Below are 57,671 nucleotides of genomic sequence, written 5' to 3' on the forward strand. Positions count from 1 at the left end.
AAATAAATCTATAATGATTGTTTAGTTATGTTTTGTATGATTAAAATAACAGAAAGAATACAAAAATTAACTTAGGTAATCAAAGCTTGGATGTCCCATAATTCCCATCCCATAATTCTCTTGAGTGTCCCATAATTCCTTCCCTTCTCCCATAATTCCTTCCGTATAAGACACTTCAGCTAGGCTTTTAGCCCGTTAATTCTTGCTTGTGCAGTTGTTCATTTAATACCACAACTTCTGCGCGTTTAAAAAAGTTAAAGTCGGTAGCGGTCGCTAGAGTATAAGCCCCCATCATACGGCTAACAATTAAGTCGCCATTATTTAGTTTAGGTAACATAATCGATTCGCTTACTACATCAATACTGTCGCATGTTGGCCCTGCAAGTACAGATTCAAAACGCGTGAAATCTTGTTTTACACTGTCGATTGGGTATGCCGCTTCATCAAACATTAAACCGCTAAATGATCCGTAAATACCATCATCTAAGTAGTACCATGTTTTGCCTTCACGTACCGCTTGCCCCATTATAGATGCCACACTGGTTACACAACTTGCAACAATAAAGCGGCCTGGCTCAGCAAGTATTTGCATGGTTTCTGGCAATTGAGCAAGAGCGGCGTTAATTGGCGCGCAAAATACATCAATTGGTAATACATCAGCGCTGTAAGGTACAGGAAAACCACCGCCTATATCTAATGTGCTCAATGCAGGTAACCCCAATTCATTTACCTGTAGAACTATTTTCGCACAGGCGTTTATTGCATCGACGTATTTAGTTGGGTTTGGCGATTGCGATCCAACATGAAACGATAATCCTTTAATTCTAATACCTAACTGTTGTGCATAGGTAATGATTTCGATCGCCATTTCAGGGCTACAGCCAAACTTTTTAGATAAATCAGCAAATGCATCTTTATTTCGAAAACTTAAACGTACTAAAATTTCGGCTTGATCTTTGTAAGCAACAAATTTTTCTAGTTCGTTAATATTATCGACCACAAACACAGTACAACCATAAGCTAATGCATGGCGAATGTCGCTATCGCGTTTAATAGGGTGCGTGTGAATAGTGCGCTCACTTGGTACGCCCTCACCTGCAACTAAATCAATTTCGCCACTGGTGGCAAGATCAAAGCTTGCGCCTTCGGTTAATAACGTGCGCACCACCGCTGCTAATGGTAAAGGTTTTAATGCAAAGTGTAAGGTTACGCTCGGTAGTGCATTTTTAAGTGCATGGTATTGGCGACGAATAGCTTCGCAATCAAGCACCATTAAAGGCGCACCATATTGTGCTGCTAGTTGCTCAATTTCTTGATTGGTCGGTTGCGTATAAGTAAAGCATTCGCTTTCGTTAGCCGCAGCCGTAACTGCAGGTACTTTGATTTGAAAGCCTTCTAATTTTGTTGATAAAGCCATGGTATTCTCCGAGTAAAAGAACGCATTAATTACGTTCTAAAAAACCGCTCGAATAAGGTTTATCTACGAGTCGGTTAAGTGATATCAATAGTGCTTGTGCACAGTCAAGTTCACTCTTGGATAGTTGCTCATTGCCTTGCTACAAACTAAGTTTGTAATGTACTCGGATTGGCTATCATCAAGAAGCGGCGAGATAATAATGTGAGTTTTAAATTTGTGCAACATTTATTTTAAAAAAATAAATTAGCGTAAGAATCAATCAATAATATTCATCAATGGCTTACTCTTTATTTGTTTAACTCCTTGTATATCATAACTAAAAGCTTAGGCTTTTAGTTATGATATAGGATTAGCTATAAAGCATTTAAATCATTGACGTTTTATTTTTATACTAATCTGATAATCCAAATAAATTTGAGCAACGTTCACAAACACTATGTTTTTTTGCACATCTACTTTGACATAATTAACCTGGTTAGTTCCAACACTCGTAACTAACAGATACAGATAAAACTTATCATCTATAGTAAATTAATCGATGAATAAATAGGTTGGCCGAACCATAAGTTGTTAAAATAAAAAACTATTGGCTTTTTCGCCTTAGTCGTTTATGTTAACGAGCCGTTATACGATCCATAAAAATTAATTTAATGAGAATCTTTCTTCTTTTTATAGCTTGGTCATCATTTCTTAGTAGCTTTGTTGATGGAGCCCTTGGCCTTTATGCTTTATGGGTTATTAGTAACTCAGATATCTCTATCTTTTACCTTTCATTAGATGCTTTTTTAAAGCAATACGTAGAATTTATATATTGGGTAAAACAAGTAGCATTTCTCGTTATGCCAAAAGAGATTGCAATATGGTTGTTTGGTATTCCGGCTTTGATTTATTTCCCTGTCAGAATATTAATGAGTATAGCTATTGGTAGGTGGGCATTGAAAAAAGTCGAGTTAATAAACGTTAAACATCAAGGCATATATCACGTAGTTGAAAAAAACAAATAACTATTGGTTTTTGCTCCTTAATCACTTATTTTAAACAACTATAATTTACCTCTTAATGTGGTATTAGATCAATGGAGTAATATCAAACTATGTACCTTGGAAAGTGTTTATGCGGTGAAGTTGAAATAAGAATTAAAGGTGAAATTAGTGATATCATCCACTGCCATTGCTCTTTGTGTAGAAAAAATAGCGGTACTGCTTTTGCTACTAACGGCTTTATAAACGCTGCTGAATTTGAGATTGCTTCAGGTAAAAATAATTTAAGTACATTCTCTTTTAAACCTGGCCGAAATAGGCATTTTTGCACTAACTGTGGTTCTCCTGTTTACAGTTCTAATGAACAAGATCCTACCCGTTATCGAATAAGGCTAGGAATTCTTGATTCAGATATTACTGAAAGGCCTATATCTCATAATTTTGTCTCGTCAAAAGCAAACTGGGAAGAATTAGATGCTAAGCTACCAAGATATGATTCATTTGAGCCTAGTCGCAAATAAATTTTTAACTAGCCAATTTTAGAAGGAGTACCAATGGAAGTATCACTTCATCCTGTAACAAAAGAAAACTATGAACGGGTTTGCGATCTTGAAGTCAGTAAAGAGCAAGAAGAGTTTGTTTCAGAAAACACATGGTCTCTAGTCGAATCTTTTTATGAGGGGTATGTGACCCGTGCCATATGCTCTGATGGCGAAGTTGTTGGTTTTTTTATGTGGGTACAAGAAACATCAAACAAAATATCAATTTGGCGCTTTATGATTGATAAACAATTTCAGAATCAAGGGCTAGGCCGTAGAGCATTACACTTAGCACTTAATGAAATAAAAAAGGTTAAAGATCTTAAAGAAATTGAAATTAGCTACAGCCCACAAAACCCTGTAGCCAAAAATTTTTATTCTAGCTTTGGCTTTAAAGAAGTAGGCATGGATGAAGATAATGACGATATGCTTGCAATTATTAGCATTTAGAACCTAGTAAGAGTTTCAAGCCTGACTCGTCACAATTTGCCAAATGCTATTTCGTTTCACATTTTAGCAAACTATTACACTCCCCCTAAAACGCTTTTATAATATCGCATCATTCTTTTAACAAGACGTTATATGTACAGGAGACTCAAGTACATGAATAATTTTATTCCATTAGGCATCATTTTTTTACTTGTTATTATTCAAATCAAGTTATTCAAAGATATGTGTAAATATTTATCTTCAACTTATCCAGAAGAGTGGGAAAAACTATCCGAAAACGCTATGGGAGAAGCGAAAGGATCAGTGACAAACGCTAATTTATCAGCGTCACTTAAGAGCGGTTTTTTCGCTACTATTTCTGATGATAAAGTTGTCAGGTTTTTGAAAGTTAGAAAATTGGTTATGTATCTCATGGGCAGCATAGCTATTTTGCAATTAATAATGGCATATATACTGTAGTCTATAGTTCAAAAAATTAAGCAAGGACAAAAAACAGTTGGCTTTTGTTGCTGCGTCGCTTATTTTAACCACTATATAAGTTGCCACTTAACGAAGGGCTATTTGTTTAGGTTATCAAACAACTATTGTAATTTAATATAAGGAAGTAAAATGAGAACAATTGGCAATTTAATTTGGTTTATATTCGGTGGCGTAATTATGGGTTTGGCTTGGTGCTTTTTTGGGCTTATAGCCTTTCTTAGTATTGTAGGTATTCCTTGGGGACGCGCTTGTTTTGTTATGGCTGGCTTTTCTTTTTTTCCTTTTGGTAAAGAAGCCATCGCTCGTAATGAATTAACACAATCCGAAGACATTGGTACTGGTGGTTTGGGAATGTTAGGTAATATTATTTGGTTTATTTTTGCTGGCTTTTGGTTAGCTTTAGGCCATGTCTTTTCCGCTATAGCTTGTTTTATTACCATTATAGGTATCCCATTTTCTTTACAACATTTGAAACTTGCGGGTATCTCACTTTCACCAATAGGTAAAACTGTTGTAACGAAAGAGGTTGCAGCTGCGGCTCGTAATGCTAATGCAGAAGTTGAAGTTGCAAATTTAAGATCAAACAAATAGTCAAATTTACTACAGAAAATATTGTTGGTTATTGCACTTTATTTACCATGCTAACCAACAATTTTTGCCGTTAAACCTGCCGTTAATTGGCCCCTTATTTCCCCAGTATGAGATTAGTTAAAGAGTAATAAGTTATGGATAGTATTAAGTGGTATAAAAGCCCCGACATGATAGTTGCCTTATCGGCACTGCTAATTGGTTTAGTCACCGCTTTCACTTCGATATATTCAGCATATATCGATCGTGAATATGCGAAATCATCCGTATGGCCTAGATTAGAAATATTCAGAAGCGTTAACCCTAATTCATCCTTTAGTTACGGCGTAAGTAATAATGGTACTGGCCCTGCTTTAATTAAATATGCAAAAATTAAATATGGTACTAAATATATAAAGACTTGGAGCGAAATAGAGGCTTTTCAGAATATTATACAGTCGCATATTAGCAATCGGACCTTATCACCTCAAAAAGGTGTTACTCCAGTTTCATATAAAGGTGAGAAGGTAAAAGACCTTCTAAAAGCAGATACTCAAATAAAAATAGAACTTTGTTATTGTTCTATTTACGAAGAATGCTGGCTCATTGATAAAAGTAATAATCCCTCACCTGTAAAAGCTTGTTATATCGATGATGACGAAATATTTCTACAATAAACAATCTGCTCATTAAGTATTAGCACCCGAGGCAATGATGAGTAAATTTTTGAATTTAGTGGCCTTGTTACCAATTCTCAGCTTTATCGTAACAATGATTTTCATTCTTATCACTAAGGAAGAGATTTATACAAACTATCATTGGTTTGTGGTTGCCTTGTTATCACTTCAATCTTCTGCTGAACGCGTAAAAAATGCAAGTTCGGTAAGTATAACTATTTTTGTTTCTGGTATTTTGGCTAATATCTTGTTGATTATTGCAACGGCGTTTGATTTAAAAATACCCCCAATTACTTTGGTATTATTTATGGGATATTTAAGTACTGGCTTTCTAATTTTATTTGGAGATATAGCAGTTAAGTGGTATAAAAAATTGGACAGCCAACAAGGGAAAAGTGTTGTGAAATAGTTATTTGACACTGGTATTATTCAGTATAAGAGTGTTAATAGTATCGACTCTACGTATATAAGTTATCAAGTTAAGGAAAGAATGAATGAAAAGTAAACCATCCTCTAAATATTACTTAAGTGCTTCATTTATTATGTTGTTAGGTTTAATTTACAATGTTATTGAACAAGACTTTTGGGGTTCAGGGGTATTTCTAATTTCATCTATAATATTTTTAACTTTAGGTATAATTGAAAAACGTACATTAAAAAAATAAAACTCAATAGACTGAAATACAATTAACTCTATTTTTACACTGATTACAGTCTGGTTCATACAAGGGTATGTAACATGCACTTGACTAAAAGCACTTTATCTTCTGTGGTTGCAGGGTTGATCTTAGGCTACCTAGGCGCTTATCTTACGGGTTACACTTCAGCATTTTCGATGCCAGCTAACTTTATCAAGTTTATGTGGGTCTGGGATATCTTAGTTGTACAATTTTTAGGTTTTGGCGTATTGGCTATTCTTTTATCCTATTCTGTCGCGTATTTTTCAAAACTTAATTTCTTTTTTTCAGTTATTGCGAGCTTTGTGATTGCCCAACTCAATTTATTTCTTATGATGGATGGTAATATAAATCTGTATTTTCCACATATATTAACAATGCTCACTTGCTTAATTATTGGTTGGTTAATTGCTATCAAAAGACATGCAGAACAAGTAGTACAAACAGAAGATAATCATCTATTGAAGAAAATTAAGCACTAAAGCTTGTAGGTATTGTTATCTCCATTCGATTAAGAAAATGGAGCTAGGCTGACAAAACTCATCCAATAGTAAGTTTAAATCGGTACAAAATAGTTGGCTTTTACTCCTTAGTCGCTTACTCTAACTCATTGTATTATTAACTTTTAACAATACATTAGCTGATTCTACAAGCTTTATTTAAACTCAAAAGGAAATTAAAAACGAAATGGGGTATATTCACTTAACTTACTTACATTTATTAACGGTTGTCCCTGCATTCATAATAGGAACTTATTTACTTCTTAAACGCAAAGGAACACCTAAACATAAAGCTCTAGGTAAAATATATATGGTACTTATGTTAATTACGGCCATTATATCACTCTTTATGCCAGCTCAACTCGGTTCAACTTTTTTAAACCATTTCGGTTATATTCACTTACTTAGTCTATTGACATTGTATGCAGTTCCAGCTGCATATTTTTATATAAAAAAAGGAAATATTCGTGGTCATAAGCGAAGCATGATCATACTGTATTGTGGTGGCATATTAGTGGCAGGTACTTTTGCTTTAATGCCTGGTAGGCTATTAAATACTTGGCTTTTTATCTAATGAGTGTATTAACCATTAGATAAGCCATTTAAAAGAAAGGTTATTGGCTCTTAATGAGCTATTAGGCTTTAAAGGAAACATTGTGTGCACCGATAAGAATAAATTTTTAATCATTGGTTCGATATGCAGCGCTCTTGCCGCTCTAGTTCATTTAGGCTGCATTATATTTGGTGGTAATTGGTATCGCTTTTTTGGTGCTGGGGAGCAAATGGCAAGAATGGCTGAAAATGGTCATTGGTATCCAACTGTAGTCACGTTAGTCATTGTTCTTATACTGTCAGTTTGGTCTCTGTATGCCCTATCAGGTGCGCGAGTAATTTTTAAAATGCCATTTCTTCGTTTAGGCTTAGTTTTAATCTCTGCCATATACTTAATCCGTAGTCTGGCATTCGTCAGTATAATGCCCATGTTTCCAGAAAACAGTTTAACATTTTGGCTAGTTAGCTCAGGTATTACTTTCACTATTGGCCTATTGTATGCCATTGGTACTTTTCAAGTATGGTCACACTTTAGTAGCGAAAGTGCCCAGCTATAACTTTAAACGGAGCATTCATGAAACCAATCGTTTTAGTTACAGGCGGTAGCAGAGGTATCGGTGCTGCAACATCTAAACATTTAGCCATACAAGGTTATGCTGTTTGCGTAAATTATATTTCAAATGAAATTGAAGCAAATAAAGTTGTCGCTGAAATAAATGACAATGGCGGTGTTGCTATTGCCGTACAAGCAGATGTATCTCAAGAAAGGGATGTTATTCGTCTTTTTAATACAATTGATCAATCATTGGGTAAAATTACACACTTGGTTAATAACGCTGGGATTTTATTTCCACAAATGCCGATATCAGCAATGACAGCAGAAAGAATTAATAAAGTATTAACGACTAATGTCACAAGTTACTTTTTATGCTGCAGAGAAGCGATAAATAGAATGGTAGAAGGTGGTGCAATAGTTAATGTATCCTCTGCGGCTGCGAGGTTAGGCTCTCCTGCGGAATATGTTGATTATGCAGCGTCAAAAGGCGCGATTGATACTTTAACCACGGGATTATCTCTTGAAGTTGCAAATAAAAATATTCGTGTAAACTGTGTGAGGCCAGGGTTTATTTATACAGAAATGCACGCCGATGGTGGTGAAGTGAATAGAGTAGAACGCGTTAAATCATCGATACCATTACAGCGGGGTGGTAAGCCTGAAGAAGTAGCGGCTGCTATCGCTTTTTTATTATCAAATGAAGCTTCATTTATTACCGGCTCATTTATTGATATAGCTGGTGGCAAGTAGCTTTATAGCTGAGCATTACCCAGTTCAAAGAATAGTCTATTACTTAATTATTCAACATTGAGCAAGTAAAGGCTCATTCAGCCAAAGCAAAAAGTATTTTTATACTCCTACAGACATGATTTAGATACAGGTAATATATTAAGTACACCTATTTCACGGATAATTCATAATAAATGAGTTATTCTTCATCATCATTATGTTTTAAGGAAATTATATGATTTATTCAACCACTGAGTTTATCCCAGGAAAAGAAATAGCAGAAATTGTTGGAGTCGTTACCGGTAATGTCGTCCAAGCAAAGCATATTGGTCGTGACATTATGGCTGGCTTAAAAAATATCGTTGGTGGTGAAATACGCGGTTACACAGAGATGTTAACTGACGCACGAGATACAGCAATTCAACGTCTTATTGTAAGTGCTCAGGAAAAAGAAGCTGATGCCATTGTTGGCATTCGCTTTACCACAAGTGCAATAATGGATGGTTCATCTGAAATTATGGTTTTTGGAACAGCCGTTAAATTAAAAAAATAATATTATGACTTTTTCATGCCTTAGTATTGCTCTTTAATGTAGGTGAAAATCTCGCTTGGTATAAATATATTTATATTGATGATCTTGTTACAAGTGATGCTCATCGTTCAACTGGCGCTGGAACCTTCTTAATTAACTGGTTTAAAGAATATGCGCAAGAAATAGGTTGTCAGCATCTGCACTTAGATTCAGGTGTTCAACGATTTCCCGCACATAGGTTTTATCGACGTGAAAGATTTACTATTGCTAGCCATCATTTTTCAATCATGGATATTGGCCTCGAGTAAAGACAAAGAAATGCGACAAATTTTGTACTATCAGATTATGTAAACTTGACTGAAACCAGTAACCCAATTAACGGTGATTACGATAATATTTATGGAGATAATAAATGATGAACATTACTGAAATAACTACTTTTTTCGGGTGGTGCACTTTAATTAATATGAGTGTTTACACATTTTCAGCATTATTCATTATGGTGTTTAAAAGCTTTACTACGAATCTTCATAGTAAACTGATGGGCATGAATCCAGCAGAGCTACCTTCGCTATATTTTAAATATTTAGGTAATTATAAAATAGCAATTCTACTACTGAATTTTTCGCCATATATCGCATTAAAAATAATGGCTTAATACCAACTCCCACATAAAAATTATTAGTTGATTATGGCATTTGATCGCGGTTTAGAAGCAAGACTTTTGGAACACTTACAAGATCGTCAAGATCTAGTGGTAAAAAGAATGTTTGGCGGTTTATGTTTCTTACTTTCTAAACACATGTGCTGTGGAATAATTGGTGATAAGCTTATGGCTCGTATAGGGCCAGAAAATTACGAAAAGTGCTTATCTCAACCTTATGCAAAGGAAATGGATTTTACTGGCAAACCGATAAAAAGCATGGTTTTTGTTCTTCCAGATGGCTTTGAAGCTGATGATGATTTAGCATCTTGGGTGAATATCTGCATTACATACGTTGACTCTTTACCACCTAAGCAACCTAAAGCACCTAAAGCACCTAAAGCACCTAAAGAAAATACATATATCAATAAAGTACACGAATACAAATAACAAAATCCTAACGAGAAAGTCGACATAATGAGATATTTAATTTTAGTGTGTATGCTAATACTTAGCGGATGTAGTTCAACATCAACAGTCAATTCAAATACCGATGTAGCCAGTGTGATGAACTTAATAGCATTAACTGAAGAAAACGCCCCTAGAGGTGTGAAAGGTACTTTTCAATTCCTAATCAAAGCTGCGGGCAGTCAAAATAATGTTATCTTTTTAAATACAGAAACCAATTACCGGGATAGAAGGAATATTTCTGTCGCTATACACCCAAAATTAATTGATGCATTAACGATAAAGTATGGCGTTTACCCTGAGATATTCTTTATTAATAAAACGATTGAAGTCACTGGCGAGGCTAAGCGTGTAAAAATTCATTTAGCTGTGGATGGTAGAAAAACAACAAAGTATTATTTTCAAACTCATGTAAGAGTTACTTCTTTAAATCAGATTAAAGTATTAGCTTGATACTACTAGAAAAAGCTTAGTTTGAAATGAAACTAGGATCATTTACGAGTCCTAGTTTCACTAAATCATCTTCATATCACAAGCTAGAAATTAACAGTGTTAATTTGATATGAATATTGTACTACTGATCTTTGAGGTCAGTTTAGTTTCCTACTGTAAACTTAGTATCAGCGTCTCTTAATAAATAAAGAGCAGCACAAGCAGCAAGCATAGGCCATGCAGCAAAGAATAATAAGTGCTTGAATGCATCAAGGTATTGTTCGTAAGCAGAAAATGTTGAACCTGCATGCATAAGAAAAATAAGACCGTAAGTAATACGTTTTTTAATACCAAATAGAAAAGCGATAACTAAGATAAGCTGCAAACCACCTAAAATATAGGCTATTGTTTCACTTAAACCAGCAATATTATAAAAACCTTCGAAAATACGAATGCTATGACCTGGGTTAACAAATTTATCAATCGTCCAGATAAACATTACAATAAATACGCCTAAACGTAATAAAAATAAAGACCACTGTAACTTCTCTTCTAGATCAGTATTTGCTAACTGCGAAGATCCTCTTTTTTCAGTTGATTGCGTGGTATTCGACATATAAATTCCTTAAATAAATAAAAGTTTTGTTCGCTGACTAATAGACCGAATAACACTTAATAACTTTCAAAAAAGTTATATTTAATTTGTCTTTTTTTTATTTTTTAAAGGGCAAAAAAAGTAATGTCAGTAAACTGGTGTTTTTTTCATCTACTGGAAATTCTTTAAGCCCAATATCTAACTGCTGATCTGTTTTAATTGCACTGTCTTTATAGCTACCAAATAACCTATCCCACCAAATCACACTGAAACCATAATTACTGTTTGTTTCTGATACTACTTGGCTATGATGAATGCGATGTAAGATTTGTGTCATCAATAATAAACGTAAAGGTTTCTCGATAACTTGAGGCAAACGAATATTGGCATGGTTAAACAAAGCTAAACCATTTAAAGCGATCTCAAAAATTAATACCGCTATGGCTGGAATCCCTAACGCTGTTACCACAATTAATTTAATAAGAATGCTTAATACAATTTCAATAGGATGAAAGCGTAACCCTGTACTTGTATCTACATGCGCATCAGCATGGTGAACTCGATGTAAACGCCATAGCATAGGCACTACATGGAACATTCTATGTTGCCAATAAATCACTACGTCTAATATCAATAAACTTAATACGATTGTTAACCAATCTGATAAATTTAAATTGGTATAGAAAACTTGATTGAACAAGCCAATACCGTTATCCATGTTATAAAGCGCAACAACGGTTAAACCAACAGGAATCGTTAAACGCGCAAGTACTGACGAAGCAAACACTAATCCAAAGTTAGCCGCCCAGCGCTTAGTATTACTAAGAGGAGATTGTCGTGCCGGTTTTTGCCATTCAAGCAACATCATAATAATGAGTACACTAAAAAAACAACCAAGACGCCACCAAACTTCGTTAGTCATTTTTAGCCTCAGTACCTTCAGCAGTATTTATGTGTGAACTACTTTCTAATGATAGTTCGCTTTCTTGTAATGACGCTTCTTGCTCTTTAAGTGTGTTATAGCCGCCATGTATGCGGGTAAAAATAGTGATCATACAAGCAAAAGAAAATAACAGCGCTAACCATGAGAATGATTGCGGCCATAGACAAAAAGCAACAAATAATGCAATAGTTTCAGTACCTTCCGTTAAACCATTGAGGTAATAAAAGCTTTTATATTTGAATTGTGGTTTATCAATTTTAAATTTTTCAGCAGCAATAGCAAAAGCGAGAAAGCTTGATCCTGTCCCAATAAATGTCGCGAGTAAGACAGCCCCTGCGATACCATTTAATTCAGGATCGGCAAAAATAAAACCTAATGGAATGGCTGCATAAAATAAAAAGTCTAAGGTGATATCTAAAAAACCACCAGCACTCGAACTTTGATTAGCATAACGAGCAAGCGCGCCGTCTAAGCCATCTAAAATACGATTAACGACAATAGCTGCAAGTGCCCAATACCATAACTGAAAGGCTAACAAGGGTACGGCTAACATGCCGACTAAAAAACCATAAAAAGTCAGTTGATCGGCGGTGATATTACGTTTGTGCAATAAGCTAACAACAGGCGTTAACAAAGGCTTTATAACGGGCGTGATATATTTATCTAACATCAAACTTACTCTGTTTTATTTAAGCTAACTCTTTAGCTTAGCTTACTTAGGGTAATAATTTTTCCATCGGCTGCTTCTGCATCACTATGGTCATGGGTCACCATAATTGCAGGCAGTTGATGATATCGAATTTGCTCAAACACCAATTCACGAGTATCTTCGCGCAGTTGTGAATCTAGTTTGCTAAAAGGCTCATCAAGCAAAATTGCTTTAGGTTCACTTAGTAATACGCGAAGCAATGCAACTCGCGCTTGTTGGCCACCTGAGAGGTTATCAGGGTGTCGATCAGCTAAACCTTTCAAACCAACTTGCGCTAATGAAGCTTCTATTTTATCAAGACGTTGTTTTTTATTACCCGGCGGCATAGCAAAAGCGATATTACCTGCCACTGATAAATGAGAAAACAACAAAGCATCTTGATATAGCACACCAACATGTCGTTGATGTGCAGGTGTAAAAGTAATATTAGTATCGTTTAACCACACTTCTCCATTGGCATGAAAGCCAGATGGAAGAGCGCCCGTTAGCCAGTTAAGTAAACTTGATTTACCACTGCCCGACGGCCCCATAAGTGTGAGAATTTCACCACCATTAACTTGTTCGTTTAAACTCAGTAATAACTCGTTTTGACGAAACAATTGTAAATTCTTTATATGTAAAGATGATTGCATTTAATAACCTTAACGATGTGCAACTTTGTAAATAAACTTAGGTAAAACCCACGCCAATATAAAACCAATAAGCGGTAATAACATTTGCATAAGTGCGTACACAGCGCTGGTACGTCGACTTGCGCCATTAGCTAGGGTGATAGCTTCAGTGGTAATGGTAGTTATACGTCCCCCGCCAGCTAATAATGTTGGTAAGTACTGACCAAAACTTATTGCTAAACCTAATGCTGCCGCAATTAAGATCGGTGCAATTAATTGCGGCAGTTTTACTTTTAAGAACACTTTACAAGGTTTAGTGCCTAAACTGGCAGCAACAATAGCAAAACGTGAATCTAATTGTCTGTAACTACTCGCCAAAGACAAAAACACATAGGGTAAAACAAACAACAAATGCGCTATCACCACATTAATATAGCTAATAAAACTGACTTGCACTGCTATTAATTGTTGTATCCAAACAAGTCCGAATAAAAACGCAATACTAGGCACAAGCAAAGGAATATAAATAATTAAACTGGTAAAGCGTGACAGTAACTTTCCTTTTATTTGCTCTGATTCTAAGCAAAGTAGCGTTAATGAAATCGCAATTAATGTCGTTATTATACCGATAACCAGAGTATTAACTAAAGGCTCGCCCATTTGCATTACAGCACTTTGCCAGTGTAATAAAGTGAATGAATCAGGTAGTGCCGACGGGAAACGCCAAAAACCTGCAATTGACCAAAGCACTAAACCAAGTAAAGCTAGGCCAATAAAACTAATAACTAATATTGTTATCGCACCTGTCACTTTTTGCCAGTAAGAGCCAGCGTATTCACGTTTACCGTTGGTGAGTGATTCACAAAATAAGCATTTAACCAATTTCTCGCCTAAAAGCCATAATGCTAACAAACCACCTGTTAATGCTAGTTGTATTAAAGCGCCTGCTGAGGCCTTAATACGTAAATTTAAATCAACATCGTTAAACCAATGCATAATAGCAACAGCAAGTGTTGGTGGCGTATTAGGTCCTAATATAAGCGGCATTTCGACACTTGAACTAGCGTAAGCTAATACAGCTAAAAGTGGTAAACGTAATAAAGGATATAAACTAGGCAGTACAACTTTATAAAAAGCTGTCATTGGGCAATATCCCAAATTAAGCGCTACTTTATGTTGTTGGCGCAACTTCTTACCTAATTCAGGTTGAGCTAAAGCGCCTAAAGCCATTAATAATAAAAATGGTAGCTCTTTAAGGGTTAAGCCTAAAATGATACTAATACCGTATGGATCGTGCGGAAACAATCCATTAGGCGCTAATTCCCAACCACTTAGCCAAGGAGAAAATAAACGAGAAATCATACCTGATGGTGCAATTAAAAAACCAACCGCAATGGCAGCCGCGGCATGAGGAATAACAAGAATAGGACTTAAAACTTGTTGAATACGATCTAACCACACACTATTAAAAAACGCCCCTAATATCATCAAGGTAACAACAAAAGCGAGTAACGTACTCAATAAACCTGTTGCAATACTCAAACCGATCATCCGGCCAAAACCTGATGTTTGCCAAAGAGCATTGAAGCCCTGTAAGCCCAAATCATATTGACTCAATGCTGGTGCCCAACCAAAAGCGGGAAGTAAAACACCAATTAAGCCGCCAAATACAGGCACAATTAGTAATAGCAGTAGAAATTTAGGGCTAAATTTAACCATACGCGTAAACCAATCAGTTGAATGATTTAACTGACTGCCGCTTTGGCTATTTTTTTGCTTACTTTTTTGAATAGTACTTTTACTGCTGTTTATTTCAGTCACGGAGTAACTCCATAACGTTTTTTCCAGCCTTGCGTTATAGCTTCAACCCAACTTGGGTGAGGCTCACTTAAGGTACGTGTAATACTATTAAAAGCTAAAGCACTTGGATGTGGTGTTTGTGTTTTAAATAAGTTTTGTTGTGATGCTGTTAACGTAGAAGCAATAAGCACTGTTTTATCACCCCACACTTCTGCTTGTTGCTTATAAGCTTGTGCTTGTGGGCTCAATAAAAAGTTGGCGACAAGTTGTGCACCTGCGGCATGGCTAGCATTATAAGGAATGCCAACAAAATGTGTATTACTTAAACTGCCATCGGCCATAGCATAACTGCGAATACTTTGCGGTAAATCGTAACGTTTAACCGCTGCCGGAATTTCAGGGCCTGAAAAAGTAAATGCTAAACTTAATTCGGTATCATCCACTAAACGACGCATTTCAACACCTGTTTGCATAAAGTGTTTACCTTTGCGCCACAAATTAGGATGTAATTCATCTAAAAAAGCCCATAAAGGCTGTAAAACTTCGTCGATATTTTCTGATGTTGCAGCGGCATAAAGCGGATCTTGATAACTATCTCCACTTTGTTTATCTACGTTTTTATCTTTTAAAACAGTAAGACTATCTTGATGCAAAACCACCAAAGCATATTTTAAAAAGCTCAAACCTAAAAAAGCAGGCGGCTTTGGATAGCCAAATCGGCCAGGATGCTGTTTTGTCCACGTTAATAATTCACCTAAGTTTTGCGGCGGTGTGGAAGTAGCCAGTTGATCATAATAAAAGGTCAACGATGCTTGTCCCCATGGAGATTCCATCCCCAGAGTTGGCACACCAAAATCTAGGGTAACGGCAGGATTATTTTCAGGATCGGTTAGCTTAAAGTTAGGTAATTGATCTGCCCAGCCTTTTAATAATAAAGAATGTTCAGCCATAGTCGAAAAGTTAGCACCGTTGATCCAAACTAAATCGACATTGCCTTGCGTGTTATTATTTGCTGACTTTTCAGCAAGTACACGACTCACAGCTTCGCTGGTGTCACTAAGTTTTACGTGTTGTAAATCAATTTGGTACTGTGCTTTAACTTGCTGAGCAACCCATTGAATATAAGCATTTATTTGAGCGTCTCCACCCCATGCATGAAAATATACAGGCTGATTTTCACCTTTTTTCTCAATATTTTGCCAATGTAAAGTTGATGCTATGCTAACGACAGGTTCACTAGGTGTAACTTTATGAAGGATAGCTTCATCAGATACAGTTGCATTGACACTCGTTACACTCACTAAAACGCACAAAATACTTCCCCACAAAGCAACAATAAATAATTGCTTTGGGGTAGTAATAAAATAGCTAAATGGAGATGACAAGCTTTTAACGCGCGGCATTCAAGTCCCAGTTATAGTCTAAAAAGTCAATATCAACTTGATTAGTCTTTAGTAACTTTTGCTGTGTTTCTGTCAAGTTCAACACATCGCTATATAAAAGTATAAAGCTTGTTAATGAATTCGAACCTCTAAAGCCTTTTTCAAAATCACCACCATACCATTTAAAAATTGATGAAATTTGTAATTCTTTGGTCGTTAATTTGTTACGACTGTCATCACTTAAAAAACGTATCGTTTGTTGTTGTAACTGTTGTTCTAGAGCCTCAGCAGTATAAGCTTCTCCACGTAAAGCGGGACAACCAATGCTGGCACAATTAACGGCAAAATGAATACGTGGATCAGGATAATTACCGCTTCCACGAATTAATTCATGTTCAATTTCATCTAAACTACGTTTTTTACCCAATAAGGAAACAAATTCTTTACTCCACGGAGAGCTAAATATGCTTCCTAGATCTTTAATTGATTTTAAATCTGGGTATTCAGTTAAGATAAATGACACTGTCCATGCATTGTATGCGTTAATTAAAAAAGCTAGTTGTTTTGCATTTGACCACTGTTCGAAAGTAGCTTGATCAATCTTGCTTAGCGAAGTTAAATAACTATTTAACTTCGCTTCTTCTTTTTTAAATCCAGCATAGTCAACCGCTGTACTATGATCATTATTAATACTTTTAACATGTTGGCTTAATAATGCTTGCCAAGGTTGATGTAAACCTTGCGCAAAACTAACAGTGCTAAATAAGACACTGACTACAATTAAAACACCGCCTAATGGTTGTTTCAGCTGCTTAAGCATAGTTTGTCCAACTGTTTGTAATACAGATAACATTAGCCTCTTCTCCATGTGTGATATTTTTCAAGCCAGTTTAAAACAGTTTCAGGCGCATGGGCTCTTTTCCACTCACCAGCTGCATACTTATTACCTTCAGCCCAAGTTGGGTAACTATGGATAGTGCCTAAAATTTTGTTAAGACCTAAACCATGTTTCATTGCTAAAACAAACTCAGCAATTAAATCACCGGCATGTTCAGAAACCACCGTTACACCTAAAATTTTGTCTTTACCCTTAGGCGTAATTACTTTGATAAAACCTTTAGTTGCACTGTCTGTTATTGCACGATCTAGCTCTTCAAATTCAAAGCGAGTAATTTCGTAATCTATACCTTTATCAATTGCATCTTGTTCGTTTAAACCAACACGCGCTACTTCTGGGTCAATAAATGTTGTCCAGGGAATTACGCGGTAATCCACTTTAAACTTTTTAAGATGACCAAATAAACCGTTAACTGCTGCGTACCAACCTTGATGCGCTGCAACATGGGTAAACTGGTATGGCCCAACAATGTCGCCTGCTGCAAAGATATTGGGGTATAAAGTTTCTAAATATTCATTTGTTACAACAGTACGATTAGTTTCAATACCTAGTTCTTCAAGTCCGTAACCTTTAAGACGTGCGCTACGTCCTACAGCACATAATAACTCGTCGTATTCAATTTCTAATTCTTTATCCTTTCCTTCGATTAGGCGCTTAACAATAATGAATTTCTTACCATCGCGCGCTTCACAACGTAATGCCTGATGAGAAGTTAAAATGTTAACGCCACTTTCAGTTAATGCTTCGTGAGCGAATGTAGAAACCTCAAGATCTTCTTTGATCATGATGCGCTCTGCCATTTCGATTTGTGTAACATTTGAACCTAAACGAGCAAAACTTTGTGCTAACTCACTACCAATTGGACCGCCACCAAGCACAACAAGCTTTTTAGGTGCTTCGTCTAATTCAGCAAACTTGCTCCATAATGTATCACTAGTTACATAACCTGTTTCTTCGATACCTGGTAAAGGCGGAACAAATGGACGTGCACCTGTCGCAATAACAATAGTACGAGCTGTTAGTGTTTGTGTGCCACCATCATTTAATTTAATTTCAACAGTCCACGGGTCAATTAACTTACCGTAACCTTTAACGACTTCTACACCTAAATTAGTGTAGCGTTCAACACTATCGTGTGGTGCAACATCTGCGATAACTTTATGAACACGTGCCATTACTTTTTTAAATGAAAACTGTGGAGTAGCATTTTCTAGACCGTAATGCTCACCGTGACGAATTTGCTCTGCTATTTTTGCACTTTTGATAATGGCTTTACTTGGTACACAACCGTAATTTAAACAGTCACCACCCATTTCTCCCGCTTCAATAAGCGTAACTTTTGCTTTTACTGCCGCAGCAATATAACTTGTTACTAAGCCACCAGCACCGGCACCAATAACAATCATGTTGCGGTCGAATTTTTTAGGTTTTGAATAATTTTTGTATACACGACGTTTTTTAAACACGTTGATGATTCCTTTTGCAATAAATGGGAATATTCCTAATAAAGCGAATGATAAAATTAAGTTAAAAGATAAAATGCCAGATAAGCTATCTATTTTGGCAAGCTCAGTACCAGCGTTAACAAATACAAATGTTCCTGCGATCATACCTACTTGGCTTACCCAGTAAAAAGTCCAAGATTTAATTGCAGTTACGCCCATTAATAAGTTAATTAGAAAGAACGGAAATACGGGTACTAAACGTAATGTGAATAAATAAAAACCACCTTCTTTTTCTACACCGGCATCAATAGCAGCTAAGCGCTCTGGAAACTTCTGCTTGATAGAATCGCGCAGTAAATAACGTGAGACTAAAAACGCCAAAGTAGCACCAATAGTCGAAGCAAAAGAAGCAACTAACAAGCCTTCTACTAAACCAAATAAGGCACCTGCAGCCAGTGTTAAAATAGCAGCACCAGGTAATGAAAGTGCGGTTACAATAACGTATAAAACAAAAAATCCGCCAATCACTAACCAAGGTGATTGCTCTCGCCACTCGTTAAATTGTGACATTGACCCTTTTAGCCCATCTAACGTTAATAGTTGGTTTAGATCAAAATGAAAGAATAGTGCTACCAAAGTAACCGCTATAATTAATAAGAGTAATTTCTTTAACATAAAGTATTGCCTTAAAATGTATATTGTAGAGTGACTTTGGCGTGAATAGGTAATTCAGGAAACACCAAAGTTGAACCAAAATAACCGCCCTCAAATACAGGCCTCCAGTTTTTTTGGTTAGTTATATTGTTAACATCAATACGTAGTTTTGCTTGTTTGTTAATAGTATAGCTAGAATTAACATTTAACGTATATTGGTCGCGAATTTGTACTGTTGCTAAGTAATCAAGTGGATAACTTGATGTATAAAGGGCAGCAAAACCTGCTTGCCATTTATCAGTAATATAACGACCACCATTTAGCGTTAATGATTGTTCTGGAATACCTTGTAATCGACGGTTTGAACGTTCAAATGACGCAAAATTGGGCGCTCCGATGCCAGTACCTTCAATGATATCTGGACGAGAGTTATCAAAAGCATCCGCTACTTGTGTTGAGCTTTGGCTACTAGTTGAGTTGTCATAACGCGCATCAATATAGCTGTAGCCAAGGTTAAACCAATAAGGGGCTGCATCATAAAATACTTGTAACTCGACACCTTTGGTTTCGATACCGGTGTTGCTGCCATCTCGGTTACGTAAACTTCGACGTTGATTAAATATTGCCGTATCAACATACCAAGAGCTGTCACTAGGAATATATTTTAAACCCACTTCATGTAACGTATTATCTGTAGCAAAGTTTTGTGCGCTAATTAAATTATCTGCCCCTAATGTAATACCACCTGCCATACTATTTGATGTAGCTTGATTATAACTAGTCGCAGCATACACGGTAATATCAGAATCTAGCTTATAGTTAATGCTCGCTTGCCCAGAGTGTAACGTTTCATTAATCGTATCTTTTGCGGCTTCTTGCCCTGTAGGGGCGATAGGATCTCGAGCTTTCACATCGTAAAAATCAATACGATACCCTAAATTTGTGCGTAAACGCTCGCTCCATTGGCTATCTTGCTGAATGGCAAAACCTGTTTGCCAAGTTGTTGAGTCAGTTGTATCTGATAATGAAAAATCACCAACATTGTCGCCATTAATGTCGTACTGACCACCAGGTGAAACAAATAAACCAGGGCGTAGTTCAACTAATTTAGCTTGCTGCTCTGTTGTTAGCGGAATACGACGGTTTTCAATAGGACCCGTTAAATCAATAGGTAAATCCGCTTCTGTGGTAAATTGGCTGTAACCCAATACTTTGTTATAACGCACATCCACTGCAAAGATAGTTTGCTGTTCATTATTCCAATTATGACTTAATTCTAGTCTATTTTGCGCAGTATGAGCACCATCAATTATTTCAACAAAACTATTTTGTGCAATTTCATCACGAGTTAAGTGCTGATAATACGAAGTATTTTTTAATCGTGTTTGACCACTTAATTCTCGTGTATAGGTGCTATGTAACAAAAAGGTAGTCGCATCATTCTCATTATCTGGATCAGTTAATACATTACTTCTATTTATTTTAACTTGCCCTGTAGGAGAAACAATAGCACCCGCACCAGGTACAGTGCTGCCATTACTTTGTACACCTTGACCTGTAATATACAAACCATCATCAATTAACGCTTGTGTAGGGCGGTTAATTCCTGCGTTATCTGTGAACTCAACTTGATAATATTCAAAATTAATATCCCAAGTACTTTGACTGTCTGGTAAAAAACGAAAGGCGGTATAAATACTGTCGCTTTTAAAGCTACTGTAATCATAAAAACTACCGTTATCAATATGTTCAGCGCTTACGCGTATACCACTTTCACCTTCAATAATCGGTGCACCAACATCTATTTGAGCACTATATTGATCCCAGCGGCCAGCCGTTAAATTAATTTTTGCGGCACGCTCATCAATAGAGGCTTTTTTAGATTGTAAATTAACAAAACCACCATTACGTTGACTGCTACCAAACAATACTGTTGGCGCGCCTTTAACAACATCTATTTGATCAACTGAATTAAATGATAAAGGAATACCAAAGCCGTTATTACCAGCTTGTCGACGCATACCGTCTTGAAACAATTCACCTAATTGACCACGTAATGTAGGTAAACTTGGTGCGCCAAAACCACTTGCTGAATAACTATTCGGGCTAACAGCCAAGATATCTTGCAGACTGGTAATATTAAGCTGCTCCATCATTTCTTGAGTGATAGGCGTAATTGAGCGAGCAATATCACCTAAACCTAAGTCATCCCCAAAAGGGCCATTGACCATGGCATTTTTAGGCGAAATATTGTGGTTTTGAATCGCTCGCCCCGATATTTCAATCACTTCTGTGACTTCAGTGCTAAGTTCACTTTTTTCTTCAGCATATACGATTGGGATCTGAAGAATAAAAAGAATGCTAAGAGTTATTACGCTGTACTTCATGTTGCTATTTTTAATTATCGTTATATGATGACAAAATAGACCTAGCTTATTAACAATAAATTTCAATTTTTATTATTGTTGGCTAACTTTATGCACAATCTGTAATTGATTAATGGTATTAATAAAGCATAAACCTCTTATATGTAATAGCTGTAGCAAAGCGCTTAGGCCCAATAACAATATAACGCTAGTTCACTCTTTTATTATTGGTTTTATTATTTCTTGGGCAATTAAATATTACACAGAACTCAGCTTTATCTAGCTAATTAGCGTAGACCTTTTTTTATACCAGTGTCATTAATTAAGTGAACAAATTTATACATAGAAAAATTGCCAAATACAAGGCATTTATTTCAATAACTAGTTGTTATAATTATTAAATAAATAACGATGTAGTTGGTGATTTTAGCAAATAGAAATGAGCACATAGTTAGTGAGGTGGTATTATTATATTTTTTCAGCCGATAATTGATTTGCTATTCTCGCTTGAAGAAGGCGATACTCTCTGATAATTTCCTAATACCAACGTATACTAATTTCAGCGAATACTTGTTACAGACAAAAAATACAAAGACTCGTTACCGTTTATTCGAGTTAACTTTATTTTATATTTACCAAACAATGACACATCACTAAACTCATGTGTTAATGACAAAGGATATCCAATGATAGATTTCGATAATAAAGGTTTTTTCAAACTTAAGCAGAATGCTGAATACGCAGAAAAAGTAAATGATTTACTGTTAGATGATGAAAGAATAGTTGATTCATTTAAATCAATGCGAGATGGCGTTATTTTTACCAGCAAAAGAATTATCGCCGTTAATGTGCAAGGGATTACTGGCAGCAAAAAGGATTTCACTTCATTACCTTACAAAAATATTGTTGCGTATTCTATTGAAACATCAGGCACGTTCGATCTTGATTCTGAATTAGAAATTTACTTTTCAGCGATTGGTAAAGTTAAATTTGAATTTACAGGTAAGTCTTCAATGGTTGAAATATCAAAAATAATTTCAAGCTACTTACTGTAAGTTTGAATAATAATGCTGCGCTAGCATTATAAAAAAGAGCATTATAAAAAAGAGCATTAAAAGGAAATACTTACGGCTAGATAGTATAAATTTATTTTAGCCCTCTAAGTAATCCTTTCTTTTTTTGGTAAAAATTCGAATTGAATGCACATCCTGTGCAACCAACAAGCGTTATTTTTAATACCAAACCTATTAAGGTTTAAATACACCAATCACTTGCTCATGTTGACGTACTACTTCTTCAACTTGTGGCTCGCTTTGTGTCATTTGATCACCACAACTAACGCAAGTCACTTTTTCTACACCGTCTTCTTTTGTCAATGCTAACGTATCTTGCGCTTTACATTTAGGGCAAATAGCCCCTGCAATAAATCTTTTTCTCTGCTGCTTTTTCATGTGTAATCGCCCTGCTTAATAAGTTATTTAAATGACTTAACTAATAAATAATCTGGATAATCGTTATTTTACCTTGAATAGTGGCAACAGGAAAAGCGACAATGCACAGGTATTTTATAATCAGCGCTTTTAGCTATTTTTCACTCATGATTTATATAAGGAAAAAACATTGATCACCGCCAGCGATTTAAGCTTAGACAGAGGTGCAAAAAACCTAATAACAGCCTCTAGTTTCACTATACATCCTAACCATAAAGTGGGCTTAGTTGGCAGTAACGGCTGTGGTAAATCGTCTCTTTTCGCCGCTTTACTCGGAGAGTTATCGCCTGATGCAGGAGATTTATCTTTACCGAGCAGTTGGTCGATAGCAACAGTGAAGCAAGAAACACCGTCTCTTGAGCAATCTGCCCTTGACTATGTAATGGATGGCGACAAAGAATATCGCCAACTAGAACAGCAATTAGAGCAAGCGCGCCTCAATGACGATGGTAACCTAGAAGCAATATTAATCAATAAAATAGATACTATTCATGGTTATAGCTTACCTGCTCGTGCTGGAGAGTTATTACATGGTTTAGGCTTTTTACAAAATCAACTGACCAATCCTGTCAAAGATTTCTCGGGTGGTTGGCGAATGCGTTTAAACTTAGCGCAAGCATTAATAAGCCGTGCTGATTTATTACTGCTCGATGAACCAACCAACCATTTGGATTTAGACGCCGTTATTTGGCTACAACGCTGGTTGAAACGTTTTACTGGCACCCTAGTACTTATTTCGCATGATCGTGATTTTCTTGATACGGTGATTAATCAAATTTTACATATTGAACACCAACGCGCCAAGCTTTATAGCGGTAATTACACCTCTTTTGAAAGACAACGTGCTGAACATTTAGCCCAACAAGATGTACAGTTTCAGAAACAGCAAAAAGAAGCAGCCAACTTAACGGCCTTTGTTGATAGATTTAGAGCCAAAGCCAGTAAAGCTAAACAGGCGCAAAGTCGTTTAAAACGTTTAGAAAAGCTACCAAATTTAGCGCCTGCACATGTTGACAGCCAATTTACTTTTAATTTTGAACAACCAGACAACTTACCTTACCCATTACTGTCTCTCACTGAGAGTCAGTGTGGCTATAGCACTGAAGCCATCATCCTTAACGATGTAGGTTTAACGTTAGTACCTGGTAGTCGCATCGGTTTATTAGGTAGAAATGGCGCGGGTAAATCCACATTAATTAAATCACTCGCCGGTGAGATAGCCTTACTTAATGGCGAACGTTATTGTGCTCAAGAGTTAAAAATAGGTTATTTCTCTCAACATCAATTAGAACAATTACACGCTAGTTCAAGCCCTGTCGATCATATTCTTCGTGCAAAGCCTGCACTAGGTGAACCACAAGCGAGAAGCTTTTTGGGTAAGTTTGGCTTTAGTGGCGATCAAGCCCTTGAAGCTGTTATTAATATGTCTGGTGGTGAAAAAGCACGTTTAGTATTAGCACTTATTGTTTTAGAGAAGCCACAACTACTATTACTCGATGAGCCTACTAACCATTTAGATTTAGAAATGCGACAAGCTTTAGTGATGGCATTGCAAGATTTTGGCGGCGCTATAATCTTAATAGCGCATGATCGCTTTTTACTCGAATCTTGTGTTGATGAATTCTATTTGGTGGCTAATGGTAGTGTCATTGACTTCAATGGAGATATTGATGATTATCAACAATGGCTCAACGACGACAAAAAACAGACCTTTACTAATAATAAAATAGAAAACACGTCTAATGACAGTGATAATGAAGATAAAGGCTTAGACAAAAAACAGTTGCGTCAACAACAAGCGGAATTACGTAAGAAGTCTGCTCCATTACGCAAAGAGTCGGATAAGTTAGAAAAACAAATAGCTCAATGGCAAAAAGAGTTAGCACAAGTAGAGGCTTTACTTAGTGACAGTGATATATATCAAGCTGAACGCAAGAAAGAGTTAACAACACAACTCAAGCTACAGGCTAATTTAAAAGATAATATAGAAGAAAGTGAAATGCTTTGGCTAGAAATAGCCGAGCAAATTGAAGAAATCATGTCTTCAAATTAAAAATTTGAGCTACACTTATTTAAGCCGAGTTCAGTTTTTATGTTATGTAATAACACTTATTATTAATGAAAAAATATTAAAGAGAAAAGTTATGCGAAATTATATAAGCACATTTATTTTTTTACTGGCAAGTGGTTTTTCTACGCTAAGCCAAGGTAATGATCTTGAACAGGGTATTTACGAATTAAACCGTGGCGAATTTCATGCTGCTATTGAGCAATTTCGACCTTTAGTCGCTGAAGGTTATGCACCTGCACAATATCAAATGGCACTTGTTTATCAAAACGGTTATGGCGTTCCTAAAGATGGTATGAAGGCTTTGGCATTATTTGAGTTAGCTGCAGAGCAAAATGATTCTGATGCTCAATTCGAACTAGCCTTAATTTATACCGAAGGTAAACTAGTTAAACAAGACTTAAAAAAAGCATACCAATTAACCTATAAAGCAGCCAAAAAAGGTTTAGCAAGTGCGCAGTTTAATCTAGCCGTTATGTATGCAAATGGTACAGGTGTCGATCAAGATGACTTCAAAGCCTCTCGTTGGTATAAAAATGCCGCAGATCAAAATCACGCGTTGGCACAATTTAACCTTGCCTTACTTTATAGTGAAGGCAAAGGCGTAGAAAAAAGTACCGAAATGTCGCTTGTATGGAATACCATCGCGTCTTGGAATGGTTACCCTAATGCGAATACTAGCCGTATACTTGATGAACGAGAACTATCTAGAGTAAAAATAGACGCAGCAGTAGAAAAAGCGAATAAAATTTACCGTAAGATTATCGAGCAACAAACCATTAAAGCAGAAATGGCTAAAAAGAACGATTTATATTGATCTACATCACCTTATAAATATTAGAGGTTTACTATACTAAGCCTAATGATAAATATAAGGAGTTAATTATGAATTTTATTACTATGCTTAAGAATGATCCTGTTGTGATGTTTTCTATTGGCGGCTTAGCTATTGTATTGGGGATTTGTGCATTTTACGTTTATTACTTTATTAAACATATTAGTGACGATTCTTAATCGTTAACTTCAGGATGCTAATCTGTTTCTTTAATCGATAGAGTAATCGAGGCTTATGTCGTACAATAGCTTTTCTTAATGTACGACCTTCCTCAAAAGTAACCAATGATTATTCCATTAGATCAAATTCAAGAAGATACTCTAGATGCTATTATTGAAGAATTTATTTTACGTGAAGGCACAGACTACGGTGCTGTCGATACCAGTAAAGCAAATAAAATAGCTCAGGTAAAATTACAGTTAAAACAAGGTAGTGCCGTATTAGTTTACTCTGAACTACATGAAAGTGTTAATATTTTACCAAGTGATCAATTTAAACAAGAAGAAAGTTAATCTGCGACGATCATTATAGCGATTGAGATCCTAAACCAAGTTCAGGATAGCGACAATAAATCACTAGCGTAAATAATTACTACTGTTAATTATGCAGAGCCTGAGCGCCAGTACTAATCGCTATAAATTTTTCGATGGGCTTTAATGACTTCTTCCCAAGGAATGTTTTGATTTCCTAAGCTAAGAAAGTCAGGGTTGAGTAGGCTATCCCTTTTATTATAAGTAAGAGGATTAAACTCACTGTCGATAATAGTGCCCCCCGCCTGCTCTAAAATACATTGGCTAGCTCCTGTATCCCACTCACCAGTAACACCTATACGTAAGTAGCAGTCAGCTCCACCTTCAGCAATTAAACAGTTTTTCAATGAACAACTACCCAATGCAACATGCTCAAAGTCAAAGTTTTTATTCAAGTACTGACCCATTAACTCTATCCGCTGACGTTTACTAATGGCTACTTTAATACGACGAGGTTCTTGATACTCTGCAACATGAATTTGATGACTACTATTATTAGTTTTAAGGTTACATTCCTTAAAAGCGCCTAAATTATTTTGTCCGTAATAAGTTAGGCAATGATCAGGCGCATGAATAACACCAATACTTGGCCAACCATTCTCAATTAATGCGATATTTACAGCAAAATCACCGCTACCAATAATAAACTCCCCCGTCCCATCAATAGGGTCAAGTAACCAATATCGTTGCCAGTTTTTTCGCTGCGATAACGGAACGGCCCCAACTTCTTCAGAAATAATTGGAATATCTGGCGTTAACGTTTTAAGTTGATCCATTAAGATATCATTAGAAGCTATATCAGCACTCGTAACAGGGCTATTATCTGACTTCATATTCGCAGTAAAGCTCTGATCTCGATAATACTTCATTACCTCAACGCCAGCTTTTTTAGCGCTTTCTAAGGCAACATTTAATAGCTTTTCGTCACTCATGCTCATATCTCTAATCCTGATTGGATAACTTGCTTGGGGAAAGGTAATCAATTAATAACATTAAGGCCGCGATACTGCGAGCTTCTTGAAAATCAGGTTGGCGTAATAACGCCTTATAGTCTTTAATTGGCCAAGGAACAACATCTAAGGGTTCAGGTTCATCACCTTCAAGCATTGAAGGATATAAATCACTAGCAACGAAGATATCCATTTTTGCGTTAAAGAAAGCGGGAGCCATCATCACTTGAGAGAGGAAGTTTAATTGCTTGCTACCATAAAAAATTTCTTCTTGTAATTCACGGTTAGCAGCCTCTTCAGGTGATTCTCCTGGATCAATTAACCCTTTAGGAAAACCTAACTCATAACTATGAGTACCTGCGCAATATTCTCTTACTAATAATATAGTATCAGCGTCGAGCATAGGTACTATCATTACCGCACCATTTCCAGAGCCAACCATTCGTTCATACTGGCGCTCTTCGCCATTACTAAAAGTTAGTTCAAGCTGTTCAATAGCAAATAAACGACTTTTTGCCACTTGATTTCGACTATTGATCTTTGGTAATTTATTTTTCCCTATCATAAGCTTGCGTATTTCGTTCTACATAACGCTATAATGACACGATAAACATCAATTATGGAACCTCTAAATGCTCAATTGGGAAAAAATTAACTTAGTTCTGCTCGATATGGACGGTACTTTATTAGACTTACATTTCGATAATTTTTTTTGGCATAACCATATCCCATCTAAATACGCCCAAGCACACAATGTCTCCTTAGCTGAAGCTCAACGATATTTACATATTGAAACCAGTAAAGTGGCCGGAGAAATTGAGTGGTATTGTTTGGATTATTGGACTGATAAACTTGATTTACCCATTGTTGAGTTAAAAAAAGAAATTCAGCATAAAATTGCGCTACGCCCAGATACATTACCTTTTTTATCTGCGCTTAAAGCAGCGAATAAACAAGTGGTATTATTAACAAATGCTCACCCCGATAGTTTGTCGCTCAAGGTTGAAAGAACAGCCTTAGATCAACATATTGATGTATTAATCTCAACTCACCGCTATGGTGCAACTAAAGAGTCACAAGTTTTATGGCAAAAGTTACAAGCCGACTTAAAATTTGAGAATGATTCAACATTATTTGTTGATGATAATTTAACAATTTTAAATAGCGCTAAGGAATTTGGTATACAACATTTACTTGCCGTAGCAAATCCAGATTCAACATTACCGAACATTAATGCCGTTCATCTACAAGGCTACTCTTACATAACAGACTATAAAAACATTATCGATGATATTATTTAATTGCCAGTGAAAGCTGTTATAAAACTTGGCTAAATGATTGCGCATTGCGTTTAAATAAATTTGCATGGCATTCAGCCAATATCGACAATGCAATGCTTTCAGGCAATGTGCCACCAATATTAAGACCCGCCGGACCTGCAAATACAAAAGGTAACATAGTTTCTTTGATATTCGCTTGCATGATCACTTGCTGCTTTCTATGTTGTGGGCCAAGTAAAGCCATATATTGTAAACTTGAATGTGCCAAAGCATGTAATGCATGTGCATCTATACTTATATTATGGCTCATTAAAATCGCAGCATTAACGTTTTTATCAGCGACAAAAGTTGCTAACACGCCAGCCTCACCTTTAATAAGATAATCAACATTTGCAAAATATTCTTTTCGAGCATTTGCGGGGCGAGGATCCCATAAAGAAACTTGCCAACCTAACTGCTTTGCCATATTAACTAAAGGTCTAGCATCAATTCCACCGCCAACAATAAGTAAATGCGGCTCAGGAGTAATAGGCGTCGCTAACCAAGTCGCCCTGTCTTTAATAAGTATATTATTGGTCTTGCTTTCATTTTTTGGTGCAACAAAGTTTGTTTCGGTCAAGCTTGATGCTGAAATAAGCGTAGCTGTTTCAGCTATATCAGTAACACACTTAGCTTCAAAATACGCTTTTCCATCAGTATTATCGTCAACAATACGCTGATAAAAGTAACCCGAAGTACGGTTATTAAGTGCTTCATAAACATCAATTAACGACAAATAGTCATTATCAGCATGAATCTGCTGCAACATGATATAAATAGTACCACCACAACCAATGCCTAAATGGAATGACATATCATCTTCATCAGAGCCGTCATAACACAATAGCTTTGTTACACCCGTTTGCATGACTTTACGTGCAGTAACGGCAATATCAGACTCTAAACAGCCACCACTTAACATACCTAATTGATGACCTTGACTACTAAATAACATCATAGCCCCTGCTTTTCGATAACAAGGGCCTTCCGTTTTATAAATAGTCGCTAAAACCCAATCGCAATTATCCTTATTGGGATACCATTGCGTTAACAAGTGTGACAAATGGTTACTAATGTTCATTCCAACCTATAAATTTAAACTAACATTGACGCAAACGATAAATCTCAATGACACTTACCTGAAGCTGTAAATACAACATAACTTAATACTGGCAAAAGAAGATAAAACAGGCTCGCAAGCCCTGTTAGTTTATCGTCAAACTCTCAAATTATAAGAGTAACTACTTATACCAAATTACACAGAAGTAAACGACCAAGCGGCGTATAATTACGATTAAATGCTATAAGATTTAAGTTACTCAAATAGCATTAAGCTATTAAAGTAGCAATATGGCCATTTTCAAATGACTCTACGCCTATTAACTAAAGCATATTACTTTTAACTGGCTACTTCTTTCTACAATAGACTTTAAATAATATCAGTAATAACAGTTGAAAACATATATTCACTAACAGTATTTAGTAACAAAAATAATACTTGCATAAATGCGCATATGTGATTATCTTGTAGTTCAATTTACACAATTACTTGAGATAATGTTTTGAATACTGAAAAATTAATGATTGCGCTAAATGAGTTTACTCATGTTGGAGGCGCTTTAGTCCTTATTATTGCTGTTGTTTCTATTCTTACCGGATTTATGCGTGAATACATTCCGCAAGATAAGCTACAGAAAAAATTAACTAAACATGAAAAATGGGGATCATTACTTGGCGCAAGCTTTGGTATGTTAACCCCTTTCTGCAGTGCAGCTGTGGTACCCGTTACAATGGGCATGGCATCCATGGGCGCTTCACTAGGTACAGTATTAAGCTTTTTAATTTCAGCCCCTTTATGTAACTTCATCGTATTAGCAATGATCTATGCAACCTTTGGCTTAAAAATCACAGTTATTTATTTAGTCATCACATTTACTGCAGCTGTTTTAGGTGGATGGTTGATTTCTAAATCGCCTTGGCGAAATGAGATCAAACGCGGTGAAGAATTAGAAGGACCTACATCACAGCCTAGTTGTGGTGGAGCAGTTCAAACATCGAGTGCATGTGCTGCAACTAGCCCTACTTCAACTAGTTGTGCTACTCAATCAAAAACACAGCCATCGATTAATTCAATAAATATGAATTGTGATTCATCTGCAACTCTGGTTATGGAGTCAGTTGAACCATCAAAAATCCACAAAGCATTGCGATTCGCATTAGCCTTATTCAAAAAGATCGTGCCTTATGTATTATTAGGTGCACTAATTAGTGGTTTGTCTGCTGCGTATTTACCAGCAGAATTAGTGGAAAAATATGTTGGCGGAGGTGATTTACAATCAATTATAATCGCTGCTGTTATTGGTGTGCCACTTTACTTACGTATTGAGATGGCAATCCCCTTATTAAGTGTTCTTATTCTTAAGGGAATGGCCTTAGGCCCAGCTTTAGCATTGATTATTGGTGGTACAGGTGCCAGTCTGCCTGAAATCGCGCTTGTGTCTGCTGTGCTAAAAAGAAAAGCCGTAATAGCATTTGTTTTTATTGTACTTACTACTGCTATTCTTGGTGGCGTGATCTTTCAATACCTAGTGTAAACAAGTCAGTAAATAAATTTCGATGTAGCCTTTCTGTTGGAGTTGGTATAATGGCTTTATATTATTTTAACGCAATCAGAAAGGTTATTAACTGATGGATGAGAAGTATATTGATGCACTAAAAGCTTTATCAGACCCCACTCGACTACGTTTGTTTTGGCTTTTAGTACATATAGATCAGAGGATTAATGTTGCTGAAGCTATGGATGTTATTGGTGACACGCAATATAACGTTTCTCGCAATCTAAAAATGCTGCACAAAGCTGGTTTAATCACCCCAACCAAACAAGGTAAGTGGGTTTATTATACTTTAAACGAGCAAACCGCTTTACATTGTAGAGCCTTAGTAGATTCAGTGAGATTTTTACCAGAGGAAAACTTCTCTGATGTCACTAAACGTTGTATGTTGCGTTTAGCCATGCGAGATAATGGTGAGTGTGTTGTTGGTGCCAATAGTGAACAATGGATATCAGCAAATAAGTAGATTGATTAAACCGAGTTCAGGTTGTGCGCTATAAACCTGAAATCAGTTATATCAATACTGAAACGCTTAATTATCTAGCATTATATGGGTTTTCACTCGGGGTAACTTCCATATAACGTACACAGGTATAATGGTCAGCATCAACCAGGCTAATTGTTCGGCTTCATTTAAAGGCAATAATTGTAATAAATAAACAATAACGGCTGAGCCACTCATTTGTACAAAGCCTAATAATGCTGATGCTGAACCTGCTTTTTCACCAAAAGGTGCCAGTGCTTGCCCTGCACAAGCTCCCATTAATACTGAAAAGCCAAGTGAGCTAACCATTATTGGCAGCATAAAGGCAATAGGTGTTTGAAAATCCAATAAAGCTAGCATTAACAAACCTGCAATACTTAATAACACCATACCCAAACCTATGGTTATTCTTGCGCCAAATTTAATTAAAACTCGAGGCGCGAGAAAACAAGCAACAATATTAATGACAGCATTTAAACTAAACCAAAAGACAAAGCTTTGCTGATCTAAACCTAACCTTACAATCAACCACGCCGGCGAACTACTGACATAAGCAATAATAATCGCCATTGATAACATCACCACCAAAGCATTAAACAAAAATACAGGGTGTTTCAACACGGGTATAAAATGCGTCAGATTAAAAAGATGTTTATGTTTTGCGGTCTGCTCTGGTCTGGTTTCTTTAAGCGTAAAATACAAAATAACACCAGCAAAGATAGCGTAGCCTGTCATAAATTCAAAATTACTACGCCAGCCAAAAGACTCTGTCAGGAAATTTCCTAATAATGGTGCCAGTGCCGGAATACAACAAATTGCACTATTTAAATAAGAATACATAACACCACTTTCTATTGCATTGTATTTGTCACGTACACTAGCAAAAGCTGAGACAACTATCGCACATGCACCAACACCTTGTAATAAACGTCCAATAAGAAAAAAGGTTAAGCTATCGGCATAAGCAGAAATAAGTGACGCCAAACCATAAATAAGTATGCCGCCCATAGCAACGGGACGACGACCATAGCGATCTGCTAGGGGACCACTTATTAACTGGCCAAAACCCAGACTTAAAATGAATATTGTTACGCTCCACTGAATTTGTGTCATTGGCACAACAAACTCTTTAGCCATAATAGGTAAAGCAGGTAAAAAGATATCGATAGCTAACGGGCTAAAAATAACCATTAAGATCAATAAAGGTAGTAGTTGTTTATTTGTCATATAAGTCTCAGTAATGATGACTGCGTAGTATAAGATATTGACGTTCGGAGCAGAAGGTAATTATGGTAAATTTCATTAAGCAAGTGATAACATTAAAATAACTCGGCTAAGAGCCGAAACAATATCCCGTTACTTTAACATAACTCACAGAGATTAATGTTTTAGCATCTAATCAACGACAACCTGATAAATAGTTGTATTTATTTGCAGTTACTGTAGCTTATTTTGCTATCTTGATTATACTATTGAGATGTTCTTAAGGTATTAAAAATTCAGTTTAATATACTTAAAAAATCTATTTCAGGAAAATATATGGCTGATTTTTATACTCGTACTACTGTACAATTTCGTCTTATGATGGGCTTTGGCATCGTCCTTTTCATGATGATTATTATTACTATCGTCGGTATTAGCAGTGTTAATACTATTGATGAATCGATGACCTTAATAACCGATAAGAATTCAATGAAACAACGTTACGCCATTAATTTTCGGGGTAGTGTTCATGATAGATCTATTGCAATTCGTGATGTCGTTTTAATTAACAATGACAATGACCTGCAAAATACCTTAGGTAATATAAAACGTTTAGAAACTTTTTATAATGACTCAAAAATTCCCCTTGATAACATGATGATAAATAACTCAATGCCTGAAGAAGCAATCATCCTAGACAAAATTAAGCGTATAGAAAAAAACACCATGCCGTTAGTGCGTGATGTTATTGCAGCGATAGAGGCCGGTAATCAAAAAGAAGCTGAATTCATCTTGCTTGAGTCAGTAAGACCTGCTTTTACTCAATGGTTAGCTGCAATTAATCAGTTTATTGATTACCAAGAAGTAGAAAATAAAGAAGCAACCGCTCTTGTAAAGGAAACTGCTGAAAGTTTTGCAGGGCTTATGCTAGCGTTAACAGGAGTAGCCTTCCTTATTAGCGGAATAATTGTTTACCGTATAACAAAAGCTTTAAAAGTTTCGCTCGATGGTGAACCTAGAGATGTAGCAAAATTATTGTATAAAGTTGCCGAAGGTGACTTAACTCAAGAGATCAGAGCAAAACATGAGAATAGTGTTTTATATTCTTTGCAAAAAACACAAAACCAATTAAGAACAATAATGTGTAATATTGCTAATGCTGCTACCGATATGAATGTACAAACTGATATTGTTTCACTGGGCTCTTCTGAAGTATTGTCTTTAGTACAACAACAAAGGGAATATACGACAGCAGCCACCAATAATTTGAACGATATGAGAGAGAAAACATATGCTGTCTCTGAGTTGCTTGTGCAAACAGAAAGAAATTCTACAGAAACCTTAGATTCATGTACCGCAGGTAGTGAATCAGTGAATGCAACGGCAACAGAAATTAAAATGGTATTAGAAACGGTTAGTGTTGCCCTTGATAAGTTACAAAAATTAGAACAACGAACCAAAGATATCAGCGGTATTATTGCTGTTATTAGCGGTATTTCTGATCAAACAAACTTATTAGCATTAAATGCTGCCATTGAAGCAGCAAGAGCTGGAGAATCAGGCCGAGGATTTGCCGTAGTTGCCGATGAAGTAAGAACATTAGCACAAAGTACTGGCTCTGCCACCGCAGAAATTGAATCAATGTTAACTGAAATAACACAAGAAACTGCAGATTCGGTTGTTGCGATGCAATCAACGCTACCTAAAATTGAAAGAGGCCTTGCCCTAGGCGTTAGTTCCGTTGAGCTTCTAAAAGAAATAGAAAATAAAGCAAATGATTCGTTATTGAATGTGAAAAAAGTGGTCAGTGGCTCCAACGAGCAAATTATTGTTATCGACGATTTATATGAAGGTATGAAAAGTGTTACCGATATGGCTGATACATCAAGTAGTTCATTAGAGAAAAACAACAATGTTGCTCATTCTTTAAACGACTTAGCATGCCAATTAAAAACTCAGATTGCTTACTTTAAAATTTAACAGAAAATAAAGTATCCACTTCATCGATAAGGCATCGTATTTCTACTTTGTCTCCACTTGAATTGCTAATAGATTGATCTATATGAAGGCTAAAAATATACTACTGTATTTTTAGCCTGATAAAACTGAAATTATTATATTTTTTATAATATAATGTAAATCCAACAACTATGTTGTGATGTTTAATAAAATAAAAAATAGGTACATAACGCGTCTATTTATATTAGACCTTTACCAACTGACCCTAACATTCAACTAGCTTATTTTTTATGAAATTATTTATTTTTCTATTCCTTTTCCCCCTCCTTAGTTTTGCTGAAACCTTATCAGTTGCTTTATATGTAAATCATGACGATCATTTAAAATTATCACGATCATACAAGCTTAATTGGCTACTGCTAAAATTAGCGGCTGAAAGTGAAGGCATTACGTTAGATGCAAAAGAAGATTTATGGTTAAGAGGGTTGAATTTTATTAAAGAAAAAAAACTGGATGCATTAATAGGTGTGTATTATTCCGCAGAACGTGAAAATTTTAGTTATTATAGTCAGCCTTTAACAATCGATAACCTTTATTTATATTCTCAAAAGCCACATAGCCTAACGCTTAAAGATATTAATAAACACCAAGACATCGTTGGGGTCACCACGAAATCATTCGCCGAGCAAATAGCTCAAGAAATTGGTTTTACGAATATTTATCATAAGAGTAGTTCTGAGAAAGTATTTGATTTATTAATTAAAGGTAAATTGCAATACGCAATATTTACAGAATCACTTGCTAATAAACATTGCAACCTGAGACAAACCCCAAAGCTTAACAACAGCTGTATTTACCCAATGCAACCCGCTTTAGTGACAAAAACAATTCATACTATTTACAATAAAACCCCGCGAGTAATCAATATTGCTAAACGCCTTGATTCAGCCATAGATAAATTCGTTGATAAAGGTAAAGTTAAAATGTTATTTTTATCATGTGGTTATAGTGAAAAAGAATATAAGTCATGGCTTAAAATTAGGGATAATTGGATCAATAAAGATAATGGATAATTGAACGTTCCTTATGCATAAGTATTGATTGTAATATTGAGGTAGTGCAATTAATTTACTGCCTCAATTAAAACATAATAAGCTTACCAGGCAGACAAAATAACAAAACGTAAACCAATGAGTTTAGTCATTCAACGCAGCTAGATATGTTTGGTTTAGTCAAATATTTCGTTAAATTGCGTAACCATACCTATGTCGCTAGACGCATTCAGACTATACAACGTTCCTTTTAAGCATTGGTTAACATCAATAATTGAAAGCAGGATAACATAGTGTGTTAGTGCTGTGATTAAGTACTAGTTAAACACAGAAGCAGTTTCCTTTAATGCCTGAGATTGTACTGTTATATCTTCTGCAGAAGCTAATACTTCGCCTGAAATCTCAGTCGCTAACTCTACAGAGCTATTTAAAATACATTGCATTTCAGCTATTTCATTTGTAACAGCACTTTGCTGAGTTGCAGAAGCGGCAATGGATGATAACTGAATATTAACACTACCTATATCGTTATTTACCAGTTCAAATTGAGAAACAGTTTTTGTAGTTGCTGATTCAACATCGAGAATAGCAGTTGAAACATTATTAATATTTTCAACCATGGTTAAGGTATTATTTGCTAACCCATCAAGCACATCTTTTATATCAACAACATTCGATTGAGTTCGTTGTGCTAGTTGCCTAACCTCATCAGCAACAACACTAAATCCTCGTCCCGAATCTCCAGCCCTTGCTGCTTCAATAGCGGCATTTAAGGCTAATAGATTTGTTTGCTCTGCAATACTGTTAATTTGATCGACTACGGTTTTAATCCTAGCTGCACTTTCTGATAACTCATCCATAGAAACAACAGAGGCTTCCACACTCACCTTTGTTTTATTAATATTACTAGATAAGTTATTCATTGTTTCAACAACTGACGTTGATAAGTTTGTTGCTGCTGAACTAGCGGTAGCAGCCTCTTCTGTGCGTGCCGATACATCAGCAATTGATGCTGTAAGCTCTTCTACTGCCGCAGCGATAGAAATAACCCGTTCCATTACATCTTTATTTGCATCTTGATGATTGGTCGAGCGTTTAAGTATATGACTCGCTGTGTCATAAGTTAGAGATGCATTTTCTTTAACTTTACAAATCAGCTGATCTATTTTGTTAGCCATATCATCAACTGAACACAATAGTATGTCTGTTTCTTTTTTCGAGTCTTTATTATATTCCAAATTCAAGTTGCTGACTTGACCAGCACCAAGCCGATCTAAAGCATGAAAAGTTTGTTTGAAGTCTTTAAATATTATTTTGGTCACTATTTTAAGTGAAAAAGCGATAAGCACCATGGCAACTAACGCCACTAAACCTGTTTCTTTACCTAATGAAGTTGCCATTATTGTCATTTGTTTTTCAGGAACAATAATCAACAAAGCCCAGTTATAACCATTTATATGCTGGTAATAAATGTTGTTCCCATTAATGTTAAAATCACTTGATTTTCCCATATTAATTTCTGTTTGTATTTGGGCAAAATCATTAGGCTCTGGCTGAGAGCTGATCAAGATTTTTTTCGAATCAATAAGGTGCATATCTCCAATACTATTCACCGAGTATGCAGTAATAGCTTTATTAATAGATTCTAATGTTTTAGTTACTTTAAGCCCTGCAAACACAATAACATTCACATCACTCGAATCTATCTTTAAGGGGATATAGGCGGTGACATAATTTGAACCGAATAAACTAGCCATACCATAATAATCATTCCCTGAAATCAATTGGCTATAACCAGGGTGTTTATTTTTCCCCAACTTTGTACCAAAGGCTCTTTCGCCATTAGCTTTCAATAAAGACGTTGAAATACGAATAAAGTCATCATCTTTAGTTTTCTGAAAAATGGTGATCGGCATTTCATATTTTTTTGTTAATTGATCAATCAGCTCAAACTTACCGGCCAATAGCTCTCCATTTAAATATAAACTTGGTAGCTCTTCACCCTTAACTGAAATGACTTCTGAAGATACCGTAAGATCCGGCTTTATTTCTACGGTTAATTGTTCCGCTAGCTGTTGAGTTGCCTTTAGATTTAACTCAAAAGCAGGTACAAGAAGATTTGCGCTACTGAGTAGTTGCGCTTTAATACTTGATTCTGTGCTGTGTTTTACTTCTCTTTCTGCTACATAATAATTAACAACTGCCACAACAACAAAAGCAATAAGAGTAAGTGATAGTACTACGCCATTTAATTGATTTTCAATTTTCCATTTACTAATCATATAACACTTCCAACCTTCGAGATAAGTTAAACACACTGTCTTATAAATATACTAATAAAAGACATAACACAATGTTTAATAAACAAAGATCTAATTATTTTTTATTGTAATCAGCTCAATATAGATTGATTAAAATAAAAAATAGCAGTGAAATATTCATCATTATTAATAAGCACTATTTTCTTGCAACTAAATGAACAGTACTGGTAGAGCGCTCTAAAAAAGCCCCTTCACAGTAAGCAAAATAATATAACCATAAACGTTTAAAGGTTTCATCATAACCATATGGTTTTAAGTCAGACCATGATGCAATAAAGTTTTTACGCCAATCATTTAATGTTTTAGCATAATCAAGCCCAATATCATTTAAGCTTTCCATGACTAATTCACTATGTTGAGATATGTGCTGACTTAATATATTGATAGAGGGTAAGAAACCGCCAGGGAAAATATATTTTTGTATAAAGTCGACATTACTTTTGTATGACTCAAAGCGTTGGTCGGCAATAGTTATCGCTTGAATAAGCAGTTTTCCACCTGGTTTTAGTCGATCATTACACTGCTTGAAAAAGCTAGGTAAAAATTCATATCCAACCGCTTCAATCATCTCAATTGAAACAACTTTATCAAATGAACCAGTTAAATCACGATAGTCTTTTTTTAATAAGGTAATTTGCTCTGCTAATCCTAGCTCTTTAATACGCGCTTCAGCATATGCATATTGTGCATCAGATATCGTTGTCGTAGTTACTTTACAACCATAATGCTGTGCTGCATAAATAGCTAAACCGCCCCAACCTGTGCCTATTTCTAATAAGTGGTCGGTTTTTTCTAGCGAAAGACGATCACAAATAGTTTGTAATTTATAAGACTGTGCTTCTTCTAAAGAACTGTTTTCTGTTGGATAGATAGCTGAAGAATACATCATTTTAGGATCTAAAAATCGTGTATATAACTCATTACCTAAATCGTAATGCGCTAAAATATTACGCTTCGATCCTGATTGTGTATTACGGTTTTGCCAATGAAAAAAAGCATTTTTTAGTTTATTCGACCAAGACTTTTTTGCTTCTAATGAATCGGTTAACTGCTGTGCTTTAGCAAAAATACGGATAACATTGGTTAGGTTAGGACTGCTCCATTTACCATCGATAAAGGATTCTGCAACCCCAATACTACCGCCTTTAACAAAATCTTGATAAACACTCATATCATGAATATGAATTTTACCATGTATATCAGGGTTACTTGCCGTTTCAGGGAAAAGATGATGCTTTGATCCTTCAACTATTTCTAATTGTCCGTAGGTAAGCTTATCAAGAATAGAATAAACAATTGAGCGACAGCGCTGATCTAACCAAGTAGCTTCTTTCAATACGCTAACACCTTCAACTTGTTCCATTTCATACTCCTAATATTTTACAGTTTTATAACTATTTTTTTTGATAACCAATAAACGGTATACGTTTAACAAATAACTTTAGTGCTTGCCAATAAATGCCTGAGACAACCTTGATAGTCATCATTGGTAGCTGACACCACACACGTAATAAGTTACGTTGACTAAGTGATTGTTTTTCCAAGTTTAAATTTACATCAAACAACTTGTCTACTTTGCCATTAAGTTTATTTGTACGTTTATTCTCAATGTTTATTACGAGTTTATTACTCTCTTTATTAGGCGCTCTAACCTGCCAATAATAAGACATATCTAAATCCATAAACGGTGATACTTGAAAAACCTTCTCATTCACCTGTTTAGCTTTATCAAGCAAATCCACTAAATAATAATGCCTTTCATTCCAAGGTGTATTACTCACTTCAGCAAGCATTTGTGTACATCTATCATCTTTGTCATAACAAAAATAAAAATTGGCCGGACTAAAATAGATTCCAAAGCAACGTACTTGCACCAACATAACGATTCGGTTGATATCTGAATGGCCATTTAACTGCATGACTTTATTGGTTATACGTTGCTTTAATCCATATGGTTCACTTCTGAGATAATCTTTTTCAACAAATCGTAGTGGATGGAACCATGAAAAACCAAATAAACCCACCCCTTCTTTAGCATTTTCAACTTCTGAAACGTCCAGTGCTAACATATACAAAGTATAGTTAAAACTATGCTTTTTGGGGATTAATCGTCGATGAACAATATTGCCTAAATAAATTTTGCTTTCGCTGAATTTTATGGTCATTTTTTCTCTTTAAAAACTGAAACTTTAACCTTAACCACTATTGTTCTAATGAACAGCCAAATCGTTTGGCGACTTCAATAGCACTTCTTACACCATCTTCATGAAAGCCGCTATGCCAATATGCGCCAGCAAAATGGGTCTGATTAATACCGCATATTTTATCTCTTTGCTGTTGAGCTTGAATAGATTCGCTTGAGAAAATAGGATGATGGTAAGTAAATTCTCTCAAAATTAAGTTAGGGTCGATATCTTCTTTTTGATTAAGCGTGACACAGAAAGTATTCTCACTTTCAATACCTTGTAAGATGTTCATATTATAAGTAACACTTGCGGCTTTACTGCGATCTTGACTTAATTGGTAATTCCAACTGGCCCAAGCTTTTTCACGTTTGGGTAATAACGTTTTATCTGTATGAAGAATAACGGAGTTTTCACTGTAAGGCATTGCCGATAAAATCGCTGTTTCGTCTTCTGTGGCATCATTTAATAATGCTAAGGCTTCGTCTGAATGACAAGCGATGACAACATCATCAAAACTTTCGCTCGGGTCTTGGTTAAAATGCAAATGTACTTTGTTATCACTGCGAGTAATACCACTTATATCAGCATTTAACTTAATGTTATTTTCAAATGGCTGACATAACGGTTTTAAATAACTACGAGAGCCTTTTGGGATAACATACCATTGCGGTCTATCTGCAATATTTAATAAACCATGATTATGGAAAAATTGTACAAAGAACCTGAATTCAAAATCTTCCATTTGTGATAAAGAGCTAGACCAAATAGCAGCGCCCATAGGCAAAATATAATGTTCAGCAAAAAAATCACTAAAATTGTTCTCTGTTAAAAATTGACCTAACGTCATACCATCTTGGTAATTTTGCGAGTCAAATATTGCTTTGCATTGTTTATTAAAACGCAGTATTTCTTTTACTAAGCCCCAGAATTTAGGTCTAAATAAATTGCGTCGTTGCGCAAACAAGGTATTTAAATTGTGCCCATTATATTCCATGCCTGTTTGGCAGTTATGCACTGAGAAGCTCATTTCTGTTGCTTGTTTTCCGATACCTATTTCTGATAATAGGGCTAAAAAATTAGGATACGTTTTATCATTGAACACAATAAAACCTGTGTCGATTGCAAACGATTGACCATTTTTTTCTATATCGACTGTCGCCGTGTGTCCGCCGATCCTGTCATTTTTTTCAAATACGGTAACATGATTTTTTTTCGACAAAAGATAAGCAGCCGTTAAGCCTGAAATACCTGAACCTATGATTGCAATATGCTTCATGCGTTATGCTTCCTTGAAATAATTCTTTGCCATACAGATGATGGGAGAAAAGATAATAGTTTTAATAACAATGTTAATCGTTTTGGAAAATGCAGATAATTTTTGCGCTTATCAATACCAACAATAATCCTTGAAGCAGCCTCGTCACTCGTAATAAGAAACGGCATTTCAAAATCATTTTTGTCAGTTAACGCTGTTTTTACAAAACCAGGGTGTACTAGGGTGACACTAATATTCTGCTCAGCTAGGTCTAACCGCAAACTATCAGCTAAATAATCCATACCTGCTTTTGATGCGCCATAAGCTTCACTTCTTGGAAAAGGTAATATCGTTGCACTCGAGCTAATAAAAACAACCTGCCCGCCATCATTAATTTTGGGTAAGGTAAATTGCAGTAGCCAACCAAGTGATGATAGGTTTGTTGAAATAATGTCTGCAAAAAGTTGACCATCAAAATGCTTGGCATCATCAATATAACGGCAATCACCCGCATTTAAAATCACCCGATCTACTTGGGGAACATCATCAAGTTGCTGTGCAATGCGTTGAGCATCATTAAGATCAAACAAATAAGTTTTATAGGCTTTAGCCGATAAAAGAGATAATTTTTTTTCATCTCGACCACAGGCAATTACTTGATGCCCAAGCGCTACATATTTCTCAAATAAAGCTAAGCCAATGCCCGACGTTGCACCCGTGATTAAAATAGTTTTAATAGACATTAGTTAGCTGCCTTAGTTTTAATCCACTTGGTTAATTTACCGAAAAAAGGTAGCTGTTCGTACAACATAGCACCTAAATCAAGGTAATCTCTATGATAAAAAACTTTATCGTCTTTGCCCTTAATATGCGATGTACCGAAGACAGTAACAACCTGACCTTTGTTCAATTTATGATGTTGATATGACATTTTCCAATAAATAGCCGCTTCATCACCTTCAGCAATAACATTGTCGATAACAAAAACACACGATGATAAATTTTGATAAAGGCTGTCAAAATATTTATAAAGTTCATCAAATCCTTCAACTTGATGCATTGGATCAATGAAGGTGACATGTTGATGGTAGATAGTCGACAACAACTCGAGGTTATCGGTCGAAAGACGTTGGTAAGTGCTAACAAAGTTACTCAACCATAAAGGCTTATTAGCTGTTATATTATTGGACACATTATTTTGCATTTTTATACCATCATGTTTTATTTCAGTAATAAAAAATAAGAAAAAGTACGCCAATCACTACAGCCGTATAACATAGTAAAGGTCTACGCTACACTTTATAAAAAGCTAACGCCTTCAGTCTTGCTTCTTTATGCTCCACCACAGGCTTTACATAGATAGCCAATTTATGATTTTTAATATACTGCTCTGGAAAATGAATATGTTTATCAGGGATACTTTTTAGCTCTGGTAAATACTTACGTATGAAATCGCCGTTAGGATCAAAACGTTCACTTTGTCTTATCGGATTAAAAATTCTAAAATAAGGTTGTGAATCGCACCCTGTGCTTGCAGCCCATTGCCAACCACCATTGTTCGACGCTAAATCACCATCAATTAAGTGCTGCATAAAATATTTTTCACCTAAACGCCAATCAATCAATAAATGTTTAGTTAAAAAACTCGCAACAACCATTCTTAAACGGTTATGCATCCAACCGGTTTGATTAAGCTGACGCATTGCTGCATCAACCAATGGGTAACCAGTTTTTCCTTCACACCACGCCTTAAATAACACATCATTATTGTGCCATCGAACGTTTTGATATTTTTCTTTGAAACAAAGGTGTTTACATAACTTTTGCTCATGAAACATTAGGTGGCGATAAAACTCACGCCAAATAATTTCATTTAACCAAGAAAATTCTTCGCTATCAGATGCTAGTAATAAATCTGGAAATTTATTTAATAATGAAATTAAAACGTACCTAGGGCTAATGACGCCTGCAGCCAAATAAGGTGAAATACCTGAAGTACCTTTAATCGAAGGAATATCTCTGTGTTGCGCGTAACTTGTAACTTTATGTTGAAAAAATGTCGGTAATGCAGTGCGTTCATATTCTTTAGCTAACGGCCAGGCACTCGACAAACTGCCTTCCTGGGTAACTGTTGCAGTACTTTCATCTGACAGTGATGTGCTAGTGACTTTGCCTAGGTATTCAAAACCCGCTTGCTGAACGTATTTCAACCAAGCTTTTTTAAACGGTGTAAACACCTTAAACATGTCACCTGATTGATTTAAAACTTTGCCCTTAGGCACAATCACATCAGCTTCATAAAGTGTTAACGGGATACCTTGTGTTATACAGGTAAGATCTCGCTGCCGCTCATTAAACTCAAGTTCACTGTTCGCGAATACATTATCTATATTATGACTAGCACAGTAGTCTTTTAAATAAGTAATTTGCGCTGAAAAATCAGGTACTGACACTAATTCAAGTTCAATACCTAAATCTGCAAGCTCTTCAACAAGTGCCTGAGCATGCCGCTTTATAAAATCGATTTTGATAGGCGACCAGTCGTGAGCTAACCATTGTTTTTCAGATATAAAAAAAATCGCCTTACGTGGCATTTTTGACTGAGATTGAGTCAAAAAGTAATGTAAGGCGGGATTATCATGTGTTCTTAAATCATTACGAAACCAAAGTATCAAAGGAGTTCCTTTATATGCTGGTTACCATTCAAAATAGAGGCTTGGGAGTGGTAACCGGTATAAGATAATTTTAGTAGGCATATCTCAGTCTTAATTCATCTGGATACGGTGATAAATAGGCTTGTTTAGCTAAGTAATCTTTTGGGTGTTGCAACAAGTAGTGATTAATCAGCGTTAACGGTGCAACCAGTGGCACTAAACCATTACGATAAGCATCAATTTGTGCGCATAATTCTTGTCTTTCGTTACTTTGTAAGTGCTTCGAAAAATACCCCTGAATATGAGCTAAGGTATTTGCATGCTTTTTGCGTGTTGCTTTAATGCTTAACGCTGCCATAAGCTCTGATATATATTGTTTAGCCATTTCTTCTAATGGTAAATCGGCTCTTGCCAATAACTGACCTAAACCTTTATAAGCAACTAAATCATGACTCATGACTGTATACTTATACTGACTGTGAAAAGTTGTTAGTTTATGCTTAGTTAAGCCTGACGCTTCAAGATTTTGCCAATGCTTATAAGCGTAAACTCGTGCGACAAAATTCTCTCGAATAAGCGGATCATTTAAACGACCATTTTCTTCACAAGGTAATAAAGGGTTAGCTGTCATAATTTCTCTAGCGAAAACTCCGACCCCATCAGATACGAGCGCATTACCTTCAGGACTATAAACTTTTACACGCTCCATACCACAGCTTGGACTTTTTGCACAAAAAATATAACCACTTAGATCACTAGTCATAGTCGCTATTTTTTTCCCGTAAGCCACAAGAGCCTCGGTTACGTCGCCAGTTCCATCGGGTCTAGAAACACTAATCACATCATCTTTTTTGATTTGGCGTATTGTTGGTCTAGGTATCGGTAAACCAATAGCTACTTCTGGGCAATATGCTTTGTAGGTAACGTGTTGAGAAAATTCTTTTATACAAAAATTCGATGGTTTATTACTCGCATCAAAACGAACTTTTTCACCTATTAAGCAAGCACTTACGCCAATGTGTAGATCTTCTTTTGCAACTGTGTGAATCATGATGCGTTCCTTTTAATAAATAAATGCGCCAATTGGGTTAAGCAACTTATTGATGCCTTGTGTAAAGTGTAGCGCATCATTCGCTACTGTGTAGCATAAACACCCTTCTCTTGAAATCGGATGATGCTGATGAGAACCGTCAAGCATAATAAAGTCGCCTTTAACATACTTACCATTTGCATCTTCAAAGGAGCCTTCTAACAATAATGTTAACTCAAACCCTTTATGTGTATGTTCAGGTACTCCGCCGCCTGGCTGCATTTGTAATAAACTGGTATGAATTTCATTTTCATTCAACTGTATGCGCGAACGAGATAACTTACCAATATTAGCAGCTTTGCCTATAACCATATTATTTAAGGCTTTAGGTAGCACATAAGTTTTGTTATTAAAAACAACTGATTTTTCATCATTTTCTGGTGGTAAAAATATATCATCGGATTCTGTAATTGCTGCAATCATCTGATCCATATTTAAATCGTCAGCAGATAGGTTACCTTGATAATCGTCCTCAAAATTAACTTCTGCAACTTGATCCGTTAACTGTGCTATTTGATGTCTGCATTTAGTGCACATCTCGGCATGGATAGCGATTCCAGCAGATAATGAAGCGGGTAATTCCCCATTAACAAAAGATTGAATTAACTCAAATTTAGGGTGATGTTTAATCATGATTTTCTCCTAACTGTACTTTGAGTTTTGCTAATGCTAAACGCAAACGAGATTTTATCGTACCAAGTGGTAAGTTTAAATGAACAGCTAGTTGCTCTTGCGACATCTCCATAAAGTAAAAGCCTTTCACCACTTGTTGCTGTGCTTCTGGTAATTCATCAATAACCGTTAATAACTGTTTATTTTCAAGATGATCATCAAAAGACTCTTCTTCTGTTGCAATACTGTCGGCTATTGGCCAAATATCATCGCTTAATGTGTCTTCTTTATTCCCTTTAATTTTACGTAAAATATCAAAAGTGACATTACGCATAACGGTGTAAACCCATGTAGTGGCGGCTCCTTTATTTTTATCAAATAAGTGCGCTTTTCGCCAAACATTGCTCATGGTTTCTTGAACTACCTCACTTGCTTGGGTTTCATTAGGGAATTTACTACGCGCAATGCGCTGTATTTTTGGTGCAAAAAATTTAAACAAATGCGTAAATGCAATTTTGTCTCGCGAAGTTGCAACAGCATCAAGCCATTGACAAAGTTGAGGATGATCTATTTTTTCTGGCATCTGAGTAGATTTATCAGATGTCACATTACTTAGCAAGTGTGTTTGCATTGCTTTTATCACCAAGAGCTGCTTTAAAACTTATATACCTATACGGCTCCTAATTAATAAAGATCACTTAATCACAAATTTTTTTACTTACTTTTTTCTGCTTACTCAAAAGTGATTTACATTATTGCTATTCGTTAAAAATAATAGACTGCACAAACCCCTTTGCTTCCTCATAGCTATGACTGTGTACAAAAGAGGTTTTAATAGCTAAGTCGACCGGAATAAGCTCTAACCATCTTGCTACCACCCAATTAGCATTATGCGTGGCTTTTTCTACGTAAAGCTTATTGAGCATAGTATTACTATCAAAGACTTCATCCAATGATTGTGACAGGATATCGGTTGTGTCTTGATCTGTTTCTTGAGACCAATGTGAAATGTCAGATACTTCACCAAAGTGCAAATCATCCTCATCTTTGTCGCTAGATAGAATTTCAACTAAAGATTTACATTGAACATCTATTTCTAAAATACCGTCGTCACCCTGGTCAAAATTAATAATTTCAACCCAACTACCCCAAAGAGTATCAGGCTCTTCCGATTCAATAGTTTTTAAGTCAGGGTTTTCTGCCTTAGTATTAATTGAATCAGAGTCCTCTGACTCAATACTATTTAACCAGATAACAAAGCCTTGTTCTTGCGTTGCTATTTTTACCATTTTTAAATAACGTGGTTCAAAAATACGCAAACGAGTAATACCACCTGGTAATATAAATACAGGTAATGGAAAAATAGGTAATCTTGTATTTACATTGTTCATAAGTAGTTCGCTCCTTTTGTTAAGCTATTAGATACGAATCAACACGAATAAATGATCACTTATCAATACATTTATACGAAATGAAACTTACTTTATTGACATGTTTTTTGCGGGAACTCTTTATCAAAAAACAAAGTAATTTCTGCGACATCAATACCAAATTTTGACATGGATGTTTTATTCATTACTCTATTTTCATCAAGTTGGTACATCCAATCATCCATACTGACTTGATAAGTTTCATCATCAAGCTTTAGCAGCAAATCATATTGAAATTGAAAAGCAAAACCCTGATGTTTTCCTATAGCAATACCTGCGACATCTTCAGCAGTACCGCGATAGCTACCATCGTTTTGTTTAGTTAACTGCCAGTTACGAAAAGAAACCTCACCATCATTGAAATAAAACTTTTCAGCTAAGGTGCCTTTATTACCTTCCCACGTACCGATAATTTCAACACAAAAACGTCTTGTCACTTGTTGAGAATAATCTTGTACAGTGCCCCAAGCTATTACGTTACCGTTGAAGTATTGTTTAATATCAAAAGGTACCTCTGTTTCTTTATAATCCTGTAATGCCGTTGAACAGCTAGCAAGAAAAAAGGCGATAATCGAAATTAATACCATCTGAATAAGTTTATTCATCGATGTTTTCTCCTAATAATTCAGCCTTCAATTCAGGTTCACTGGTCTTTTCTGACAGCCATATGGCTAAAAATAGTTGACTAAACTCTGCTCGTTCAATAACGCCTACTTTGAGATTGTTAAAATAAAAGATAGATTTATTATCTTGAACCGACAACGCTAACTTATCGCCTGCATAAATATCAGGCCATATTGCTTTTAGTTTAGGTATAAACTGATTGTATTGAGCTTTTGAAAAACCTAAGTGTTGCCATTGTTCTATTGTGCGCTCAAGTAGGTCTGCTGCAGTAATATCTTTTAAATACTCTATTTCAAAAATCAGTTCTGCCGGTGGGTTTTCAGGTATATAGGAGCCTGACTTTGTATAAAGGGTACTATGGTAAATATCCCAAAATAAAAATGTAAACTTAGCATTACCCACTTCTGTAAAGCCAAGTTCTTTAAAGCTTTCAGCTTGTTTTTCTTCCTTAACATTTTGATTATTGTCAGCCTGAACTTCGAACAGTATAGAGATAAAGACCAACAATATTATTAGACCCGGTTTATACATTATTTGTCTCCTGAAAATAGAACATTTTCTTTAAATGAAAAAACAACACCATTAATATTGACCAGATAACAGCTAAGATAAAGTAAGTAGTCAAAACCTCGAATCCAAAAGTCATTGATGTTAACGACTCACCGGCGATATAACTTAGCGGTGGGAAGATAAAACCAACCATTAACTGGAATACTTTAGCTCGCGATAAAAACTGTAAGCTATGAGCAATAGTTGCGGCAAAGGCGATCCATAACATCATTAACCATAATGGAATAACTAACTGATCTTTAAATTGAAAAACATCAAAAAATAATAAGGCTGAATCAATAACAATACCTATTGTTGCAACAGAAATAATTAATTTAGCTTCTGCAGCTCGCTGTTTACAAAAATAAAAATGTAATCCTATCCATAAAATAACTATAGGAATAAAGCGATTTTCTAAAAGAATTAGCCCAAACCATGCAATGTTGAAACCGATAATATTAAGTAGCATATTAATAATAATTGTTAACTTTGTAGGTAATACGGTTGAAACTTGAATGTGGATTACTTATAGCCGACTTATTTACACCAGCAGACAAAGTAAGGCTAAAATTGGCGACTCAAAAAGTGATTAAAATTTTCGACTGTATAAGAGCCTGATACTTAAATTAGAATGCTTTTCAACTAATGGACTGTCCGTTATTTCAGAAGAAAACCAGGTATGCTGAAGGCTAAATTGAGTAAAACCACCTAAAAGAATAGGTGTGGAAATAGATAAACCAAGACCGGCGTTCATACCGCTCTTACCAGTATATTCAACTCTATTAGCATTAATTTCATCTTTACCTACACCATAATAATAATCGATATGTTTACGGTCTAAATAACTCAATACCATGTTAGGCTCGACAAATAAAGGGCCAAATCTAAACGTATGTGCAATAGTAGAAGAAAGCTCAACACCATTTGAACGATTCAATACATCAAACATTGATGATAAGCCAACCTTCCAATTATTTTTTTGATACTTTAAGCCTATACCCGCATCCATAGATATTTTTCTATCGGCCATACCGGCAAAAATATAACTGTCATCTTCATCAAATCCCTGAAACCTTGGTGCAACTTGCACTAAGACGTTCAGATCAGCAACCTTCGCCACTTTGTAACTAACAAAAGGGCCGTAAACGTTTAGCTTTTCACCTCGGTAACCAATAATGGGTATTATTATATTTCGTCTGTTATAGCCTTTATATACCTCTTTACTTGTGCTTAAACCAAGGCCATATATAAAGCCGCTTCTATCAACAGGCTTTTGCGCGGCAGATGATAAAGAGACAACAAGTGCTAGGCATACAATAATTTTTTTGATCATGATTTCGTTATTCCTGCTAATAAATTAACCCTATTGTTTCAATATACGTTGTTTAGCGTATTTTAGATTTATTATCTGCCTATTTTTTAAGTGTTTAGTTTGTTTATCCGCTTAACTTCGCTTTATTTTTTAATATTTGTGAACTAATTTAAGTGGATGAACGTATATCATGACTATAGCGGTTTTTATAATAAATGGCGCTTTATGACAAACAACACGGATAACAATCCTTAAGGACTTTACATGCGTATCTTTTTTATCTGCCTATTCACATTATTAACAGCAAGTTGTAGTAGTCATTATGCTAATCAATCCCAGGTAGGGGAAAAATTCCCTTCAATTACAGGAGAAAATCTTGAAGAACAGCAAGTGAATATTCCAAGTGACTTTAAAGGAGAAAAAACACTCTTACTTATTGGCTATAAACAAAATTCACAATTTGATATTGATAGATGGTTAATTGGCTTAGATATGACCTCAACAAAGGTTAATACTTATGAAATACCAACGATAACAGGCATGTTCCCGAGAATGTTTAGCACCATGATTGATAACGGTATGCGTGCCGGTATTCCAAAAGATTTATGGCAAGGTGTTATTACTGTTTATAGCGATGGAGAAAAGGTACAAGCTTTTACTGGCAACGAAAATCCCAATAGTGCCAGAGTCATTTTACTCGATGAAAATGGTATTATTTTGTACATGTACGATGACGGGTTTTCAGTTAGCGCGCTCAACCAAGTAAGAAGTTTTTTAACCAGTTCATAATTAAACTTACGTAATAACATTTGTCGAATAACACTTGCCAAATAACGCTTATTGAATAAAAAACATTCAATGAAGCTTGTAATATAAATGTAGCTGCAACACTTAACCAGTAGCATCGTTATAGCCTGTAGCCACCCCAGTACAGGTTAAAAATAATCTAATAAGGTGATCTTATGAATGTTCTTATTACCGGTGGAACAGGGCTGATTGGTAAAGCCTTAATCAAAGTTTTACGCCAAAGCCATACCAATATCACCGTTCTCACTAGAAACTGCAGTAAAGCCGTAAAAACATTAGGCACTGATATTATTGTTATTGATGAGCTAAATCTTTCAACTATTGAGAATATAGATACAGTTATTAATTTAGCTGGCGAGCCTATTGCAAATAAACGATGGTCTGTTGAGCAAAAAAAACAGATATGTCAAAGCCGTTGGGATATTACAGAAAAATTATCTACCCTGATAAAAACAGCAAAAAATCCTCCGAGCCTTTTTATTTCAGGTAGTGCTATTGGCATATATGGCAGGCAAGGCAGTCTTTCTATTGATGAGGAGTTTACAGATTACCATCGAGAATTCACCTATGAAGTTTGCTCAAAGTGGGAAAATTTAGCGCTAGCCGCAAAATCAGAAAACACCCGTATTGCAATTTTACGAACAGGTATTGTGTTAGATAAACACGAAGGGGCAATTGCTAAAATGCTATTACCTTTTAAATTATGCTTAGGTGGGAAAATAAGTCACGGGCAACAAATGATGTCATGGATACATATTGACGATATGGTAGCGGCAATATTACATATTCAAAAGACACCTTCCCTTAAAGGTTTTATCAATATAACAGCTGAGCAGCCAGTGTCTAATAATGTATTCTCTCGTACTTTAGCAAAAACATTAAATAGGCCTTGTATGCTCACAACACCTGCCTTTATTTTAAAATTAATTTTTGGGGAAATGGCAGACTTATTACTCTTTGGACAAAATGTAAAACCGACTAAATTAAAAAACAGCGGCTTCCGCTTTACCTACCCAAGCATTGATAGCGCATTAAAAAATTTACTAACTAAAAAGTTATAACAATTGAGTGATATTAACGCTAATTGCTGTAACTTTTCTTTAACTAACTAATTGATTAATCTTTTGTTCATCGCTAATAAGCAGCCATTCTATTCAATCAATAACAACACGGTCATTTAGATAGCCATTTTGACATAAAAATGAAATATCACTGTAAAGTAACCGTCACATAAACATCATCTTATATTCATCATAACTACTTATGCTGTGTTATTTTTAAATAACACAGCATAAGGTCACTATGAAAATGATCAAACAAAGCTTATCGGTAATGATTGCTGGTATATTGTCTTCGACAACATACGCAGCGACAACTGATACACAGCTGAATAATACTTGGTATAAAGAAGCACAAACTAAACTTACCGAAAAATTACAGCAAGCAAGATCAACAAAAGCAAAAAATGTAATTCTATTTGTTGGTGATGGTATGGGCATTTCAACGCTAACCGCAGCGCGTATTTTAAAAGGGCAATTAGCAGGAAATTCAGGTGAAGAAGGTTATTTAAGTTTTGAAACCTTTCCTTATGCGGCATTAGTTAAAACTTATAATGTAGATGCACAAACACCAGACTCCGCCGGCACTATGACGGCAATGATAAGCGGCTTAAAAACCGATGCCGGTGTTTTGGGAGTCAATGAAGACATTATTCGTGGCAATTGTGCATCAGTAAAAGGCAACGAAGTTGTTACTGCATTAGAGTTAGCTGAAATAAAAGGTTTATCTACAGGCGTTATTTCAACAGCTCGTATAACCCATGCAACGCCAGCAGCAACCTACGCAAAGTCAGCAGATCGTAACTGGGAAGACATCTCAGATATGGACATTGAAAATAATGCTGAACGTGCAAATTGTGAAGACATTGCTTCACAACTGGTTAACTTTGAAAGCAACTTAGAAGCTAGATATACAGGTATTGATGTTGACGGTATTGATGTTGTTTTGGGTGGTGGTCGTCGTCATTTCTTACCAAAAGAGGCAATTTATAATAGTGCTGATGCTGCTAGCGATATAGAAGGCGATCGCACGGATGGTCGAGATTTAACAGCAGAATGGCGTGCCATGTACCCAAATGGTAAATATGTTATTGATCAAACAGGTTTCGATAGTATTGACCCTGAAACTACTGCCCGTGTTTTTGGTTTATTTAATGAATCTCATATGCAATACGAAGCAGATCGCAGTAATGATATTGCTGGCGAGCCAAGTCTTTCTCAAATGACTGAAAAAGCGATCAATATTCTTGATAATAACGATAAAGGTTATTTCTTAATGGTTGAGTCAGGACGAATTGATCATGGTCATCATGCCGGTAGTGCAAGCACGGCATTAACTGATGCTATTGAATTTTCAAATGCTGTTCAAGCCGCAATTGAAGCAACCAATGATGAAGAAACATTAATCATTGTTACCGCAGATCATAGCCATGTATTTACGATTGCTGGCTATCCAAAGCGTGGCAACCCTATTTTAGGTAAAGTGGTTGGCGTTGGTGAAACCAGTCCTTCAGAGGCTTTTGACGGTTTACCATACACCACATTAGGTTATAGCAATGGCCTAGGTTTTAGAGATTTAGGGGCGGAAACAGATGGAGACGCATCTTATACATCAGGGCCTGTTGCCGGTAGACAAGATATCACAGCAATTGATACGACAACGCCAGGCTATCACCAAGAAGTTATCGTGCCATTAGGCAGTGAAACACATGCTGGAGAAGATGTTGCTATTCATACATCAGGCCCGGGGGCACACCTTGTTCAAGGTTCAGTTGAACAAAGCGTTGTTTTTCATTTGATCAATCGTGCACTTGATTTAGTTGGTCAATAGGCCCTTAAGGATTTTATGATGAACAAATATACATTATCAACAATTGCAGCATCTTTAGTACTTATCTTATCCGCTTGTGCTGATGGCGATAACGGCGCTGATGGAATAAATGGCTATAGTGCCTTAATTGCACAAACAAAGTTACCAATCGGGAATGAGAATTGTAACAGCAGTGGTGTACAAATTGACTCTGGTTTAGATGTTAACAATAATAACATTTTAGATAACACAGAAATAACAGCAACCGAATTTATCTGTGCGCCCAATACAACTGAAGTAAACAGCAACGAGCTACTGACTAGTTTAAATAATCCTTGGTTTAAACAAGGTGCTGCCGAAATTGATGAAGCGACAAGTATTTGGAACAAAATAGATGCGCAATTAGCCGGTAACACCAACGTATCTATAACAAGCGCCTCGACAGCTGCTGAAATAACTGCGCTTAAAGGCTCGGCGAAAAATGTGATCTTATTTGTTGGTGACGGCATGGGGATTTCAACTATCACTGCTGCCCGTATCTTAGATGGTCAGAACAAAGGCATGACAGGCGAAGAAAATCAGCTAAGCTTTGATAAATTCCCCTTTTCAGGGCTAGCAAAAACTTACAATGTTGATGCACAAACCCCTGATTCAGCTGGCACGATGACAGCGATGATGTCTGGCATAAAAACTGATGCCGGTGTGCTAGGTGTGAATGAAGATGTTGTGCGTGGTAATTGCACTAGCACTAAAAATATAGAAATGATCACTGCCTTAGAGTTAGCTGAGATTGCTGGAAAATCTACCGGTATTATCTCTACTGCTCGTATTACTCATGCAACACCAGCGGCTACCTATGCAAAATCAGCAGAGCGTAATTGGGAAGATATATCCGATATGGATATAGATAACAATGCGGAGCGCGCCGGCTGCGAAGATATTGCATTACAATTAGTTAACTTTGAAGCCAACTTAGAAGCTCGATATGCTGGTGTAGATGTTGATGGTATTGAAGTAGTTATGGGTGGCGGTCGTCGTCATTTTTTACCTAAAGATGCTAGCTTCAATAGCATTGATGCTGTCAGCGCTATTGAGGGTGACCGTACTGATGGCCGTGATTTAACGGCTGAATGGCGAGCTCACTACACTAATGGTGCTTATATCGTTGACCAAGCCTCATTCGATGCCATCAATCCTGACACAACAACACGCATATTTGGTTTATTTAACGAATCACATATGCAATATGAAGCTGATCGTAGCAACGATATTGCAGGTGAACCAAGCTTGTCAGAGATGACAGCAAAAGCAATAGGTATTCTTGATAATAACGAAGAAGGCTTCTTCCTTACCGTTGAATCAGGCCGTATTGACCACGCTCATCACGCAGGTAATGCTTACAACGCATTAAACGACACCATTGAGTTTGCGAAAGCAGTACAAGCAGCAGTAGATGCAACCAGCCAAGAAGATACACTGATTATTGTTACTGCGGACCACAGTCATGTTTTTACCATTGCAGGTTACCCAAAGCGTGGCAATCCTATTTTAGGTAAAGTTGTTGGTATTGGTGAAACAGAAGCAAGCCTAGCATCTGACAATATGCCTTACACAACCGTCGGTTACACTAATGGTCTTGGTTATAGAAACTTAGGTACGGAAACAGATGCTGATGCGAGCTATCTTGCAGCGCCAGTAACGGGTCGAGTTGACTTAACAAGTATTGATACAACCACTGCTGGCTTCCACCAAGAGTCACTCGTACCACTAGGTAGTGAAACACATGCAGGTGAAGATGTTGGCATTTTTGCCATAGGACCTGGTGCTAATTTAATTACCGGTACTAATGAGCAGAACTTCATATTTCATGTGATGGATTATGCCGCTAACCTTTCCGGCACATCAAAGTAGCCTAGCTGAGTTGAGCAAATTAAGTTAGATATCGATAAAGAGTGGGGCTAATGCCCTATTCTTTATTAGTTATACCAGTTTCATTAATTAGGTGAACAATTTTATACATAGAAAAAATTGACAAATACAAGGCATTTATTTCAATAACTCGTTGTGCTGATTATTAAATAAATAACGATGTAGTTGGTGATTTTAGCAAGTAGAAATGATCACATAGCTAGTGAGATTGGTATGAATAAGCTAGCACTACGCTATCCAAGATTATGCTCACTGTCACTTCAACCTATCCTTACATTAACAAACTATTAAGATGAATCAGATGAGAACACTAATACTTATTGCAGTAATGGCCCTTCCGGCTTTCGTGTCAGCTAATGACGACTGCCAATCTACAACAATAATGGCGACATATAGCATTGAAGAAATAACCAAAGATCAGACATCACATAATAGAAATGACCTAATACTATTACGAACTCAAAATTCTGCTTTTCACATTAGTAACAAAACAGTCGCAACACAATGGACAAGGCTACCCAAGAATAATATGAAAAAAACATCCTACTTTATTGATGACAAGCGTGCGATTGAATACGAAGCAACAAAGACAAACACTAATCAAGCCTGGGATCATCATGCGCAGCTATTGCATCCAAAATTTACAGAGCAAGCAACGCTTATCGAAAAAACAGGTGAAGGTTGTGAAAAATTAGAACATTACCAACAAAAAGAAAAAACAAAAATTGTTGATATATGGTGGTTTCCTGAACAGAAAATAATGAAACGTATGGCAAGTGTATCAGCAGATAAAACAATAAACTGGCAATTAACTAACGCTACGCATAACCAAAAAGTAATTCAACAACAGTTGGATATACTCTCTTCGTATCAATCAACAGATTTTGCGGATATTGGTGACAATGAATCAGACCCATTTTTTAGAAAAATGATCAATCTGGGCTTTATTGAGCATAGTGCTTCGGGATTTTATGACAGTAAAGGAAATTCATTACCTTCATCTCACCAACATTAGTATTAGATCAATGTTGTTAAGTTTTAACTAGCCTACATTGGTTTTGCAGGCTAGTTAACATTCATTACTTAACGTAGGTGATAAAACTATCTGTTGAACGTCGAACTTTTTCTAAGTTAACTAGCCAATCGCCCTCTTCTTCGCGATAGCCCAAAGGAAGTAATAATACTGACTTTAAGTTACGCTCTTTAAGACCAAGTATTTCATCCACCTTTTCAGGTAAAAAACCTTCCATTGGCGTGCTGTCTACTTTCATTTCAGCCGCTGCAATTAACGCTGAGCCTAAACCGATATAAGCCTGACGTGCTGCATGTTCAAAGTTTGTTTGTGCATCACGTGCCGGATAAGTATTTAGTAGCATTTGGCGATAATCTTCCCAGCCTTGATTTTTGAATCCACGCTTTTCATTCACTAAATCAAACATAGTATTAATACGTTCTGCGGTGTAATTGTCCCATGCAGCAAAGACTAATAAGTGAGAGCAATCGGTTACTTGTTGTTGACTCCATGCATGAGGCAAAATTTGTGCGCGTACTTCAGGGTTAGTTACCACAATAACGTCATAAGGCTGTAAACCACTAGAGCTAGCACTCAAACGAATAGACTCTAAAATAAAATCAACTTTCTCTTCGCTAACAACTTTATTTGGATTCATTTTTTTTGTGGCATAACGCCACTGCAGATTTTTTAATAACTCAGACATATATTTACTCTGTTAATAGTGATAGGTTTGAAATTGAGCTGATTAAGTATAATTTCAAGTACTAAGTATGATTTTGTGAATAACGGGTAACAATATTCAGCAAAAAGTCTCGCAAACAGAATACGACTCAAGGTATTACTTATCAAGTTGTAAATCTTGCATAAGCTAAGGATATAATTAATAAAGTTGATTATTCTTGAACATAGAAAATA

Annotated in this window: 63 protein-coding genes; 32 read left to right on the forward strand and 31 right to left on the reverse strand. The window is 36.0% G+C overall.

Annotated features, from left to right (window positions below; genetic code table 11):
• Positions 1-187: 187 nt before the first annotated feature.
• Positions 188-1,417: a type III PLP-dependent enzyme gene (locus Q4496_RS14415; RefSeq protein WP_303602820.1), complete on the reverse strand. Its 1,230-nt coding sequence runs from the start codon at positions 1,415-1,417 to the stop codon at positions 188-190.
• Between the two features lie 650 nt (positions 1,418-2,067).
• Between Q4496_RS14415 and Q4496_RS14420 the strand changes: the two genes are divergently transcribed.
• From Q4496_RS14420 to Q4496_RS14500, 17 genes are all read left to right on the forward strand, one after another.
• Entirely contained in the window at positions 2,068-2,421 is a 354-nt protein-coding gene (locus Q4496_RS14420; protein WP_303610714.1) for a hypothetical protein, read from the forward strand.
• A gap of 89 nt (positions 2,422-2,510) precedes the next feature.
• The gene (locus tag Q4496_RS14425) at positions 2,511-2,918 is read left to right on the forward strand and encodes a GFA family protein (protein ID WP_215973886.1); all 408 of its coding nucleotides are present in this window, start codon (positions 2,511-2,513) and stop codon (positions 2,916-2,918) included.
• 33 nt (positions 2,919-2,951) lie between these two features.
• Positions 2,952-3,386: a GNAT family N-acetyltransferase gene (locus tag Q4496_RS14430; RefSeq protein ID WP_215973887.1), complete on the forward strand. Its 435-nt coding sequence runs from the start codon at positions 2,952-2,954 to the stop codon at positions 3,384-3,386.
• 153 nt (positions 3,387-3,539) lie between these two features.
• Entirely contained in the window at positions 3,540-3,845 is a 306-nt protein-coding gene (locus tag Q4496_RS14435) for a hypothetical protein (protein ID WP_215973888.1), read from the forward strand.
• Positions 3,846-3,995: 150 nt separating this feature from the next.
• Positions 3,996-4,457 carry a YccF domain-containing protein gene (locus tag Q4496_RS14440; RefSeq protein ID WP_215973889.1) on the forward strand — a complete coding sequence of 154 codons (462 nt, stop codon included), beginning with the start codon at positions 3,996-3,998 and terminating at the stop codon, positions 4,455-4,457.
• Between the two features lie 134 nt (positions 4,458-4,591).
• Positions 4,592-5,110: a hypothetical protein gene (locus Q4496_RS14445; RefSeq protein WP_159821798.1), complete on the forward strand. Its 519-nt coding sequence runs from the start codon at positions 4,592-4,594 to the stop codon at positions 5,108-5,110.
• A gap of 34 nt (positions 5,111-5,144) precedes the next feature.
• Positions 5,145-5,519 carry a hypothetical protein gene (locus tag Q4496_RS14450; protein WP_215973891.1) on the forward strand — a complete coding sequence of 125 codons (375 nt, stop codon included), beginning with the start codon at positions 5,145-5,147 and terminating at the stop codon, positions 5,517-5,519.
• 85 nt (positions 5,520-5,604) lie between these two features.
• On the forward strand, positions 5,605-5,775 hold the full coding sequence (locus Q4496_RS14455; RefSeq protein ID WP_215973892.1) for a hypothetical protein: 171 nt from the start codon (positions 5,605-5,607) through the stop codon (positions 5,773-5,775).
• 74 nt (positions 5,776-5,849) lie between these two features.
• The gene (locus Q4496_RS14460; RefSeq protein WP_215973893.1) at positions 5,850-6,269 is read left to right on the forward strand and encodes a hypothetical protein; all 420 of its coding nucleotides are present in this window, start codon (positions 5,850-5,852) and stop codon (positions 6,267-6,269) included.
• Positions 6,270-6,474: 205 nt separating this feature from the next.
• Positions 6,475-6,861: a DUF2306 domain-containing protein gene (locus Q4496_RS14465; protein ID WP_303610715.1), complete on the forward strand. Its 387-nt coding sequence runs from the start codon at positions 6,475-6,477 to the stop codon at positions 6,859-6,861.
• Positions 6,862-6,943: 82 nt separating this feature from the next.
• The gene (locus Q4496_RS14470; RefSeq protein ID WP_215973895.1) at positions 6,944-7,396 is read left to right on the forward strand and encodes a hypothetical protein; all 453 of its coding nucleotides are present in this window, start codon (positions 6,944-6,946) and stop codon (positions 7,394-7,396) included.
• A gap of 17 nt (positions 7,397-7,413) precedes the next feature.
• Positions 7,414-8,145, forward strand: coding sequence for an SDR family oxidoreductase (locus Q4496_RS14475; protein ID WP_303610716.1), 732 nt, complete (start codon positions 7,414-7,416; stop codon positions 8,143-8,145).
• A gap of 214 nt (positions 8,146-8,359) precedes the next feature.
• Positions 8,360-8,677 (forward strand): heavy metal-binding domain-containing protein, encoded by a 318-nt coding sequence (locus Q4496_RS14480; RefSeq protein ID WP_303610717.1) that lies wholly within the window; start codon positions 8,360-8,362, stop codon positions 8,675-8,677.
• Between the two features lie 26 nt (positions 8,678-8,703).
• Positions 8,704-8,964 carry a GNAT family N-acetyltransferase gene (locus Q4496_RS14485; protein WP_215973898.1) on the forward strand — a complete coding sequence of 87 codons (261 nt, stop codon included), beginning with the start codon at positions 8,704-8,706 and terminating at the stop codon, positions 8,962-8,964.
• A 104-nt stretch (positions 8,965-9,068) separates the two neighbouring features.
• The gene (locus tag Q4496_RS14490; protein ID WP_252727602.1) at positions 9,069-9,314 is read left to right on the forward strand and encodes a DUF6868 family protein; all 246 of its coding nucleotides are present in this window, start codon (positions 9,069-9,071) and stop codon (positions 9,312-9,314) included.
• 33 nt (positions 9,315-9,347) lie between these two features.
• On the forward strand, positions 9,348-9,749 hold the full coding sequence (locus Q4496_RS14495; RefSeq protein WP_303610718.1) for a TfoX/Sxy family protein: 402 nt from the start codon (positions 9,348-9,350) through the stop codon (positions 9,747-9,749).
• A 27-nt stretch (positions 9,750-9,776) separates the two neighbouring features.
• Positions 9,777-10,220, forward strand: a complete 444-nt coding sequence (locus tag Q4496_RS14500) for a hypothetical protein (RefSeq protein ID WP_215973900.1) — start codon at positions 9,777-9,779, stop codon at positions 10,218-10,220.
• 142 nt (positions 10,221-10,362) lie between these two features.
• Here Q4496_RS14500 and Q4496_RS14505 read toward each other — a convergent pair whose 3' ends face one another.
• The 9 genes from Q4496_RS14505 to Q4496_RS14545 form a co-directional block, all read right to left on the reverse strand.
• Complete coding sequence (locus tag Q4496_RS14505) at positions 10,363-10,815, reverse strand: hypothetical protein (protein WP_215973901.1); 453 nt, start codon at positions 10,813-10,815, stop codon at positions 10,363-10,365.
• Positions 10,816-10,912: 97 nt separating this feature from the next.
• Positions 10,913-11,716, reverse strand: a complete 804-nt coding sequence (locus Q4496_RS14510; protein WP_303610719.1) for a sterol desaturase family protein — start codon at positions 11,714-11,716, stop codon at positions 10,913-10,915.
• Positions 11,709-12,407, reverse strand: coding sequence for a CDP-alcohol phosphatidyltransferase family protein (locus tag Q4496_RS14515; protein WP_303610720.1), 699 nt, complete (start codon positions 12,405-12,407; stop codon positions 11,709-11,711). Before Q4496_RS14515 ends, Q4496_RS14510 begins: the two co-directional genes overlap by 8 nt.
• Positions 12,408-12,439: 32 nt before the next feature.
• Positions 12,440-13,078: an ATP-binding cassette domain-containing protein gene (locus Q4496_RS14520; protein WP_215973904.1), complete on the reverse strand. Its 639-nt coding sequence runs from the start codon at positions 13,076-13,078 to the stop codon at positions 12,440-12,442.
• Between the two features lie 9 nt (positions 13,079-13,087).
• Entirely contained in the window at positions 13,088-14,776 is a 1,689-nt protein-coding gene (locus Q4496_RS14525) for an ABC transporter permease (RefSeq protein ID WP_303610738.1), read from the reverse strand.
• Between the two features lie 98 nt (positions 14,777-14,874).
• Positions 14,875-16,260, reverse strand: a complete 1,386-nt coding sequence (locus Q4496_RS14530) for an ABC transporter substrate-binding protein (RefSeq protein WP_215973905.1) — start codon at positions 16,258-16,260, stop codon at positions 14,875-14,877.
• Positions 16,247-17,092, reverse strand: a complete 846-nt coding sequence (locus tag Q4496_RS14535) for a DUF547 domain-containing protein (protein ID WP_252727604.1) — start codon at positions 17,090-17,092, stop codon at positions 16,247-16,249. Before Q4496_RS14535 ends, Q4496_RS14530 begins: the two co-directional genes overlap by 14 nt.
• Positions 17,092-19,257, reverse strand: coding sequence for an FAD-dependent oxidoreductase (locus Q4496_RS14540; RefSeq protein WP_303610721.1), 2,166 nt, complete (start codon positions 19,255-19,257; stop codon positions 17,092-17,094). The genes Q4496_RS14535 and Q4496_RS14540 overlap by 1 nt, the downstream gene beginning before the upstream one ends.
• A gap of 11 nt (positions 19,258-19,268) precedes the next feature.
• Positions 19,269-21,623, reverse strand: coding sequence for a TonB-dependent siderophore receptor (locus Q4496_RS14545; RefSeq protein WP_215973907.1), 2,355 nt, complete (start codon positions 21,621-21,623; stop codon positions 19,269-19,271).
• 665 nt (positions 21,624-22,288) lie between these two features.
• Here Q4496_RS14545 and Q4496_RS14550 point away from each other — a divergent pair.
• Complete coding sequence (locus tag Q4496_RS14550) at positions 22,289-22,657, forward strand: PH domain-containing protein (protein ID WP_159821826.1); 369 nt, start codon at positions 22,289-22,291, stop codon at positions 22,655-22,657.
• A 192-nt stretch (positions 22,658-22,849) separates the two neighbouring features.
• On the opposite strand, the gene Q4496_RS14555 is transcribed toward Q4496_RS14550, so the two are convergent.
• Positions 22,850-23,053: a YheV family putative zinc ribbon protein gene (locus tag Q4496_RS14555; protein WP_159821828.1), complete on the reverse strand. Its 204-nt coding sequence runs from the start codon at positions 23,051-23,053 to the stop codon at positions 22,850-22,852.
• A 169-nt stretch (positions 23,054-23,222) separates the two neighbouring features.
• Between Q4496_RS14555 and Q4496_RS14560 the strand changes: the two genes are divergently transcribed.
• The 4 genes from Q4496_RS14560 to Q4496_RS14575 all read left to right on the forward strand — a co-directional run bounded on the left by Q4496_RS14560 (position 23,223) and on the right by Q4496_RS14575 (position 26,507).
• Entirely contained in the window at positions 23,223-25,145 is a 1,923-nt protein-coding gene (locus Q4496_RS14560) for an ATP-binding cassette domain-containing protein (RefSeq protein ID WP_215973910.1), read from the forward strand.
• A 91-nt stretch (positions 25,146-25,236) separates the two neighbouring features.
• Positions 25,237-25,977 (forward strand): tetratricopeptide repeat protein, encoded by a 741-nt coding sequence (locus tag Q4496_RS14565; RefSeq protein ID WP_215973911.1) that lies wholly within the window; start codon positions 25,237-25,239, stop codon positions 25,975-25,977.
• 68 nt (positions 25,978-26,045) lie between these two features.
• Positions 26,046-26,174: a DUF3149 domain-containing protein gene (locus Q4496_RS14570; RefSeq protein ID WP_215973912.1), complete on the forward strand. Its 129-nt coding sequence runs from the start codon at positions 26,046-26,048 to the stop codon at positions 26,172-26,174.
• A gap of 105 nt (positions 26,175-26,279) precedes the next feature.
• Complete coding sequence (locus tag Q4496_RS14575; RefSeq protein WP_215973913.1) at positions 26,280-26,507, forward strand: YheU family protein; 228 nt, start codon at positions 26,280-26,282, stop codon at positions 26,505-26,507.
• A 113-nt stretch (positions 26,508-26,620) separates the two neighbouring features.
• Here Q4496_RS14575 and cysQ read toward each other — a convergent pair whose 3' ends face one another.
• A complete protein-coding gene (gene cysQ / locus Q4496_RS14580; RefSeq protein WP_303610739.1) occupies positions 26,621-27,457 on the reverse strand; it encodes a 3'(2'),5'-bisphosphate nucleotidase CysQ in 837 nt (278 codons plus the stop codon).
• Positions 27,458-27,467: 10 nt separating this feature from the next.
• Positions 27,468-28,040: an ADP compounds hydrolase NudE gene (gene nudE, locus Q4496_RS14585; protein WP_215973914.1), complete on the reverse strand. Its 573-nt coding sequence runs from the start codon at positions 28,038-28,040 to the stop codon at positions 27,468-27,470.
• A gap of 67 nt (positions 28,041-28,107) precedes the next feature.
• Between nudE and yrfG the strand changes: the two genes are divergently transcribed.
• Positions 28,108-28,776, forward strand: a complete 669-nt coding sequence (gene yrfG / locus Q4496_RS14590; RefSeq protein ID WP_303610722.1) for a GMP/IMP nucleotidase — start codon at positions 28,108-28,110, stop codon at positions 28,774-28,776.
• A gap of 16 nt (positions 28,777-28,792) precedes the next feature.
• Here the strand turns inward: yrfG and Q4496_RS14595 are convergent, their stop codons facing one another.
• Positions 28,793-29,875: an XdhC family protein gene (locus Q4496_RS14595; protein WP_252727606.1), complete on the reverse strand. Its 1,083-nt coding sequence runs from the start codon at positions 29,873-29,875 to the stop codon at positions 28,793-28,795.
• A 481-nt stretch (positions 29,876-30,356) separates the two neighbouring features.
• Between Q4496_RS14595 and Q4496_RS14600 the strand changes: the two genes are divergently transcribed.
• Both Q4496_RS14600 and Q4496_RS14605 read left to right on the forward strand, forming a co-directional pair.
• Positions 30,357-31,388, forward strand: coding sequence for a permease (locus tag Q4496_RS14600; RefSeq protein ID WP_252727608.1), 1,032 nt, complete (start codon positions 30,357-30,359; stop codon positions 31,386-31,388).
• 94 nt (positions 31,389-31,482) lie between these two features.
• Positions 31,483-31,872 carry a helix-turn-helix transcriptional regulator gene (locus Q4496_RS14605; RefSeq protein WP_215973916.1) on the forward strand — a complete coding sequence of 130 codons (390 nt, stop codon included), beginning with the start codon at positions 31,483-31,485 and terminating at the stop codon, positions 31,870-31,872.
• A 66-nt stretch (positions 31,873-31,938) separates the two neighbouring features.
• Here Q4496_RS14605 and Q4496_RS14610 read toward each other — a convergent pair whose 3' ends face one another.
• Entirely contained in the window at positions 31,939-33,117 is a 1,179-nt protein-coding gene (locus tag Q4496_RS14610) for a multidrug effflux MFS transporter (RefSeq protein ID WP_215973917.1), read from the reverse strand.
• Between the two features lie 312 nt (positions 33,118-33,429).
• Here Q4496_RS14610 and Q4496_RS14615 point away from each other — a divergent pair, with 312 nt between their 5' ends.
• The gene (locus tag Q4496_RS14615) at positions 33,430-35,073 is read left to right on the forward strand and encodes a methyl-accepting chemotaxis protein (protein WP_215973918.1); all 1,644 of its coding nucleotides are present in this window, start codon (positions 33,430-33,432) and stop codon (positions 35,071-35,073) included.
• Between the two features lie 269 nt (positions 35,074-35,342).
• Complete coding sequence (locus Q4496_RS14620) at positions 35,343-36,125, forward strand: transporter substrate-binding domain-containing protein (RefSeq protein WP_215973919.1); 783 nt, start codon at positions 35,343-35,345, stop codon at positions 36,123-36,125.
• 296 nt (positions 36,126-36,421) lie between these two features.
• Here Q4496_RS14620 and Q4496_RS14625 read toward each other — a convergent pair whose 3' ends face one another.
• From Q4496_RS14625 to Q4496_RS14695, 15 genes are all read right to left on the reverse strand, one after another.
• Positions 36,422-38,386, reverse strand: coding sequence for a methyl-accepting chemotaxis protein (locus Q4496_RS14625; protein ID WP_215973920.1), 1,965 nt, complete (start codon positions 38,384-38,386; stop codon positions 36,422-36,424).
• 175 nt (positions 38,387-38,561) lie between these two features.
• On the reverse strand, positions 38,562-39,788 hold the full coding sequence (locus Q4496_RS14630) for a cyclopropane-fatty-acyl-phospholipid synthase family protein (protein WP_215973921.1): 1,227 nt from the start codon (positions 39,786-39,788) through the stop codon (positions 38,562-38,564).
• 31 nt (positions 39,789-39,819) lie between these two features.
• Positions 39,820-40,590, reverse strand: coding sequence for a DUF1365 domain-containing protein (locus Q4496_RS14635; RefSeq protein WP_303610723.1), 771 nt, complete (start codon positions 40,588-40,590; stop codon positions 39,820-39,822).
• A 37-nt stretch (positions 40,591-40,627) separates the two neighbouring features.
• Entirely contained in the window at positions 40,628-41,887 is a 1,260-nt protein-coding gene (locus Q4496_RS14640; RefSeq protein ID WP_303610724.1) for an NAD(P)/FAD-dependent oxidoreductase, read from the reverse strand.
• Positions 41,884-42,609 (reverse strand): SDR family NAD(P)-dependent oxidoreductase, encoded by a 726-nt coding sequence (locus Q4496_RS14645; RefSeq protein ID WP_303610725.1) that lies wholly within the window; start codon positions 42,607-42,609, stop codon positions 41,884-41,886. The genes Q4496_RS14640 and Q4496_RS14645 overlap by 4 nt, the downstream gene beginning before the upstream one ends.
• Positions 42,609-43,070, reverse strand: coding sequence for a nuclear transport factor 2 family protein (locus Q4496_RS14650; protein WP_215973925.1), 462 nt, complete (start codon positions 43,068-43,070; stop codon positions 42,609-42,611). The genes Q4496_RS14645 and Q4496_RS14650 overlap by 1 nt, the downstream gene beginning before the upstream one ends.
• Positions 43,071-43,158: 88 nt before the next feature.
• Complete coding sequence (gene phrB, locus Q4496_RS14655) at positions 43,159-44,541, reverse strand: deoxyribodipyrimidine photo-lyase (protein ID WP_303610726.1); 1,383 nt, start codon at positions 44,539-44,541, stop codon at positions 43,159-43,161.
• A 70-nt stretch (positions 44,542-44,611) separates the two neighbouring features.
• Positions 44,612-45,571 carry a DUF523 and DUF1722 domain-containing protein gene (locus Q4496_RS14660; protein WP_303610727.1) on the reverse strand — a complete coding sequence of 320 codons (960 nt, stop codon included), beginning with the start codon at positions 45,569-45,571 and terminating at the stop codon, positions 44,612-44,614.
• A gap of 12 nt (positions 45,572-45,583) precedes the next feature.
• Positions 45,584-46,243, reverse strand: a complete 660-nt coding sequence (locus Q4496_RS14665) for a ChrR family anti-sigma-E factor (RefSeq protein WP_303610728.1) — start codon at positions 46,241-46,243, stop codon at positions 45,584-45,586.
• Positions 46,236-46,853 (reverse strand): sigma-70 family RNA polymerase sigma factor, encoded by a 618-nt coding sequence (locus Q4496_RS14670; RefSeq protein WP_303610729.1) that lies wholly within the window; start codon positions 46,851-46,853, stop codon positions 46,236-46,238. The genes Q4496_RS14665 and Q4496_RS14670 overlap by 8 nt, the downstream gene beginning before the upstream one ends.
• A gap of 127 nt (positions 46,854-46,980) precedes the next feature.
• Complete coding sequence (locus Q4496_RS14675; RefSeq protein WP_303610730.1) at positions 46,981-47,613, reverse strand: LON peptidase substrate-binding domain-containing protein; 633 nt, start codon at positions 47,611-47,613, stop codon at positions 46,981-46,983.
• 92 nt (positions 47,614-47,705) lie between these two features.
• Positions 47,706-48,257 (reverse strand): DUF3833 domain-containing protein, encoded by a 552-nt coding sequence (locus Q4496_RS14680; RefSeq protein ID WP_303610731.1) that lies wholly within the window; start codon positions 48,255-48,257, stop codon positions 47,706-47,708.
• Positions 48,250-48,807, reverse strand: coding sequence for a chalcone isomerase family protein (locus Q4496_RS14685; RefSeq protein WP_303610732.1), 558 nt, complete (start codon positions 48,805-48,807; stop codon positions 48,250-48,252). Before Q4496_RS14685 ends, Q4496_RS14680 begins: the two co-directional genes overlap by 8 nt.
• The gene (locus tag Q4496_RS14690) at positions 48,800-49,294 is read right to left on the reverse strand and encodes a DUF2878 domain-containing protein (RefSeq protein ID WP_215973933.1); all 495 of its coding nucleotides are present in this window, start codon (positions 49,292-49,294) and stop codon (positions 48,800-48,802) included. Before Q4496_RS14690 ends, Q4496_RS14685 begins: the two co-directional genes overlap by 8 nt.
• A gap of 120 nt (positions 49,295-49,414) precedes the next feature.
• Complete coding sequence (locus Q4496_RS14695; protein WP_303610733.1) at positions 49,415-50,158, reverse strand: MipA/OmpV family protein; 744 nt, start codon at positions 50,156-50,158, stop codon at positions 49,415-49,417.
• Positions 50,159-50,401: 243 nt separating this feature from the next.
• On the opposite strand from Q4496_RS14695, the gene Q4496_RS14700 reads away from it, so the two are divergent.
• The 5 genes from Q4496_RS14700 to Q4496_RS14720 all read left to right on the forward strand — a co-directional run bounded on the left by Q4496_RS14700 (position 50,402) and on the right by Q4496_RS14720 (position 56,756).
• A complete protein-coding gene (locus tag Q4496_RS14700) occupies positions 50,402-50,926 on the forward strand; it encodes a hypothetical protein (RefSeq protein ID WP_215973934.1) in 525 nt (174 codons plus the stop codon).
• Positions 50,927-51,099: 173 nt separating this feature from the next.
• On the forward strand, positions 51,100-52,005 hold the full coding sequence (locus tag Q4496_RS14705) for a TIGR01777 family oxidoreductase (RefSeq protein WP_303610734.1): 906 nt from the start codon (positions 51,100-51,102) through the stop codon (positions 52,003-52,005).
• 241 nt (positions 52,006-52,246) lie between these two features.
• Positions 52,247-53,833 (forward strand): alkaline phosphatase, encoded by a 1,587-nt coding sequence (locus Q4496_RS14710; RefSeq protein WP_215973936.1) that lies wholly within the window; start codon positions 52,247-52,249, stop codon positions 53,831-53,833.
• An 18-nt stretch (positions 53,834-53,851) separates the two neighbouring features.
• Positions 53,852-55,723 (forward strand): alkaline phosphatase, encoded by a 1,872-nt coding sequence (locus Q4496_RS14715; protein WP_303610735.1) that lies wholly within the window; start codon positions 53,852-53,854, stop codon positions 55,721-55,723.
• A gap of 319 nt (positions 55,724-56,042) precedes the next feature.
• Positions 56,043-56,756, forward strand: coding sequence for a hypothetical protein (locus Q4496_RS14720; protein WP_303610736.1), 714 nt, complete (start codon positions 56,043-56,045; stop codon positions 56,754-56,756).
• A 64-nt stretch (positions 56,757-56,820) separates the two neighbouring features.
• On the opposite strand, the gene Q4496_RS14725 is transcribed toward Q4496_RS14720, so the two are convergent.
• The gene (locus Q4496_RS14725) at positions 56,821-57,459 is read right to left on the reverse strand and encodes an NAD(P)H-dependent oxidoreductase (protein WP_303610737.1); all 639 of its coding nucleotides are present in this window, start codon (positions 57,457-57,459) and stop codon (positions 56,821-56,823) included.
• Positions 57,460-57,671: the final 212 nt, after the last annotated feature.

It is taken from the genome of Colwellia sp. 5_MG-2023 (genome assembly GCF_030547795.1).
Lineage (GTDB): Bacteria > Pseudomonadota > Gammaproteobacteria > Enterobacterales > Alteromonadaceae > Colwellia.

What these genes read in the sequence shown, in the direction of transcription:
- Q4496_RS14415 (WP_303602820.1), bottom strand. Translation starts at nt 1,417, where the DNA reads ATGGCTTTATCAACAAAATTAGAAGGCTTTCAAATCAAAGTACCTGCA.
- Q4496_RS14420 (WP_303610714.1), top strand. Translation starts at nt 2,068, where the DNA reads ATGAGAATCTTTCTTCTTTTTATAGCTTGGTCATCATTTCTTAGTAGC.
- Q4496_RS14425 (WP_215973886.1), top strand. Translation starts at nt 2,511, where the DNA reads ATGTACCTTGGAAAGTGTTTATGCGGTGAAGTTGAAATAAGAATTAAA.
- Q4496_RS14430 (WP_215973887.1), top strand. Translation starts at nt 2,952, where the DNA reads ATGGAAGTATCACTTCATCCTGTAACAAAAGAAAACTATGAACGGGTT.
- Q4496_RS14435 (WP_215973888.1), top strand. Translation starts at nt 3,540, where the DNA reads ATGAATAATTTTATTCCATTAGGCATCATTTTTTTACTTGTTATTATT.
- Q4496_RS14440 (WP_215973889.1), top strand. Translation starts at nt 3,996, where the DNA reads ATGAGAACAATTGGCAATTTAATTTGGTTTATATTCGGTGGCGTAATT.
- Q4496_RS14445 (WP_159821798.1), top strand. Translation starts at nt 4,592, where the DNA reads ATGGATAGTATTAAGTGGTATAAAAGCCCCGACATGATAGTTGCCTTA.
- Q4496_RS14450 (WP_215973891.1), top strand. Translation starts at nt 5,145, where the DNA reads ATGATGAGTAAATTTTTGAATTTAGTGGCCTTGTTACCAATTCTCAGC.
- Q4496_RS14455 (WP_215973892.1), top strand. Translation starts at nt 5,605, where the DNA reads ATGAAAAGTAAACCATCCTCTAAATATTACTTAAGTGCTTCATTTATT.
- Q4496_RS14460 (WP_215973893.1), top strand. Translation starts at nt 5,850, where the DNA reads ATGCACTTGACTAAAAGCACTTTATCTTCTGTGGTTGCAGGGTTGATC.
- Q4496_RS14465 (WP_303610715.1), top strand. Translation starts at nt 6,475, where the DNA reads ATGGGGTATATTCACTTAACTTACTTACATTTATTAACGGTTGTCCCT.
- Q4496_RS14475 (WP_303610716.1), top strand. Translation starts at nt 7,414, where the DNA reads ATGAAACCAATCGTTTTAGTTACAGGCGGTAGCAGAGGTATCGGTGCT.
- Q4496_RS14480 (WP_303610717.1), top strand. Translation starts at nt 8,360, where the DNA reads ATGATTTATTCAACCACTGAGTTTATCCCAGGAAAAGAAATAGCAGAA.
- Q4496_RS14490 (WP_252727602.1), top strand. Translation starts at nt 9,069, where the DNA reads ATGATGAACATTACTGAAATAACTACTTTTTTCGGGTGGTGCACTTTA.
- Q4496_RS14495 (WP_303610718.1), top strand. Translation starts at nt 9,348, where the DNA reads ATGGCATTTGATCGCGGTTTAGAAGCAAGACTTTTGGAACACTTACAA.
- Q4496_RS14500 (WP_215973900.1), top strand. Translation starts at nt 9,777, where the DNA reads ATGAGATATTTAATTTTAGTGTGTATGCTAATACTTAGCGGATGTAGT.
- Q4496_RS14505 (WP_215973901.1), bottom strand. Translation starts at nt 10,815, where the DNA reads ATGTCGAATACCACGCAATCAACTGAAAAAAGAGGATCTTCGCAGTTA.
- Q4496_RS14510 (WP_303610719.1), bottom strand. Translation starts at nt 11,716, where the DNA reads ATGACTAACGAAGTTTGGTGGCGTCTTGGTTGTTTTTTTAGTGTACTC.
- Q4496_RS14515 (WP_303610720.1), bottom strand. Translation starts at nt 12,407, where the DNA reads ATGTTAGATAAATATATCACGCCCGTTATAAAGCCTTTGTTAACGCCT.
- Q4496_RS14520 (WP_215973904.1), bottom strand. Translation starts at nt 13,078, where the DNA reads ATGCAATCATCTTTACATATAAAGAATTTACAATTGTTTCGTCAAAAC.
- Q4496_RS14525 (WP_303610738.1), bottom strand. Translation starts at nt 14,776, where the DNA reads ATGGTTAAATTTAGCCCTAAATTTCTACTGCTATTACTAATTGTGCCT.
- Q4496_RS14530 (WP_215973905.1), bottom strand. Translation starts at nt 16,260, where the DNA reads ATGCCGCGCGTTAAAAGCTTGTCATCTCCATTTAGCTATTTTATTACT.
- Q4496_RS14535 (WP_252727604.1), bottom strand. Translation starts at nt 17,092, where the DNA reads ATGTTATCTGTATTACAAACAGTTGGACAAACTATGCTTAAGCAGCTG.
- Q4496_RS14540 (WP_303610721.1), bottom strand. Translation starts at nt 19,257, where the DNA reads ATGTTAAAGAAATTACTCTTATTAATTATAGCGGTTACTTTGGTAGCA.
- Q4496_RS14545 (WP_215973907.1), bottom strand. Translation starts at nt 21,623, where the DNA reads ATGAAGTACAGCGTAATAACTCTTAGCATTCTTTTTATTCTTCAGATC.
- Q4496_RS14550 (WP_159821826.1), top strand. Translation starts at nt 22,289, where the DNA reads ATGATAGATTTCGATAATAAAGGTTTTTTCAAACTTAAGCAGAATGCT.
- Q4496_RS14555 (WP_159821828.1), bottom strand. Translation starts at nt 23,053, where the DNA reads ATGAAAAAGCAGCAGAGAAAAAGATTTATTGCAGGGGCTATTTGCCCT.
- Q4496_RS14565 (WP_215973911.1), top strand. Translation starts at nt 25,237, where the DNA reads ATGCGAAATTATATAAGCACATTTATTTTTTTACTGGCAAGTGGTTTT.
- Q4496_RS14570 (WP_215973912.1), top strand. Translation starts at nt 26,046, where the DNA reads ATGAATTTTATTACTATGCTTAAGAATGATCCTGTTGTGATGTTTTCT.
- Q4496_RS14575 (WP_215973913.1), top strand. Translation starts at nt 26,280, where the DNA reads ATGATTATTCCATTAGATCAAATTCAAGAAGATACTCTAGATGCTATT.
- cysQ (WP_303610739.1), bottom strand. Translation starts at nt 27,457, where the DNA reads ATGAGTGACGAAAAGCTATTAAATGTTGCCTTAGAAAGCGCTAAAAAA.
- nudE (WP_215973914.1), bottom strand. Translation starts at nt 28,040, where the DNA reads ATGATAGGGAAAAATAAATTACCAAAGATCAATAGTCGAAATCAAGTG.
- yrfG (WP_303610722.1), top strand. Translation starts at nt 28,108, where the DNA reads ATGCTCAATTGGGAAAAAATTAACTTAGTTCTGCTCGATATGGACGGT.
- Q4496_RS14595 (WP_252727606.1), bottom strand. Translation starts at nt 29,875, where the DNA reads ATGAACATTAGTAACCATTTGTCACACTTGTTAACGCAATGGTATCCC.
- Q4496_RS14605 (WP_215973916.1), top strand. Translation starts at nt 31,483, where the DNA reads ATGGATGAGAAGTATATTGATGCACTAAAAGCTTTATCAGACCCCACT.
- Q4496_RS14610 (WP_215973917.1), bottom strand. Translation starts at nt 33,117, where the DNA reads ATGACAAATAAACAACTACTACCTTTATTGATCTTAATGGTTATTTTT.
- Q4496_RS14615 (WP_215973918.1), top strand. Translation starts at nt 33,430, where the DNA reads ATGGCTGATTTTTATACTCGTACTACTGTACAATTTCGTCTTATGATG.
- Q4496_RS14620 (WP_215973919.1), top strand. Translation starts at nt 35,343, where the DNA reads ATGAAATTATTTATTTTTCTATTCCTTTTCCCCCTCCTTAGTTTTGCT.
- Q4496_RS14625 (WP_215973920.1), bottom strand. Translation starts at nt 38,386, where the DNA reads ATGATTAGTAAATGGAAAATTGAAAATCAATTAAATGGCGTAGTACTA.
- Q4496_RS14630 (WP_215973921.1), bottom strand. Translation starts at nt 39,788, where the DNA reads ATGGAACAAGTTGAAGGTGTTAGCGTATTGAAAGAAGCTACTTGGTTA.
- Q4496_RS14635 (WP_303610723.1), bottom strand. Translation starts at nt 40,590, where the DNA reads ATGACCATAAAATTCAGCGAAAGCAAAATTTATTTAGGCAATATTGTT.
- Q4496_RS14640 (WP_303610724.1), bottom strand. Translation starts at nt 41,887, where the DNA reads ATGAAGCATATTGCAATCATAGGTTCAGGTATTTCAGGCTTAACGGCT.
- Q4496_RS14645 (WP_303610725.1), bottom strand. Translation starts at nt 42,609, where the DNA reads ATGTCTATTAAAACTATTTTAATCACGGGTGCAACGTCGGGCATTGGC.
- Q4496_RS14650 (WP_215973925.1), bottom strand. Translation starts at nt 43,070, where the DNA reads ATGCAAAATAATGTGTCCAATAATATAACAGCTAATAAGCCTTTATGG.
- Q4496_RS14660 (WP_303610727.1), bottom strand. Translation starts at nt 45,571, where the DNA reads ATGATTCACACAGTTGCAAAAGAAGATCTACACATTGGCGTAAGTGCT.
- Q4496_RS14665 (WP_303610728.1), bottom strand. Translation starts at nt 46,243, where the DNA reads ATGATTAAACATCACCCTAAATTTGAGTTAATTCAATCTTTTGTTAAT.
- Q4496_RS14670 (WP_303610729.1), bottom strand. Translation starts at nt 46,853, where the DNA reads ATGCAAACACACTTGCTAAGTAATGTGACATCTGATAAATCTACTCAG.
- Q4496_RS14675 (WP_303610730.1), bottom strand. Translation starts at nt 47,613, where the DNA reads ATGAACAATGTAAATACAAGATTACCTATTTTTCCATTACCTGTATTT.
- Q4496_RS14680 (WP_303610731.1), bottom strand. Translation starts at nt 48,257, where the DNA reads ATGAATAAACTTATTCAGATGGTATTAATTTCGATTATCGCCTTTTTT.
- Q4496_RS14685 (WP_303610732.1), bottom strand. Translation starts at nt 48,807, where the DNA reads ATGTATAAACCGGGTCTAATAATATTGTTGGTCTTTATCTCTATACTG.
- Q4496_RS14690 (WP_215973933.1), bottom strand. Translation starts at nt 49,294, where the DNA reads ATGCTACTTAATATTATCGGTTTCAACATTGCATGGTTTGGGCTAATT.
- Q4496_RS14695 (WP_303610733.1), bottom strand. Translation starts at nt 50,158, where the DNA reads ATGATCAAAAAAATTATTGTATGCCTAGCACTTGTTGTCTCTTTATCA.
- Q4496_RS14700 (WP_215973934.1), top strand. Translation starts at nt 50,402, where the DNA reads ATGCGTATCTTTTTTATCTGCCTATTCACATTATTAACAGCAAGTTGT.
- Q4496_RS14705 (WP_303610734.1), top strand. Translation starts at nt 51,100, where the DNA reads ATGAATGTTCTTATTACCGGTGGAACAGGGCTGATTGGTAAAGCCTTA.
- Q4496_RS14710 (WP_215973936.1), top strand. Translation starts at nt 52,247, where the DNA reads ATGAAAATGATCAAACAAAGCTTATCGGTAATGATTGCTGGTATATTG.
- Q4496_RS14715 (WP_303610735.1), top strand. Translation starts at nt 53,852, where the DNA reads ATGAACAAATATACATTATCAACAATTGCAGCATCTTTAGTACTTATC.
- Q4496_RS14720 (WP_303610736.1), top strand. Translation starts at nt 56,043, where the DNA reads ATGAGAACACTAATACTTATTGCAGTAATGGCCCTTCCGGCTTTCGTG.
- Q4496_RS14725 (WP_303610737.1), bottom strand. Translation starts at nt 57,459, where the DNA reads ATGTCTGAGTTATTAAAAAATCTGCAGTGGCGTTATGCCACAAAAAAA.